Origin of the sequence: Rhizobium sp. NZLR10, assembly GCF_019685125.1 — a bacterium.
Lineage (GTDB): Bacteria > Pseudomonadota > Alphaproteobacteria > Rhizobiales > Rhizobiaceae > Rhizobium.
On the sequence record NZ_JABDWE010000002.1, the window covers coordinates 169,011 to 224,700 of the forward strand.

56 protein-coding genes, 2 tRNA genes and 1 pseudogene (2 of these 59 only partly in view) are annotated in these 55,690 nt (G+C 60.0%); 41 read left to right on the forward strand and 18 right to left on the reverse strand.

Annotated elements, in window-relative coordinates; all coding sequences use genetic code 11:
• Positions 1 to 144: the 5' portion of a D-Ala-D-Ala carboxypeptidase family metallohydrolase gene (locus HJB82_RS04030; RefSeq protein ID WP_221116339.1), read on the reverse strand. It extends 924 nt beyond the left edge of the window; 144 of the gene's 1,068 nt are visible here — the first part of the coding sequence; the start codon lies at positions 142 to 144; its stop codon lies off the left edge, out of view.
• A gap of 165 nt (positions 145 to 309) precedes the next feature.
• Complete coding sequence (gene gloA / locus HJB82_RS04035; protein WP_221139608.1) at positions 310 to 750, reverse strand: lactoylglutathione lyase; 441 nt, start codon at positions 748 to 750, stop codon at positions 310 to 312.
• 195 nt (positions 751 to 945) lie between these two features.
• Between gloA and HJB82_RS04040 the strand changes: the two genes are divergently transcribed.
• Positions 946 to 1,524 (forward strand): cold-shock protein, encoded by a 579-nt coding sequence (locus HJB82_RS04040; RefSeq protein ID WP_207584015.1) that lies wholly within the window; start codon positions 946 to 948, stop codon positions 1,522 to 1,524.
• Position 1,525: 1 nt separating this feature from the next.
• Entirely contained in the window at positions 1,526 to 2,014 is a 489-nt protein-coding gene (locus tag HJB82_RS04045; RefSeq protein ID WP_207584016.1) for a DUF192 domain-containing protein, read from the forward strand.
• 63 nt (positions 2,015 to 2,077) lie between these two features.
• Here HJB82_RS04045 and HJB82_RS04050 read toward each other — a convergent pair.
• Positions 2,078 to 2,154: transfer RNA gene (locus HJB82_RS04050), tRNA-Pro, on the reverse strand.
• Between the two features lie 593 nt (positions 2,155 to 2,747).
• Here HJB82_RS04050 and HJB82_RS04055 point away from each other — a divergent pair.
• The 5 genes and pseudogenes from HJB82_RS04055 to HJB82_RS04075 form a co-directional block, all read left to right on the forward strand.
• Entirely contained in the window at positions 2,748 to 3,053 is a 306-nt protein-coding gene (locus tag HJB82_RS04055) for an ETC complex I subunit (RefSeq protein WP_221139609.1), read from the forward strand.
• Positions 3,054 to 3,110: 57 nt separating this feature from the next.
• Positions 3,111 to 3,187 (forward strand) — tRNA-Arg (locus HJB82_RS04060).
• Between the two features lie 91 nt (positions 3,188 to 3,278).
• Positions 3,279 to 3,854 carry an AAA family ATPase gene (locus HJB82_RS04065; RefSeq protein ID WP_221139610.1) on the forward strand — a complete coding sequence of 192 codons (576 nt, stop codon included), beginning with the start codon at positions 3,279 to 3,281 and terminating at the stop codon, positions 3,852 to 3,854.
• Between the two features lie 120 nt (positions 3,855 to 3,974).
• The gene (locus tag HJB82_RS04070; RefSeq protein WP_221139611.1) at positions 3,975 to 4,568 is read left to right on the forward strand and encodes a shikimate kinase; all 594 of its coding nucleotides are present in this window, start codon (positions 3,975 to 3,977) and stop codon (positions 4,566 to 4,568) included.
• Positions 4,569 to 4,641: 73 nt separating this feature from the next.
• A pseudogene (locus HJB82_RS04075) lies at positions 4,642 to 4,758 on the forward strand (ATP-binding protein); the annotation flags it as partial.
• Positions 4,759 to 4,886: 128 nt separating this feature from the next.
• Here the strand turns inward: HJB82_RS04075 and HJB82_RS04080 are convergent.
• Positions 4,887 to 6,938 (reverse strand): choice-of-anchor Q domain-containing protein, encoded by a 2,052-nt coding sequence (locus tag HJB82_RS04080; protein ID WP_221139612.1) that lies wholly within the window; start codon positions 6,936 to 6,938, stop codon positions 4,887 to 4,889.
• Positions 6,939 to 7,527: 589 nt separating this feature from the next.
• On the opposite strand from HJB82_RS04080, the gene HJB82_RS31495 reads away from it, so the two are divergent.
• Positions 7,528 to 7,716, forward strand: a complete 189-nt coding sequence (locus tag HJB82_RS31495; protein WP_311044048.1) for an adenylate/guanylate cyclase domain-containing protein — start codon at positions 7,528 to 7,530, stop codon at positions 7,714 to 7,716.
• Between the two features lie 287 nt (positions 7,717 to 8,003).
• On the opposite strand, the gene HJB82_RS04090 is transcribed toward HJB82_RS31495, so the two are convergent.
• Complete coding sequence (locus HJB82_RS04090; RefSeq protein WP_207584062.1) at positions 8,004 to 8,315, reverse strand: hypothetical protein; 312 nt, start codon at positions 8,313 to 8,315, stop codon at positions 8,004 to 8,006.
• Between the two features lie 207 nt (positions 8,316 to 8,522).
• A complete protein-coding gene (locus HJB82_RS04095) occupies positions 8,523 to 8,969 on the reverse strand; it encodes a DUF3597 domain-containing protein (protein WP_207584063.1) in 447 nt (148 codons plus the stop codon).
• A 602-nt stretch (positions 8,970 to 9,571) separates the two neighbouring features.
• Between HJB82_RS04095 and HJB82_RS04100 the strand changes: the two genes are divergently transcribed.
• Positions 9,572 to 10,186, forward strand: coding sequence for a hypothetical protein (locus HJB82_RS04100; protein ID WP_221139613.1), 615 nt, complete (start codon positions 9,572 to 9,574; stop codon positions 10,184 to 10,186).
• A gap of 62 nt (positions 10,187 to 10,248) precedes the next feature.
• Here the strand turns inward: HJB82_RS04100 and HJB82_RS04105 are convergent, their stop codons facing one another.
• The 4 genes from HJB82_RS04105 to HJB82_RS04120 form a co-directional block, all read right to left on the reverse strand.
• Positions 10,249 to 11,022, reverse strand: coding sequence for an amino acid ABC transporter ATP-binding protein (locus HJB82_RS04105; protein ID WP_003579010.1), 774 nt, complete (start codon positions 11,020 to 11,022; stop codon positions 10,249 to 10,251).
• 18 nt (positions 11,023 to 11,040) lie between these two features.
• Positions 11,041 to 12,195, reverse strand: coding sequence for an amino acid ABC transporter permease (locus HJB82_RS04110; RefSeq protein ID WP_221117284.1), 1,155 nt, complete (start codon positions 12,193 to 12,195; stop codon positions 11,041 to 11,043).
• Position 12,196: 1 nt separating this feature from the next.
• On the reverse strand, positions 12,197 to 13,399 hold the full coding sequence (locus HJB82_RS04115; protein ID WP_221117283.1) for an amino acid ABC transporter permease: 1,203 nt from the start codon (positions 13,397 to 13,399) through the stop codon (positions 12,197 to 12,199).
• Positions 13,400 to 13,501: 102 nt separating this feature from the next.
• Entirely contained in the window at positions 13,502 to 14,527 is a 1,026-nt protein-coding gene (locus HJB82_RS04120) for an amino acid ABC transporter substrate-binding protein (protein WP_207584067.1), read from the reverse strand.
• A 357-nt stretch (positions 14,528 to 14,884) separates the two neighbouring features.
• On the opposite strand from HJB82_RS04120, the gene HJB82_RS04125 reads away from it, so the two are divergent.
• On the forward strand, positions 14,885 to 16,075 hold the full coding sequence (locus HJB82_RS04125; protein ID WP_221133037.1) for a cystathionine beta-lyase: 1,191 nt from the start codon (positions 14,885 to 14,887) through the stop codon (positions 16,073 to 16,075).
• A gap of 33 nt (positions 16,076 to 16,108) precedes the next feature.
• Here HJB82_RS04125 and HJB82_RS04130 read toward each other — a convergent pair whose 3' ends face one another.
• Together HJB82_RS04130 and HJB82_RS04135 are read right to left on the reverse strand one after the other, a co-directional pair.
• Positions 16,109 to 17,263, reverse strand: a complete 1,155-nt coding sequence (locus HJB82_RS04130; RefSeq protein ID WP_221133038.1) for an FAD-dependent monooxygenase — start codon at positions 17,261 to 17,263, stop codon at positions 16,109 to 16,111.
• A 23-nt stretch (positions 17,264 to 17,286) separates the two neighbouring features.
• Positions 17,287 to 17,532, reverse strand: a complete 246-nt coding sequence (locus HJB82_RS04135) for a zinc-finger domain-containing protein (protein WP_207584070.1) — start codon at positions 17,530 to 17,532, stop codon at positions 17,287 to 17,289.
• A gap of 158 nt (positions 17,533 to 17,690) precedes the next feature.
• Here HJB82_RS04135 and HJB82_RS04140 point away from each other — a divergent pair, with 158 nt between their 5' ends.
• From HJB82_RS04140 to clpA, 6 genes are all read left to right on the forward strand, one after another.
• Positions 17,691 to 18,476, forward strand: coding sequence for an alpha/beta fold hydrolase (locus HJB82_RS04140; protein WP_221139614.1), 786 nt, complete (start codon positions 17,691 to 17,693; stop codon positions 18,474 to 18,476).
• Positions 18,477 to 18,628: 152 nt separating this feature from the next.
• Positions 18,629 to 19,462 (forward strand): serine O-acetyltransferase, encoded by an 834-nt coding sequence (cysE, locus tag HJB82_RS04145; protein WP_207584072.1) that lies wholly within the window; start codon positions 18,629 to 18,631, stop codon positions 19,460 to 19,462.
• A gap of 141 nt (positions 19,463 to 19,603) precedes the next feature.
• A complete protein-coding gene (locus HJB82_RS04150) occupies positions 19,604 to 19,807 on the forward strand; it encodes a DUF3126 family protein (protein WP_207584073.1) in 204 nt (67 codons plus the stop codon).
• A 273-nt stretch (positions 19,808 to 20,080) separates the two neighbouring features.
• Complete coding sequence (locus tag HJB82_RS04155) at positions 20,081 to 20,452, forward strand: phasin family protein (RefSeq protein WP_207584074.1); 372 nt, start codon at positions 20,081 to 20,083, stop codon at positions 20,450 to 20,452.
• A gap of 291 nt (positions 20,453 to 20,743) precedes the next feature.
• Entirely contained in the window at positions 20,744 to 21,094 is a 351-nt protein-coding gene (gene clpS, locus HJB82_RS04160) for an ATP-dependent Clp protease adapter ClpS (protein WP_007628652.1), read from the forward strand.
• Positions 21,095 to 21,104: 10 nt separating this feature from the next.
• Positions 21,105 to 23,597: an ATP-dependent Clp protease ATP-binding subunit ClpA gene (gene clpA / locus HJB82_RS04165; RefSeq protein ID WP_207584075.1), complete on the forward strand. Its 2,493-nt coding sequence runs from the start codon at positions 21,105 to 21,107 to the stop codon at positions 23,595 to 23,597.
• Positions 23,598 to 23,693: 96 nt separating this feature from the next.
• Here clpA and HJB82_RS04170 read toward each other — a convergent pair whose 3' ends face one another.
• From HJB82_RS04170 to HJB82_RS04185, 4 genes are all read right to left on the reverse strand, one after another.
• Complete coding sequence (locus HJB82_RS04170; RefSeq protein WP_221139615.1) at positions 23,694 to 24,125, reverse strand: HIT family protein; 432 nt, start codon at positions 24,123 to 24,125, stop codon at positions 23,694 to 23,696.
• 113 nt (positions 24,126 to 24,238) lie between these two features.
• Complete coding sequence (locus HJB82_RS04175; RefSeq protein ID WP_221139616.1) at positions 24,239 to 25,429, reverse strand: GNAT family N-acetyltransferase; 1,191 nt, start codon at positions 25,427 to 25,429, stop codon at positions 24,239 to 24,241.
• Between the two features lie 181 nt (positions 25,430 to 25,610).
• Positions 25,611 to 26,330, reverse strand: coding sequence for a glycerophosphodiester phosphodiesterase (locus HJB82_RS04180; RefSeq protein WP_221117279.1), 720 nt, complete (start codon positions 26,328 to 26,330; stop codon positions 25,611 to 25,613).
• Complete coding sequence (locus HJB82_RS04185; protein WP_221139617.1) at positions 26,327 to 26,797, reverse strand: RidA family protein; 471 nt, start codon at positions 26,795 to 26,797, stop codon at positions 26,327 to 26,329. The genes HJB82_RS04180 and HJB82_RS04185 overlap by 4 nt, the downstream gene beginning before the upstream one ends.
• 136 nt (positions 26,798 to 26,933) lie before the next feature.
• On the opposite strand from HJB82_RS04185, the gene HJB82_RS04190 reads away from it, so the two are divergent.
• From HJB82_RS04190 to lpxB, 18 genes are all read left to right on the forward strand, one after another.
• Entirely contained in the window at positions 26,934 to 27,770 is an 837-nt protein-coding gene (locus HJB82_RS04190) for a cell envelope integrity EipB family protein (RefSeq protein WP_207584080.1), read from the forward strand.
• A gap of 201 nt (positions 27,771 to 27,971) precedes the next feature.
• A complete protein-coding gene (locus HJB82_RS04195; protein WP_221133042.1) occupies positions 27,972 to 29,048 on the forward strand; it encodes a toxic anion resistance protein in 1,077 nt (358 codons plus the stop codon).
• A gap of 14 nt (positions 29,049 to 29,062) precedes the next feature.
• A complete protein-coding gene (locus HJB82_RS04200; RefSeq protein WP_221139678.1) occupies positions 29,063 to 30,631 on the forward strand; it encodes a substrate-binding domain-containing protein in 1,569 nt (522 codons plus the stop codon).
• A 7-nt stretch (positions 30,632 to 30,638) separates the two neighbouring features.
• Positions 30,639 to 31,256: a 5-bromo-4-chloroindolyl phosphate hydrolysis family protein gene (locus tag HJB82_RS04205; RefSeq protein WP_221117276.1), complete on the forward strand. Its 618-nt coding sequence runs from the start codon at positions 30,639 to 30,641 to the stop codon at positions 31,254 to 31,256.
• Positions 31,256 to 32,362, forward strand: a complete 1,107-nt coding sequence (locus HJB82_RS04210; protein WP_221139618.1) for a substrate-binding domain-containing protein — start codon at positions 31,256 to 31,258, stop codon at positions 32,360 to 32,362. The genes HJB82_RS04205 and HJB82_RS04210 overlap by 1 nt, the downstream gene beginning before the upstream one ends.
• A 222-nt stretch (positions 32,363 to 32,584) precedes the next feature.
• Positions 32,585 to 33,352: a 30S ribosomal protein S2 gene (gene rpsB, locus HJB82_RS04215; protein WP_003539287.1), complete on the forward strand. Its 768-nt coding sequence runs from the start codon at positions 32,585 to 32,587 to the stop codon at positions 33,350 to 33,352.
• Positions 33,353 to 33,590: 238 nt separating this feature from the next.
• A complete protein-coding gene (gene tsf, locus HJB82_RS04220) occupies positions 33,591 to 34,517 on the forward strand; it encodes a translation elongation factor Ts (protein ID WP_207584084.1) in 927 nt (308 codons plus the stop codon).
• Positions 34,518 to 34,612: 95 nt separating this feature from the next.
• The gene (gene pyrH, locus HJB82_RS04225; protein ID WP_007628663.1) at positions 34,613 to 35,335 is read left to right on the forward strand and encodes a UMP kinase; all 723 of its coding nucleotides are present in this window, start codon (positions 34,613 to 34,615) and stop codon (positions 35,333 to 35,335) included.
• A gap of 136 nt (positions 35,336 to 35,471) precedes the next feature.
• Complete coding sequence (frr, locus tag HJB82_RS04230; RefSeq protein WP_164009453.1) at positions 35,472 to 36,032, forward strand: ribosome recycling factor; 561 nt, start codon at positions 35,472 to 35,474, stop codon at positions 36,030 to 36,032.
• Between the two features lie 37 nt (positions 36,033 to 36,069).
• Positions 36,070 to 36,813: an isoprenyl transferase gene (locus HJB82_RS04235; RefSeq protein WP_207584085.1), complete on the forward strand. Its 744-nt coding sequence runs from the start codon at positions 36,070 to 36,072 to the stop codon at positions 36,811 to 36,813.
• The gene (locus HJB82_RS04240; protein WP_221117274.1) at positions 36,813 to 37,643 is read left to right on the forward strand and encodes a phosphatidate cytidylyltransferase; all 831 of its coding nucleotides are present in this window, start codon (positions 36,813 to 36,815) and stop codon (positions 37,641 to 37,643) included. Before HJB82_RS04235 ends, HJB82_RS04240 begins: the two co-directional genes overlap by 1 nt.
• A 37-nt stretch (positions 37,644 to 37,680) precedes the next feature.
• A complete protein-coding gene (gene rseP / locus HJB82_RS04245; protein ID WP_259669480.1) occupies positions 37,681 to 38,799 on the forward strand; it encodes an RIP metalloprotease RseP in 1,119 nt (372 codons plus the stop codon).
• A 203-nt stretch (positions 38,800 to 39,002) separates the two neighbouring features.
• Positions 39,003 to 41,342: an outer membrane protein assembly factor BamA gene (gene bamA, locus HJB82_RS04250; RefSeq protein WP_207584087.1), complete on the forward strand. Its 2,340-nt coding sequence runs from the start codon at positions 39,003 to 39,005 to the stop codon at positions 41,340 to 41,342.
• Positions 41,343 to 41,392: 50 nt separating this feature from the next.
• Positions 41,393 to 42,460: a UDP-3-O-(3-hydroxymyristoyl)glucosamine N-acyltransferase gene (lpxD, locus tag HJB82_RS04255; protein WP_207584088.1), complete on the forward strand. Its 1,068-nt coding sequence runs from the start codon at positions 41,393 to 41,395 to the stop codon at positions 42,458 to 42,460.
• Positions 42,453 to 42,920, forward strand: a complete 468-nt coding sequence (gene fabZ, locus HJB82_RS04260) for a 3-hydroxyacyl-ACP dehydratase FabZ (RefSeq protein ID WP_207584089.1) — start codon at positions 42,453 to 42,455, stop codon at positions 42,918 to 42,920. The genes lpxD and fabZ overlap by 8 nt, the downstream gene beginning before the upstream one ends.
• Positions 42,917 to 43,735, forward strand: coding sequence for an acyl-ACP--UDP-N-acetylglucosamine O-acyltransferase (gene lpxA / locus HJB82_RS04265; protein WP_207584090.1), 819 nt, complete (start codon positions 42,917 to 42,919; stop codon positions 43,733 to 43,735). Before fabZ ends, lpxA begins: the two co-directional genes overlap by 4 nt.
• Positions 43,736 to 43,738: 3 nt before the next feature.
• Positions 43,739 to 44,620: an LpxI family protein gene (locus HJB82_RS04270; RefSeq protein ID WP_207584091.1), complete on the forward strand. Its 882-nt coding sequence runs from the start codon at positions 43,739 to 43,741 to the stop codon at positions 44,618 to 44,620.
• The gene (gene lpxB / locus HJB82_RS04275; protein WP_207584092.1) at positions 44,617 to 45,786 is read left to right on the forward strand and encodes a lipid-A-disaccharide synthase; all 1,170 of its coding nucleotides are present in this window, start codon (positions 44,617 to 44,619) and stop codon (positions 45,784 to 45,786) included. The genes HJB82_RS04270 and lpxB overlap by 4 nt, the downstream gene beginning before the upstream one ends.
• A 33-nt stretch (positions 45,787 to 45,819) precedes the next feature.
• Here lpxB and gltA read toward each other — a convergent pair whose 3' ends face one another.
• A complete protein-coding gene (gltA, locus tag HJB82_RS04280) occupies positions 45,820 to 47,109 on the reverse strand; it encodes a citrate synthase (RefSeq protein WP_007628680.1) in 1,290 nt (429 codons plus the stop codon).
• Positions 47,110 to 47,399: 290 nt separating this feature from the next.
• Here gltA and HJB82_RS04285 point away from each other — a divergent pair, with 290 nt between their 5' ends.
• Positions 47,400 to 49,829 carry a ComEC/Rec2 family competence protein gene (locus tag HJB82_RS04285; protein WP_207584093.1) on the forward strand — a complete coding sequence of 810 codons (2,430 nt, stop codon included), beginning with the start codon at positions 47,400 to 47,402 and terminating at the stop codon, positions 49,827 to 49,829.
• On the opposite strand, the gene lexA is transcribed toward HJB82_RS04285, so the two are convergent.
• Entirely contained in the window at positions 49,810 to 50,529 is a 720-nt protein-coding gene (gene lexA, locus HJB82_RS04290) for a transcriptional repressor LexA (RefSeq protein WP_007628683.1), read from the reverse strand. The two genes, HJB82_RS04285 and lexA, sit on opposite strands and share 20 nt — an antisense overlap.
• Positions 50,530 to 50,725: 196 nt before the next feature.
• On the opposite strand from lexA, the gene HJB82_RS04295 reads away from it, so the two are divergent.
• From HJB82_RS04295 to HJB82_RS04320, 6 genes are all read left to right on the forward strand, one after another.
• Positions 50,726 to 51,622, forward strand: a complete 897-nt coding sequence (locus HJB82_RS04295) for a VOC family protein (RefSeq protein WP_207584094.1) — start codon at positions 50,726 to 50,728, stop codon at positions 51,620 to 51,622.
• Positions 51,619 to 52,464: a 3-deoxy-8-phosphooctulonate synthase gene (kdsA, locus tag HJB82_RS04300; RefSeq protein WP_207584095.1), complete on the forward strand. Its 846-nt coding sequence runs from the start codon at positions 51,619 to 51,621 to the stop codon at positions 52,462 to 52,464. The genes HJB82_RS04295 and kdsA overlap by 4 nt, the downstream gene beginning before the upstream one ends.
• 141 nt (positions 52,465 to 52,605) lie before the next feature.
• Positions 52,606 to 53,880 (forward strand): phosphopyruvate hydratase, encoded by a 1,275-nt coding sequence (gene eno / locus HJB82_RS04305; protein ID WP_207584096.1) that lies wholly within the window; start codon positions 52,606 to 52,608, stop codon positions 53,878 to 53,880.
• A gap of 138 nt (positions 53,881 to 54,018) precedes the next feature.
• The gene (locus HJB82_RS04310) at positions 54,019 to 54,339 is read left to right on the forward strand and encodes a septum formation initiator family protein (protein WP_049735204.1); all 321 of its coding nucleotides are present in this window, start codon (positions 54,019 to 54,021) and stop codon (positions 54,337 to 54,339) included.
• A 145-nt stretch (positions 54,340 to 54,484) separates the two neighbouring features.
• Positions 54,485 to 55,531 (forward strand): pyruvate dehydrogenase (acetyl-transferring) E1 component subunit alpha, encoded by a 1,047-nt coding sequence (gene pdhA, locus HJB82_RS04315; RefSeq protein WP_207584097.1) that lies wholly within the window; start codon positions 54,485 to 54,487, stop codon positions 55,529 to 55,531.
• Between the two features lie 15 nt (positions 55,532 to 55,546).
• Positions 55,547 to 55,690, forward strand: partial view of a pyruvate dehydrogenase complex E1 component subunit beta gene (locus HJB82_RS04320; protein WP_221139619.1) — the 5' portion only. The gene runs 1,242 nt beyond the window's last position; only the first 144 of its 1,386 coding nucleotides appear in the window; the start codon lies at positions 55,547 to 55,549; its stop codon lies beyond the right edge, outside the window.

The following is a 55,690-nucleotide window of genomic DNA, read 5'->3' on the forward strand; positions in this document are numbered from 1 at the left end:
CTGCGGTACCGCGGCTTGCTCCGCTGGAACCGCTGCCGCAGAGTCGAGCGCCTTCTTGTCTGACGCACAGCCGGACAGCGCCAGCACCGAAGTGGCGATCAGCAAAGCGCCCGTCAGGGGCATCCGCATCTCAATGTTACGCAAGCGACAGTCTCCAGTTGATGCGGAAAACGGGCGAAAACCGCCATCTTCCGCTTCGAGTCATCAGGAGATTGCCTGCGGGGCCGGATCGCGGCAAGCGTCAAGGCGCCGGCCGGATCCGAAATCGCAAAAGCCGCAAGCTTCGCAAAAGCCTTGCGGCGAAAAGCCTTACCAGGCGCCGGTATTGCCCATCGAGGCCCAGGGTTCGGCGGCGGCAAGCGGGCTGCCCTTCTGCAGGATTTCGATCGAGATGCCGTCGGGCGAGCGGACGAAGGCCATGTTCCCGTCGCGCGGCGGCCGGTTGATGGTGATGCCGTTGTCCATCAGATTCTGGCAGGTTGCGTAAATATCGTCGACCTCATAGGCGAGGTGGCCGAAATTGCGTCCTCCGCTATAATCTTCCGTGTCCCAGTTGTAGGTAAGCTCGAGGCAGGGAGCCTTTTCGCTGCGTGCACGGTCGAGATCGTCGCGAGCCGCCAGGAAAACCAGGGTGAAGCGACCCTCCTCGTTTTCGTGGCGGCGAATCTCCTCCAGCCCGAACAGCGTGGTGTAAAAAGCGAGCGAGGCGTCCAGGTCTTTGACGCGTACCATTGTGTGAAGATAACGCATTCTATCTACTCCTTTATTGGGGCTGGTCTTTTTCGGCGAGCTGAGGTCAGCTTCGGGCAAGTCATCTTTGGAAAATGTGCAGTTGGGAATAACCGAAAACTAGGACTTGCGCTTATCCGTTACCAAGATGTTAATCTTGATTTCAAGAATCAGTTAACCGTAACAGTGTGACGCGTATTCGAGGGGCTGGCGACAATGGCTGATAGGATTTCATCGAACGAATACTCCGACCTCGACGAGCTATCGGGAGAGGCGGTCGATCTTGTTGAAATCACCGGCGTCGTCAAGTGGTTTGACGTCGCCAAGGGTTTCGGCTTCATCGTGCCCGACAACGGCATACAGGATGTCCTCCTGCACGTGACCTGCCTGCGGCGCGACGGTTACCAGACGATCCTCGAGGGAACGCGCATCGTCGCCCTCATCCAGCGCCGCGAGCGCGGCTACCAAGCGTTCAAGATCCTTTCGATGGACCAGTCGACCGCGGTTCACCCCTCGCAACTGCCGCCGGTGCGCACACATGTGCAGGTCACCGCGACGAGCGGGCTGGAACGTGCGCTCGTCAAGTGGTTCAACCGCACCAAGGGCTTCGGCTTCCTGACACGCGGCGAGGGCACGGAAGACATCTTCGTACACATGGAGACGCTCCGCCGCTTCGGTCTGACGGAGCTTCGCCCCGGCCAGGTGGTGCTCGTCCGCTTCGGCGACGGCGAAAAGGGCCTGATGGCCGCAGAAATCCATCCCGACGTTCCGAGCCCGGCCAGCCGGTCGCATTGATATGCGCGGTCTCATTCTTCTTCATGCGATCAGAAGCGCCATCACGGCGCTTTTTTTCATGGTCGCCCTGCCGGCCTTGGCCGAGGAGCAGATGCGATTCGACAAGGAGCCGCTGCTCATCCAGACCGCTGCGGGCAAGCTGCTGCATTTTACTGTCGAGATCGCCTCGACTCCGGATCAGCGCGCCTACGGACTGATGTTTCGCAAGGCGATGGCCGATGATGCCGGCATGATCTTCGATTTCGACGAGCCGCGGCGCGTCACCATGTGGATGGAAAACACCATCCTGCCGCTCGACATGCTTTTTGCCGACGACACCGGCGCGATCCGTCACATCAAGGAAAAGGCCGTGCCTTATTCGCGCGACATCATCGATTCGATGGGCAAGGTGAAATACGTTGTCGAACTCAATGCCGGCATCGTCGCCAAACTCGGAATCAAGCCGGGCGACAGGATCGTCAGCGCCACGACCACGAAGAAGACGAAGTGACGACGCGCAAGCGTGCGAGCCGCGATGCGGCCGTCAAAGATCCAAAAATATCGGGATATTGAATGGTCGGAGTGGAGAGATTCGAACTCCCGACCCTCTGGTCCCAAACCAGATGCGCTACCAGGCTGCGCTACACTCCGTGCCGTGGCGGGGAGATACACGGTTCACTTCACCGTCGCAACCCATAAATCCAGCTCTGGCCGAAGTTTTCGCCTGATATGTCGGTGTATACATAAAATCGGGAAGGGCCGCCCGTCCGCCCTGAGGGGGCAACTGGGCATCAGGAGGAAGCTCCTCAGCCGCGTTCGAGCAGGCCGATATATTGGGCGTAGCTGATGGCAACGTAGAAGAAAGCCGTAATGCCAGCCCCGATCACAATGGCATTGAACTCCGCCGAACGTCTCATCATGTGTGCAAATCCACTGAAATTGACTGAGCCGTAAATAGTCCCGAGGGCTGGCCGCGGCAATCAGGTTGTGATCACAACATGAGACGACCGGTAATATTGCGCAACCGGCCTGTCTGCCGATATCCTTGTTTCCGAAGCATCGCCTCATCAACGCGATGGGGTCGAGGCGCGTCATACACTGCCTTTTTTCTTGAAAAGCCGGGGATTCGCGGATAAGCAAAATTCATCTCTTCGCGCTATCACTAGCGATGAAGCAAGTGCCCCGGCAACGGGATTGAGACCATCAAAGGCGGGCGATGCCCGCATAGCCGGAGACGCGCAGTCATGTCTGCCAAGATCTATCGTCCAGCCAAGACCGCCATGCAGTCCGGCAAGGCCAAGACCAATCTCTGGGTGCTTGAATTCGATCAGGAGTCGCCGCGCAAGATCGATCCGATCATGGGCTACACCTCTTCCGGCGATATGCGCCAGCAGGTGAAACTCACCTTCGAAACACAGGAACTGGCCGAAGCCTATGCCCAGCGCAACGGCATCGAATACCGCGTGATCGCACCGAAGGACCCGGTCCGCCAGGTCGTCGCCTATCCGGATAATTTCCGCTATACCCGTACACAGCCCTGGACGCATTGAGATTTCTCGTCCAGAACTGCCGCATTCGGTCGCGCTCCTTGAACGCGACCGCCGGACGGCCCCTTAGCTCAGCTGGATAGAGCACCTGCCTTCTAAGCAGGTTGTCGCAGGTTCGATTCCTGCAGGGGTCGCCACCATTTGACTGTCCATACCGAATTCACATTCAGTCGGAATGCCGTTCGCCAATAAACTGAATGGCTTCTGAAAACGACGGTTTCGCGAGAGATGAGTATTCGCATAGTGCTGATAGGCTTCCCGGGAGTTGGGAAGCTGACCATTGCAAAAGAGTTGAGCGCGATCGTTTCGGCAAAGATTGTCGACAACCACTGGATCAATAATCCGATACTGCGGCTGCTGGATGAGGATGGAACGGCGTCGCTTCCAAAGGGAGTATGGGAGTTCACAGGTCGAGTTCGGCAAGCCGTCCTTGACGCAATCACCGCTTATACGCCGTCCGCCAATTTCATTTTCACCCATGCCGGCCTTGCGGGTGACGAGAGAAGCCTTCGTACCTTTCGACAGATCGCCAATGCCGCTGAAGCGTGTGAGGCGGTTCTGGTGCCGGTGCGATTGCTTTGTGATGAAGAGGAATTGGCTCGCCGCGTTTCGAAACCAGAGCGACGCGACAAGTTGAAGTCCACCGACGTGGCAGCCTCAAGGCACCGCAGTCGGAGGGCTCGGGTTTTCGAGCCGCTCCATCTAAACACATTGACCCTCGACGTCACTTCCGCATCACCGGAAAAAACCGCCACCGTAATCCACGATCATATTTTGAAGGTTCTCGGCGACCTGTCAGCCTGAAAATTCCTTGGAGTGATTTTTTTGGCGCTACTCTCGTCGAGACGTTGAAGACGGGGAGGTGAGTCGTGCTGAAAGGCTATTACTGCTGGCTGGAATGGCGGCAATTGGAGGCTGAGGCCGATGGCGCAAATTCACATCGAGGTTCGCAGGCCGTGGCGGCCATGTGAGGCCATTTTCCTTCTGGGACCTGGCGGCGTCGGAAAATCCACCCTTGGCCGGCAACTCGCAGAGAAGCTCGGCTGCGGGCTTATCGACCTCGATCTGGAATTCTGCGAGCGTCTGGAGACAGTCGGGACGTTCATTGCTTCCCACGGCTATGAGCGTTACCGCGCGGAAAACCTGGCGCTCGCGAAGCTTCTGGCGATGGCAAATCCGGCGCCGCATATCTTTGTCACGCCGTCGGGATTCCTGGCCGCACAAGCAGGCACCTATGATTACGGCGAAGCCCGAAGATTGGTTTCCACCGGCTATGGCATCGTCTTGCTGCCGTCTTTGGACATTGAGGTCGCGACCGCGGTTGTTGTTGAACGCCAACTGAAACGAGGGTTTGGCTTTCAACATGCGACAGAAGATCGTAAGTTTAGGGAGCGCTTTCCCATATATCTCAAGGAAGGGAACGCGCTGGTGGCATCCATGGAGCGTCCGGCCGACGTAGCGGATGCTGTTATTCGCTCTATTGCCTTTTCCTCGGCAGTCGCCGGCTTGCAAGCCTGACGCCGCAAGCCGGCGCAATCTGTTTAGCACCCTGAAGAATTTTGATCAGCTTCGGAGTGGGCCGATGGCGTTTGGATCCGAGCACCTGACCAGCGCTCTGCTGGACCGCATCACCCGCCACGTCAACATCCTCGAGATGGACGGCGACAGCTATCGCCTCACGCAAAGCCGCGCCCGAAAGGCCGGCTGACACCCGTCGAAAAAACGCAGCGCGCGGATGAGACCTTCGCTCGGGCTACGCCCTCCTGACGGTCTCATCCGCGCGCCATTGTTAGCACGATCGTTGCGGCGACCGGATGGCCGCCGCAACGGGTATAGTTACAGGATTAGATCGCCTGCCCCCAGGTGGACGAGGCCCTGCAGCTGAATCTCGAAGTCATGAACGCCATCGCCGTTCAGGTCGGCCTGGATAACGGTATGATCGTTCGCGGATCCGGCCTGGTCGTCATAGTGCCAAGCGAGCGCGCCAGCCTTGTGGTCGAACAAGGCATTCTCCTGTGCCTGGAAATGGAAGGTGCCATTGCCCAGCGCAGAGCCATTCGCATCGATCGCCGAGATGTCGATCTTATCGACGCCGTGCTGGAAGTCGGTGATGACGTCGCGGTTCAAGCCGGACCCGGTTTCCGTCGGTGCCTTCAAGATAAACGTATCCGCGCCGGTGCCACCGGTCATGATGTCCTTCCCGGCACCGCCAATGATGAAATCATTGCCGGCGCCGCCGTCCAGCTTGTCCGCGCCGGCCCCACCATTGAGAACGTTGCCGCCGCCATTGCCGCCGGTCAGCACGTCGTTGTCGCTGGAGCCAGTCAAGTTTTCGATGCTGACGAGCTTGTCACCGGTTGCCTGCCCGCCCGATGCGGCCCAGGTCGTCAAGTTGACGTGGACCGCGTCGGAGCCCGCATAGCTGGCCGTGTCGTTGCCACTACCGCCGTCGAGCACGTCCGCGCCGGCGCCGCCCTTCACCACGTCATTACCGGCGAGAGCCTTGAAGGTTTCGTTGCCGCCGTTGGACTGACCGTTGTGTGGCATGATGTCGTTGCCGTCGGTGCCGAGGTATTCCTTCGTCGACGTGGTCGGAGTTGTCGGTTGCGTCGGCGTGGGTGTTGGCGTCGGCGTGGGGGTTGGCGTCGGCGTCGGCGTGGGGGTTGGCGTCGGCGTGGGGGTTGGCGTTCCCGGTGCCGCGCTGGAGCCCGATTCGTAGGCCCCTATATCGACAGTTCCAACGACACGAGCGTGGCCGTCCAGATCGACCGAGCCGACGCCGTACTTGATGGTTCCGCCGTCGATCGCCGACGAGCCGGAGCCGAGGTGGAAGTTGTCGCTCGCTGCTCCCGCGAATTTCGGGTCGACGCCGAGCTTGTTGCCGTTCGCCGTGCTCGGCATCGCGTTGCCGCCGTCGGTCTTGACCGATGCCTGGCCGGCCGTGCCGTTGTAGGTGATGTTGTTGGCCCAGACGACGTTGTTGTTGGCGCCGCTGGTAGACGTGTTATCGATCGCAGTGTTGTTCTTGTTCACCGATGGGTCCGCAACGGCGATGTTGTTGACCCAGGTGTTGTTGTTCGACGCCGAGTTGCTGAGCTCGCCGCGCCAGGTGCCGGTGTTCGCCGAGTCCTGATTGTTGTGGTATGCGGTGTTGTTCTGCACCGTGACGGAGTCGCTCCAGGTAACCTGGACGCCTTTGCCGCCGTTATTGTAGACGAGGTTGTTGTCGACCAGGGTCTTGAATGTGTAGTTCGGATGACCGCTCGACTGCGTGCTCTGGAAATCGTCGATGATGATGCCGTTGCCATCGGTGTGCGCACCCGCCTTCGTGACGTTGTCGTGCGAGATATTGTTCCGCACGATCGTCCGGTAGCCGTCCGTCGAGGTATCGCCCGTAATGTTCCGGTTCTCGTAGATCGAGATGCCCGAGTACCAGCCCGACGACGCGTTATTGTAGGTCTCGTTCCCTTCGACGCGGATGAAGTCCGATTGGTTGAACTGAATGCCCGACTCCCCGCTGTCATGGACAGTATTGTTGAGGATTTGGATGTGGTGGACGTTGTTCGCTTCGATGCCGTCGCCGGTGCCGCCCTTGATGTCGAAGCCGTTGATGACCACGTAATTGCCGTTGACACTGATCCCGGTGTAGGAGCCCGCTGGTGGCCGGATTAGTGCTGCGCCGGGCACTTCCGAGCGAAGCGTGATGTTGCCTGCCGCCGAGCCGTCCTTGTCGATGTTAATGCTCTCGTTGTAGGTCCCGGGCTTCACCACGACCTCGTCGCCAGGCTTAAGGTTCGACGCCATCGCGTCGCTGATCGTACGGAAAGGAGAGGAGGTACTGCCGTTACCGCTGTTGCTGCCAGTCGTCGCTACGTAGTATGTTGTCATGGTCTTGTTCCTCAACCCCTGCCCGTTAATATTTTGGGTTAATCCAGCGTTACGGCGGCAGGTTATAGTGTGACAATTTTGAGGGTGCAACAGCAATGCGACAGTAAGTGCTTGAGAAGAATAGCCTTATTGCTGCCACATTATCTTAATCACTCCGATGTTACGTTTTGAAATATTTGCAGAATTTCGAGTCGCCCAAATTGGGGCAATATAAATGTCTCGCTTTCCGAGAATTATTCTTTCTGCAACTACAGCGACATGCGTCCATTGAAAACTTTAAGAAAACCTGATGGCGTGACTGGATTCCTCTCGCCAAAGGCGGAATCGACATTTTTTCTGAATTTAGCAATTTTTTGCAGTGTCACCCTGCTAATTGGTACTGATCGAGATGGTAATTGTGGGCGTGACCGTCGAATCGGCTGCACCTCGAACTTCACAATCAGCCCCCCATCAAACGGATCGGCGATAAGACAATGCCGTCGTTTTCTGAGCCCGATACAGCGATCCCCAGGTACTCGGACGCCGCTGCAGGCATGCCGCAAAGAACCGCCTACTACTCACTCGAGCGGGGCTAAACCACGGCCCAGTCATCCGCAGAGCAGCCGATCTCTTTGGAGCGACCGTCAACATTGCAGCACGAATCGCAGCGCTTGCATCACCCGGTCAATTGCTCGCCACTCAACTCATTGCCGAAGCGGCTGGCACGAGAGGGATCCGGGTGCGAGACCTCGGAACGGTGGCGCTTAGACCGGTGGCGGGGAAGTCCCTCTCTATATAATCGAGCTTGCTCCGTCGGCCGACCCGGCTTGGATCAATCCGGTGTGCAAGATCCATGCAGCATATTCATTTTATATAAGGGCCGCCCCGCAGGGTCCCTGGTTTGCTCGCCGCGTTGTAAAGAAGCATATCGACGGTCGCAGCAAACCTATGAGTTGCCCCTCGCGGCAGCGGCTCGATCTGGAAACTCATCGGATTTGTGGGCAGGCGTAGTCGATAAGACCCCCGCAATACGGTGGGGTTTATACCTTTGAATTTCTATCGCGGATCTGCGCTGCTCGGATCTTCTCAGCGATCCAAGAAATGCTCGAAGTAAACATGGGGAATGGGGTAAGCGTAGACGCCTCTATCGACGAAGCCGTGCCTGTAGAGGCAGTTTCTGAGCGCTGCGTTGTAAGGCAGGCTTTGTGGATCCGGCGAGCCGCGCCGCCATGAGCCTGCCTCCGGCACGCACCACCGAAGCACCTTGTCGTAGCGAGCCAGCAGGACCGGGTCGGTATCGACGCGAATGCCGCTGTAGGATTGATAGTTTGAAGGAGATTCCGCGGCAGAAATAAAACTCAAGCTAAGCGCAACGCCAACGACCGCCATCAATCTCATTGGATTTCATTCTCCCCTGATCGATAATCGAAGTAATCGAGAAGAACGTTATTGGTTCCAATGCCTTCGGGCAAGGGGACTCATCGGCGGTTGGCCCCGGCTTGCCGACGCTCCAAGAACAGGTGAGCATCCATCGCCAAGCGCCGGCGGTCGGATAGCCGCCGCCGCAACGTGGCGGCAGCTATCGGTCACTGATCAATCGAGGGATCAATCCAGGAGATCGGCCGGTACTTTGCCGCCATTTTCCGAAAGCCGCTTCATCAGCGCCTTGTGCAGCCACATATTCATTTTTGCGGAATCACCGCTGTCGCCGGTATAGCCAAGTTCGGTGGCAAGTTCCTTGCGCTCGGCCAGGCTTGCATCCATCCCGACGGCTTTCATCAAATCCACGATCGAGTGGCGCCAATCGAGTTTCTGGCCGCTCTTTTTCACGGCCGCATCGAGGATAGGGACGATATCGACTGTGGCTGTGGCGGGGGCTGTGGTTGAAGCCGGCTTGCTCTGAGCGGGAGAGGCGGCAGGTGCCGGACTGGGCGCTGCCGACGGCGAGACAGGAGCCTGCGCGGGCTGCGTCTTTGGCGCGCTTGATGCAACGGGTTCGGCTGCTTTCGCTTCTCCGAAGATTGCATGTTTGATCTTGTCGAAAATGCCCATTCTTGAACCTCCAGTTCCATTAGATGAGAACATGCTGAAACATGGACTTCCTGCCTGATATATCCAGACGGAAGCGAGTTATTTTTTGTCGCCTCAATCAATGGTGGAGAGTCCAGTTCTAAAGCGCGTCGCGATCTTTCGGATTCGCTGCTTGCGCTCTAGCTCTTTGTTTTTACGTATATCTTTGCCGCAAAACCGCTGCACACTTTTGCGCGACATGCTTTAAAGTGCAGCCGATCTGCAAAAGGCTGCGGATGAATCAATCGCCGCCAATCGCATCGAGAGCCGAGCTTTGCTTGCCGGCTCTGAAGGTTCCTTACGCAGCCGGGAAGGAAATACTCGGCCGTCGCTCTAGTCACGGCAAGACATGTTCGCTTTCGGCACAGTCGGGGTTGGTAATTCGTATTTCAATAACCGTGAAAGATCATTGCACGCCGCCGAGCCGACTTGCCGCGCCCTGTCGTGAAACATTCGTCATCCCTTCACGTTGCCTTGCCATGGATGTCCTGCAGGTTGCAGGCGTCCAGACGATCGAAGGTACGCGCGTTCCTCGATTTTCGGTTGCCGGGCAGATCGCTCGGCGAATGGAAACGGAGGAAAACATGACCCATAACCACAATAGACTATCCCTGGCGGTGCTTGCATCCACCTGCGCCCTGCTTGCCATGCCGGCAAGCGATGCACACGCTATCGACGTCGGCGTATCGGTGAATGCAGGCAATGCCGTCAGCGCCGACGTCAGGGCATCGCTTGGCGGCGGCAGCGGCGTCAGTGCCGATGCCAATGCTTCCGTCGGCGGTTCGAGGGGCGTCAATGCCGATGCGACCGCCAATGTCGGCGGCCGTAATGGTCTCGATGCGACCGCCAATGCCAGGCTCGGCGGCGGGCGCGGCGTCAATGCCGATCTCAATGCACGCATCGGCGGTTCCGATGGGCTTGATACCGAGACCACCGCCTCGGTCAGGCGCGGCCGCGGCGTTGATGCCGATCTTGCCGTCGGCAGGGCAGGCGGCAGCAACAGGTCCGCAGCTGGGGAGACCCTCAGTGCATCGCAGGCCCGCACTCTGGAGGCCTTCCTGGCAAGACCGGTCAATGAACAGCGCAAGATGCTGGTCCGTTGCGCTGATATTTCCTCCCCGGGCGGCGTTGCTTCAGGCGGCTCTGATTCCGGTCTTGCCGGCCTCTGTAGCCTGCTGCAGGCGTCAGCCTCGCGCTGAACGTGAAAGACCCGCCAAACCGAAAGGCGAGGCGGGTCTTTGAAAAGTCTCAGCGCCTAAGCTTAATGCAGGATCTGGCTGAGGAACAGTTTGGTGCGTTCGTGCTGCGGATTGTCGAAGAACTCGGCCGGCGAATTCTGCTCGACGATCTGGCCCTGGTCCATGAAGATGACGCGGTTGGCGACCTGGCGGGCAAAGCCCATTTCATGGGTCACGCAGAGCATGGTCATGCCTTCCTCGGCAAGACCCACCATGGTGTCGAGCACTTCCTTGATCATTTCAGGATCGAGCGCCGAGGTCGGCTCGTCGAACAGCATGATCTTCGGGTTCATGCACAGCGACCTGGCGATCGCCACGCGCTGTTGCTGGCCGCCGGAAAGCTGTCCCGGATACTTGTTGGCCTGCTCGGGGATCTTGACGCGCTTCAGAAAGTGCATGGCGACCTCTTCCGCCTGCTTCTTCGGCATTTTGCGCACCCAGATCGGCGCCAAAGTGCAGTTTTCGAGGATCGTCAGGTGCGGGAAGAGGTTGAAGTGCTGGAACACCATGCCGACTTCGCGCCTGACCTCGTCGATCTTTTTCAGGTCGTTGGTGAGTTCTGTGCCGTCGACGATAATGCGGCCCTTCTGATGCTCTTCCAGGCGGTTGATGCAGCGGATCATCGTCGACTTGCCGGAACCCGACGGGCCGGCGATGACGATGCGCTCGCCGCGCATGACCTTGAGGTTGATGTCGCGCAGCACGTGGAAATCGCCGTACCACTTGTTCATATTGACGATATCGACCGCCACTTCCGTTGCGGAAACGGTGAGCTTTTTCGCTGGAGCTTCAGCCATGACTATTTTCCCTCATTCTTATCGTTTGTGGCCGGTATCGAGATGGCGTTCCATGAAGCCTGAATAGCGCGACATGCCGAAGCAGAACAGCCAGAAGACGAAGCCGGCGAAGATCAGACCCGTGATCGGCGTGACGGCGCTCGCCCAGTTGGCATCGGAGAAGTTCTGCTTGACGATTCCGAGCAGATCGAACATGCCGATAATGGTGACCAGCGAAGTGTCTTTGAACGTTCCGATGAAGGTGTTCACGATGCTCGGGATCACCAGCTTGATGGCCTGCGGCATGATGATCAGCCGGGTCTTTTGCCAATAGCCGAGGCCAAGCGAATCTGCGCCTTCGAACTGTCCCTTGGGGATCGCCTGAAGGCCGCCGCGGATCACTTCCGCCATATAGGCAGACGTGAAAATTGAAACGCCGATCACGGCCCGCAGGAGTTTGTCCACGTTCCAGCCGGTTGGAAGGAAAAGCGGCAACATCACGCTTGCCATGAACAGAACGGTGATCAGCGGAACGCCTCGAATGACCTCGATGAAAGTAACGCAGAGCATGCGGATGACGGGCATCTTCGAGCGGCGTCCCAGCGCAAGCAGAATGCCGCAGGGTAAGGAAACGGCAATACCGACAAAGGACAGGACGAGCGTGACCATCAACCCGCCCCAGAGCGGAGTCTCCACCACTTCGAGGCCGTACCCCCCGTGAAGAAGCCAGAAGGCGATGATCGGCAGGGCGGCGAACAGAAGAATGGCGTTCAGGCCCTTGCGCGGTGCCGAAGGGATAAGCATCGGAACAAGAAGCAGAATGAAGAGGATCCCGACGATCGCCGGCCTCCAACGCTCACTGAGCGGATAGCGGCCGAAGATAAACTGGTCGTACTTGGCGCTGATGAAGGCCCAGCATGCGCCACTCCAGCCGTCAGGCTGGATGCCGCCCTGGACCGTCGTCGCGCAGAATGTGCGGTCCGGCCCGGACCATACGGCCTGGATGAACAGCCAGTTGACGAGATGCGGCACGGCCCATGCGATCAGCGCAAGAGCCAGGATCGTCAGGACCACGTCCTTCGGGGTAGCAAGGAGATTACGGCGTATCCAGGCGCCGGCCCCCCTTTCTCCGCGCGGAGGCGGCTCGGCGGCCAGGATTGACGTTCTGACGAAGGGTTTATCGGTGATCGACATTTTATCTCTCCACCAGTGCCATCTTGGCATTGAACCAATTCATGAACAGCGACGTGAGAATGCTCAAGCTGAGATAGACGATAGCCCAGATGCAAACGATCTCGATCGCTTGACCGCTCTGGTTGAGGATCGTGCCGCCGACGGCAACAAGATCCGAAAAGCCGATCGCGATGGCGAGTGAGGAGTTCTTGGTCAGGTTCAAATACTGGCTGGTCAGCGGCGGGATGATGATACGCAGTGCCTGCGGTACCACGACAAGTCTCGTCACGCTCGATGGATGCAGCCCCAGCGCGCCGGCTGCCTCGGATTGCCCCTTCGGAACGCCGCGAATGCCGCCGCGAACGATCTCGGCAATGAACGAGGCGGTATAAAAGGACAGAGCGAGAAACAGCGACATGAATTCGGGGCCGACGACGGAGCCGCCCGTCAGGTTGAACTTTCCAGCGACGGGAAAGTCGAAGCTTAGCGGAAAACCTGAGACAACGAAGACCAGCAATGGCAAGCCGACGATCAGCGCGATCGACACCCATACCGTGTGGAACGGCTGGCCGGTTGCCGCCTGGCGCTTATGAGCCCAGCGCGCCATGACGATGGCGACAACAATCCCGATCACCAGGGCGATCCCGACCGCAATCATGCCTGTCTCGAAGATCGGCTTCGGGAAGGCTAGTCCTCTGTTATTAAGGAACATGCTGAATGGCAGACCCACCGACTCGCGCGGCTGTGGCAAGACCGAGAGAACGCCAAGATACCAGAAAAAGATGACGAGCAGCGGCGGAATGTTGCGGAAGATTTCGACATAGACCGTGCAGAGCTTGGCAATCAGCCAGTTGTGCGACAGCCGGCCGATCCCGATCAGGAAGCCAATGATGGTCGCCGTGAATATGCCGGTCACCGCCACCAGCAAGGTATTCAGAATGCCGACGACAAGTGCGCGCGCATAGGTCGAGTCGCTCGAAAAGCTGATCAGCGACTGGCCGATTTCGAAACCGGCGCGACCGCGAAGAAAGCCGAAGCCCGATGCTGTATTGCTGCGGGCAAGGTTTACGGCCGTGTTGTGGGCCACCCACCACACAAACGCCACGAGGACAACGATTGTCAGAACCTGGAAAAATATGCTCCGGTATTTCGGGTCGTACATTGCCGACCGGAAAGTCCAGCCGGTGCCATGCAAAGGTGTCGTATCCACAGCCCCATGCGTCATGCCGCGCCAATCCCCTTGTGCCCGTTTTCGGGCTTTCTTTTTGCTTTTTGGAAGATGGGAGGGCGGCTTGGCCGCCATCCCGGATTTTATGCCAGAGTTCGATTAACGAACCGGCGGCGCGTACTGGATGCCGCCCTTGTTCCAGAGAGCATTCAAACCGCGTGCGATCTTGAGCGGGCTACCCTGGCCGATGTTGCGCTCGAAGATTTCGCCATAGTTGCCGACGCCCTTGATGACGTTGTAGGCCCACTCATTGGTCAGGCCGAGATCGGTGCCGATCTTGGTATCGGCCTCGCTGCCAAGGAAGCGCTTGATGTCAGGGTTCGGCGAGTTCTTCATCTCGTCGACATTTGCCTGGGTGATGCCGAACTCTTCGGCATTGATCAGCGCATAAGCCGTCCAGGAAACGATATCGAACCACTGATCGTCGCCCTGACGGACGGCCGGGCCAAGCGGCTCCTTCGAGATGATCTCAGGAAGAATGACATGTTCGTCGGGATTCTTCAGCGTAAGACGCAATGAATAGAGACCGGATTGGTCGGTCGTGTAAACGTCGCAACGACCGGAATCGTAAGCTGCGTTGACCTCAGGAAGATTTTCGAAGACGACCGGATTGTACTGCAGATTGTTCGTCTTGAAGTAATCGGCGAGGTTCAGTTCCGTGGTCGTGCCCGACTGCACGCAGATTGCAGCGCCGGAAAGTTCCAGCGCCGACTTCACGTTCAGGCTCTTGCGCACCATGAAGCCCTGACCGTCATAATAGGTGACAGGACGGAAATTGAAGCCGAGCGCTGTGTCGCGATTGATCGTCCAGGTCGTATTGCGCGAGAGAACGTCGATTTCGCCGGACTGCAGAGCCGTGAAGCGCTCCTTCGCATTTGTCGGCGTGTACTTGACCTTGGTGGGGTCGCCGAAGACGGCCGAAGCTACGGCCTTGCAGAAGTCGACGTCGAAGCCAGCCCAATTGCCGGAAGCGTCAGGTGCGGCAAAGCCGGTAAGGCCGGTATTGACACCGCACTGAACGAAACCTTTAGCCTTTACATCGGTGAGTGTCGTGGCCGAGGCAGCCGAGGCGCCAAGAGCGAAAACTGCTGCGCCAAGAGCGGCGGACAGAAGCTTGTTCTTCATTTTTCCCAACCTTTTCCGTTGTCTTATATTTTCTTGTGGGGGAGTTCCGGCGGAAAAACCTGCCGCCCCCATTGTCTCGACACCCTCCCGGCGCGAGTGCCCTATCACAGTCGCAAATGTCACCATGGTCAAGTGTCGCCATCAATAATTGCGGCAAAATTCGGAATTTTGGCAGATTGCGCCGCATTCGAGGGCGGTTGACTATGAAATAGGCGTCCGGGTGCGGAAAAATAACGCGAAATTCGGAAAATCCATCATCCCCGAGGGCGCCCGCAACCGGTCGTCTAGGGGTTGACCGGACACGGCGGGGCGTCCAAAAGTCTGGTTTCGTGCCCCTCGCCAAAGGCTATTTACGAGATGAAAGACAAAGACAGCTTGCTGCAGAATGCCGGCATCAACACCCGACTGACCCATATCGGCAACGACCCCTTCGACTATCACGGTTTCGTCAATCCGCCGGTCGTGCACGCCTCGACAGTGTTGTTCCCGAATGCGCGGACGATGGAGACGCGCGCGCAGAAATATACCTACGGAACGCGCGGCACCCCGACGACGGACGCGCTCTGCGAAGCGATCGACGCACTCGAAGGCTCGGCCGGCACGATCCTCGTTCCCTCGGGTCTTGCGGCCGTCACCATTCCGTTCCTGGGTTTCGTCGCTGCCGGCGACCATGCGCTCGTCGTCGATTCGGTCTACGGACCGACGCGCCATTTCTGCGACACGATGTTGAAGCGTCTTGGCGTCGAGGTGGAATATTACGATCCGGCGATCGGCGCCGGCATCGAGGGCCTGTTCCGGCCGAACACCAAGCTCGTTCACACCGAAGCTCCCGGCTCCAACACCTTTGAGATGCAGGATATTCCGGCAATCTCGGCGGTTGCGCACCGCCACGGCGCCGTCGTCATGATGGACAATACCTGGGCGACGCCGCTCTATTTCCGACCGCTCGATCATGGCGTCGACATCTCAATCCACGCATCGACGAAATATCCGTCCGGCCATTCCGATATCCTGCTCGGAACGGTGTCGGCCAATGCCGAACACTGGGAGCGGCTGAAGGAAGCAAACGGTGTGCTCGGCATCTGCGGCGCACCCGATGACGCCTACCAGATTCTGCGCGGATTGCGTACCATGGGCCTGCGCCTCGAGCGGCACTATGAAAGCGCGCTTGATATTGCAGAATGGCTGGAGGGCAGGGAGGACGTCGCCCGCGTGCTGCATCCGGCCCTGCCGAGCTTTCCCTCTCACCATCTCTGGAAGCGCGATTTCAAGGGCGCCAGCGGCATCTTTTCCTTCGTGCTTGCCGCGGATGGTCCCGAGAAATCTAGAGCAAAAGCGCATGCCTTCCTCGATGCGCTGAGGATTTTCGGCCTCGGCTATTCCTGGGGCGGCTATGAGAGCCTCGCTTTGCACGCCTATCTCAACGACCGCACGGTCGCCAAGGCTCCGACCGACGGTGCGGTCATCCGCCTGCAGATCGGCATCGAGGATGTGGTTGACCTCAAGGCTGATATCGAACGGGGCTTTGCGGCGGCAAGCGCGGTTTGAGCGATACCGGGCGCTGGCCCGGCTTGCGGCGTTTTATGGTAGGCCCAGAGCGCGATAGCCGTAGATCCAGTCGAGATCCGCCGCCAGGCTTTGCGGCGGCTTGAGGCCGAGCACGAGATCGCGGCCGATCCGGATCGGCCCTTTCGCATGATAGGCAAACCGGTTGAAGGCGCCGCGCTGGCGAAGCTTGGCAATGCGTGGCGCTCGATGTCTTTCGAAGAGCAATAGGGCCTCCGCCACCGGACGGTTGGAAAGAAATGCGGCAAGTTCGTAGGCGTCTTCGATCGCCATGGCCGCTCCCTGTGCGGCAAACGGCATCATCGCATGCGCGGCGTCGCCGATCAGCACAGTCTTGCGGCCATCCTGCCACGCACCAGCGCTGGTCTCGAACAGCGGCCAGAAGGTCAGCGTCCGGTGTTGTTCGAGCAGCGAGACGATCGCGGCGTTCCAGCCGGAAAAGCGGCTCCTGAGCTGGGCACGCTGCTCGGCCGTCGGTTCGCTTTGCCAGGCCTGCGGTGCGCTATTGCCGGCGGTGATCGCCACCATGTTGAAGCTGCCGGTCTCCCTTAAGGGGTAACAGACGAGATGCGCCGAACCGCCGAGAAACGCCGAAACGCTTGTCCGGTCGAGGAAACCGGGCGCCGCATCCTCGGCAATGGTAAAGCGGTAGGCGATATTGCCGGAAAAGTGCGGTGAGGGGCTGCCCTGAACGGATTGCCGGAGCTTCGACCAGACGCCGTCGGCGCCGATGACGACATCGGCGTCGCGCTCGAAAGGCGGCAGCGTCGCGTCCATCCGGACGCCGAGGTGAAGCCGGCAGAGCGGATCGGCCTCGACCGCAGCGAGAAGCGCTTTCTGCAATGTGCTGCGATGCAGGACACCATAGGGAGCGCCCCAGCGTTGCCGCACGAATTTGCCTGCTGGCACAGCTGCGAGCTGGCGCAGCGAACTGCCGGATATTAGCCGGATTGCCTCAGGCTCGAGCCAGGCCTTTGACAGCCCTTCAAGGATACCGAGTTCGGCAAGGATGCGGGAGGCGTTCGGCGAAACCTGCAATCCGGCGCCGATGTCGGCAAGTTCGCCTGCCTGCTCGAAGATGTCAGAGCTGATGTCCCGGCGCGAAAGCGAAAGCGCAGCGGTCAGCCCTGATATCCCGGCGCCGATGATGGCAGCATGTTCGACCGGCATTATCCGTCCGATCCGTCCGGCGGTTAGGCCGCCTTCACGTGGAAAACGCAGCCGGCCGGATTGGTCTGGCTGGACTTGAGCGCGGAATTGAAGCGATAGAGAGTCGAGCAGTAGGAACAGACCTTCTCGTTATCGTCACCCATGTCGATGAAGATATGCGGATGGTCGAACGGGGCCGAAGCGCCGGTGCACATGAATTCCTTGACGCCGACTTCGATAACCCGGTGACCGCCGTCGTTCTGGAAGTGGGGAATGTTGTGACCGGCCATATCGCTCTCCGAATGCTTTGAAATGTGCGCGGACCTTATAAGCCTTCGCCGCAAATGTGTAGAGCCAAAGCGCCGCGCCAGGCACAGTTTTTGGCCACAGTTTTTGGCTTCACGATGAAAGATCGCTCGACTATGGTCGCGCCAAAAAGGAAGACCTGATGAACCTGAATACGCCTGTATTTTCAAGCTTCACCCATGACGGATTGCAGCTCGCCTTCTTTGATGAGGGCGATCCGGCCGGCGAGCCTGTTCTGTTGATCCACGGTTTTGCTTCGACGGCAAACGTCAACTGGGTGCATCCGGGCTGGCTGAAGACGCTTGGCGATGCCGGCTATCGGGTGATCGCCATCGACAATCGCGGCCACGGCGCAAGCGACAAACCGCACGATTCCGAAGCCTATCGCCCCTGGGTGATGGCCGGCGATGCGATCGCGCTGCTGGACCATCTCGGCATTCCGCAAGCCAATGTCATGGGCTATTCGATGGGCGCGCGCATTTCCGTCTTTGCCGCCCTTGCCAATCCGCATCGCGTCCGTTCACTGGTGCTCGGCGGCCTCGGCATCGGCATGACCGACGGCGTCGGCGACTGGGACCCCATCGCCGACGCGCTGCTGGCTCCCTCGCTGGAAGACGTGACGCATGACCGCGGCCGCATGTTCCGCGCCTTCGCCGACCAGACGAAAAGTGACCGCGTCGCTCTCGCCGACTGCATCCGCGGTTCGCGCGATCTCGTTGCCCGCTCGGATATCGCCGGGCTCGACGTGCCGACGCTGATCGGCGTCGGCACCAGGGATGATATCGCCGGCTCGCCGCAGGAATTGGCGGCGCTGATGCCGAATGCCGAAGCGCTCGATATTCCGGGCCGCGATCATATGCTCGCCGTCGGCGACAGGGTTTTCAAGCAGGCGGTATTGGCCTTCTACGCGAGCGTTGCCAGAGGGTGATATTGCCGGTGACATCGGCGCTGACATCATCGTGATGCCGAAAAACCATGCTAAAAAACCATGGCGACGGCACCCATTTATGTTATTGGCGTTTTCCCCTATATATTGGCATTCCGAAAACGGCATTCCGGCTGGCAACGAGGAGAGCGGCGATGGTCGCAAAGACTGACATTCGAGCTTTTGAGACAGGCCAACCGTTGAAGGTGATGGACCCCATCTGGGATAACCTGCGCGAGGAAGCCCGGCTCGCCGCCGAACGAGACCCGGTTCTTGCCGCCTTCCTCTACGCGACGGTGATCAACCATCGTTCGCTCGAGGAATGCGCCATCCATCGCATCTGCGAACGTCTCGATCATCCCGACATACAGGCGACCCTGCTTCGCCAGACCTTCGAGGAAATGCTCCTCGACTGGCCGGAGTGGAGCACCATTCTGCGTGTCGATATCCAGGCCATCTACGACCGCGATCCCGCGTGCCTCCGCTTCATGGAAGCAGTGCTCTATTTCAAGGGCTTCCATGCGCTGCAGACACACCGTCTCGCGCATTGGCTGCTGAACCGCGGCCGTCGTGATTTCGCGCTCTATCTGCAGAGCCGCTCCTCCAGCGTCTTCCAGACCGACATCAATCCGGCCGCTCGTATCGGCAAGGGCATTTTCCTCGATCACGCCACCGGCCTCGTCGTCGGCGAGACGGCGGTTATCGGCGACAACGTCTCGATCTTGCATGGCGTCACGCTCGGCGGCACCGGCAAAGAGGGCGCCGACCGCCATCCGAAGATCGGCAGCGGCGTCATGATCGGTGCTGGCGCAAAGATCCTCGGCAATATCGAGATCGGCTTCTGCTCACGCGTTGCCGCCGGCTCCGTCGTATTGAAGGCCGTTCCGCCCAAAAAGACAGTCGCCGGCGTGCCGGCCAAGGTCGTCGGCGAAGCCGGTTGTTCCGAGCCGTCGCGCAACATGGACCAGGTGATAGGCGCCGATATCTGAGCGGCCGCCGGAGAAAAGGATCGGGTAAAATCGGCGGAAACCGTGCGGGGACAGAAATTGCCATGTGGCAACCTTGCCTTTACACCGCTGCTTTTCCTGTGCAAGAAGCGGCCAATCAAGACCGTTTACGGAGATGACAGAGTGAAGCCTGAAGAAATCAAGAAGCTCGACGCCTATTTCAAACGCACGCTCAACCCGCAGGTCGCCGTCAAGGCGCGTCCGCGCAAGGATGATTCTGCGGAGGTCTATCTCGGCGAAGAATTTCTAGGCCTCGTCTATATCGATGACGAGGACGGCGATCGCTCCTACAACTTTTCGATGGCGATCCTCGACGTCGATCTCTGATCGTGTTCGAATGCGTTCAAAGGACCGAACGGCGCGATCCGTTCGGTCCTTTTTGTTTTTTGGCTGCCGAGCCAAAATTAATTTTAAAGCTTCCGGTTGCAGTGATCTGATATATATTAGCAAAATCAGTTAAAGATGTACGTGCCCCGGCGCGCATCCTTTGTTTTATTATTGCCACACAACTCATGGGAGTGCTGCAGCGCACAAGACTACTTGACTATTTGTGCGTTGCAGCTACCCTGCCGCCATCCCACAGCCTAATGGAGGACGGTCATGTTCAACTTTGACGATGCAAACAGGAAGAGCAAGGAAGCCGTCGATACGGCGCTGAAAACCTATTCCGACACCACCAGGGGCTTCCAGGCGATTGCCGCCGAGGCCACGGACTATTCGAAGAAATCCTTTCAGGACGCGGTGACGCATTTCGAAACCCTGGCTGGCGTCAAGAGCTTCGAAGCCGCTTTCGAACTGCAGAGCAACTACGTCAAGGCATATTTCGAAGGCTTCGTCTCCGAGACAACGAAGCTCAGCGAGATGTATGCCGATCTGGCCAAATCCGCTTACAAGCCCTATGAAGCGCCTGTAGCCGCTGCCGTCGCCAAGACCACCAAGCCGGCGCCGATTTCGACGCCTGCTGCCGCCTGAACTGATTCTGCAGGCGCAACCTGCGCTACATATTGAAAAATGAGGACCGGCTACGCATCTGTAGCCGGTCTTTTTGTTTCCACTTTCGCCGCAACGCCTCCATGGGATCGGCCGGGGACTTTTTTGGTCTTTCCCGTGCATGCCGGCCATTTCTTGATTGCAGTGACTGACAGGGGGCTTAAAATCGGCCTATTATGAACTAAGTTAGTGTTTCAGATATTCGGCGGGAAAAGCACCCTCCCATGCTCCGCCGGATTGCTTGAGGCCGGATTGCTTGAGGAATGAATGACAATGATCGCAAAGCCGATCCGGATGCAGAATGACGGCGAAAGGAACGGGGAGAACGGAAATCGAACCTCGGTCATCACACGCACCAAGCCGAAGACCAAGAAGCCCAATCTCTACCGCGTGCTGCTTTTGAATGATGACTACACTCCCATGGAATTCGTCATCCACATTCTGGAGCGTTTTTTTCAAAAGGATCGTGAAAGTGCCACCCGCATTATGCTCCATGTCCACAACCACGGCGTCGGCGAATGCGGAATATTCACATACGAGGTAGCGGAAACGAAGGTCAGCCAGGTGATGGACTTCGCCCGGCAGCACCAGCATCCGCTGCAATGCGTCATGGAAAAGAAGTGAGGATCTGAACGTGCCAACATTTTCGCCTAGCTTAGAGAAGGCGCTCCATCAGGCACTGACCTTTGCCAATGAGCGGCACCACGAATATGCGACGCTTGAGCATCTGCTGCTCGCCCTGATCGACGATGCCGATGCGGCCGCGGTCATGGGAGCCTGCAATGTCGATCTCGACGCGCTGCGCAAAACGCTCGTCGAATATGTCGATAATGAACTTTCCAATCTGATCACCGGTTATGACGAGGATTCGAAGCCGACCTCCGGCTTCCAGCGTGTCATCCAGCGTGCCGTCATCCACGTGCAATCGTCCGGCCGCGAAGAAGTGACCGGCGCCAATGTGCTCGTTGCGATCTTCGCCGAGCGCGAAAGCCATGCCGCCTATTTCCTGCAGGAGCAGGAGATGACCCGCTACGATGCCGTCAACTATATCTCGCACGGTATCGGAAAGCGCCCGGGTGCTTCGGACGCTCGCCCCCCGCGCGGCGCCGAGGACGAAGCCGAAAGCAGCAAGCCGACGGCCCGCGGCGGCGAGGAAGAGGGCGGCCCCAAGAAGCAGCAGGATGCGCTCAAGGCCTATTGCGTCAATCTCAACGAGAAAGCCAAGGGCGGCAAGATCGACCCGCTGATCGGCCGTCACGCCGAGGTGAGCCGCACCATCCAGATCCTGTGCCGCCGTTCGAAGAATAATCCGCTCTACGTCGGTGATCCCGGCGTCGGCAAGACGGCGATCGCCGAAGGGCTTGCCAAGCGCATCGTCGAAGGCAAGGTTCCGGAAGCGCTGGCCGACGCGACGATTTTCTCGCTCGACATGGGCACGCTGCTCGCCGGCACGCGCTACCGCGGCGATTTCGAGGAGCGCCTGAAGCAGGTCGTCAAGGAACTGGAAGAATATCCGGGTGCCGTGCTCTTCATCGATGAGATTCACACGGTGATCGGCGCCGGCGCCACCTCGGGGGGCGCGATGGATGCATCGAACCTTCTGAAGCCGGCTCTGTCGTCGGGCGCGATCCGTTGCATCGGCTCGACCACCTACAAGGAATATCGCCAGTTCTTCGAGAAGGACCGGGCGCTGGTTCGCAGATTCCAGAAAATCGACGTCAGCGAGCCGTCGATCGAAGATGCGATCGAGATCATGAAGGGCCTCAAGCCCTATTTCGAAGAGTATCACCACCTGCGCTATTCGAACGATGCCATCAAGTCGGCCGTCGAACTTTCGGCCCGCTATATCTCCGACCGCAAGTTGCCGGATAAGGCAATCGACGTCATCGACGAAACCGGTGCGGCCCAGATGCTGCTGCCGCCGTCAAAGCGCCGCAAGCTGATCACCGAAAAGGAGATCGAGGCGACGGTCGCCACGATGGCGCGCATTCCGCCGAAGACCGTCTCCAAAGACGACGAAGCGGTGCTCGCCAATCTCGAGAAGGAACTGCGTTCGGTCGTCTATGGTCAGGATATCGCGATCGAAGCCCTTTCGACCTCGATCAAGCTCGCCCGTGCCGGCCTGCGTGAGCCGAACAAGCCGATAGGTGCTTATGTCTTCTCCGGTCCGACCGGCGTCGGCAAGACCGAGGTGGCAAAGCAGCTGGCATCGTCGCTCGGTGTCGAGCTTCTGCGCTTCGACATGTCGGAATATATGGAGCGGCACACGGTGTCGCGTCTGCTCGGAGCGCCTCCCGGCTATGTCGGCTTCGACCAGGGCGGCCTTCTGACCGACGGCGTCGACCAGCACCCGCATTGTGTGGTGTTGCTCGACGAAATCGAGAAGGCGCATCCCGACATCTACAATATCCTGCTGCAGGTCATGGACCACGGCACGCTGACCGACCATAACGGCAAGAAGATCGACTTCCGTAACGTCATCCTGATCATGACGACGAATGCGGGCGCCTCGGAAATGGCCAAGGCGGCGATCGGATTTGGCTCGTCCAAGCGCACCGGCGAGGACGAGGAGGCGCTGACCCGCCTGTTCACGCCGGAGTTCCGCAACCGTCTCGACGCGATCATTCCTTTCGCGGCGCTGCCGACGGCTGTGATCCACAAGGTCGTACAGAAGTTCATCATGCAGCTGGAGGCCCAGCTTTCCGAAAGGAACGTCACCTTCGACCTGCATGAGGATGCGATCGCCTGGCTTTCGGAAAAGGGTTACGACGAGAAGATGGGCGCCCGCCCGCTTGCCCGCGTCATCCAGGACACCATCAAGAAGCCGCTGGCCAACGAGATCCTCTTCGGCAAGCTGAAGAAGGGTGGCGTCGTCAACGTCACCGTCGGCCCGAAGGAAGACGGCAAGCCGGGCATCGTGCTGGAAGCCATACCGGAGACGGCGCCGATCAAGCCGAAGCCGGAAGCTGAAGTCACCCATCCCGAAGCCGACGACCACGGTGATGGCGAGCTGAAGACGAAGGCGGCCCCTAAGACCCGCGCCAAGGCGGTCCCGCAGGCCGAGCCTGAGGTCCGCGACGCGCCCAAAAAGGGCAGCGCGGTTCCGAAGGTCCCGCGCAAGAAGTGAGCTTTCGTCATTGAATCGGAAAAGGCCGCGTCATCCGCGGCCTTTTCGCATTAAGCTTTTTCCGTTGCCTCCGCCTCGCGTCGGCAGGGGTCGATGTCAGGCCAGCGCCGCCCTGATCTTTTCGGCATTGGCGGCAAGCACGGCGCCATCCTCCATCTTACCGGAATGCGGCTTGAGTGCTGCGCCCTCGTTGCGCGGGATGATGTGGAAATGCAGATGAAACACCGTTTGCCCGGCCGCCGGTTCATTGAACTGGGCGATGAACACGCCGTCGGCGTCGAAGACCTCCTTGACCGCATTGGCGATCTTCTGAACGACGGTAATCGCATGGCTGAGGGTGACTGGATCGGCATCGAGAATATTGCGCGACGCCGCCTTCGGCACGACGAGCACATGGCCCGGCGCCTGCGGCATCACATCCATGAAGGCGATCGTATGCTGGTCCTCATAGATACGGTGCGAGGGGATTTCGCCGCGCAGGATCTTGGCGAAGATATTGTTGTCGTCATAAGCGGCCGGATTGGTCATCGGGAAATCTCCTCATGTCCTCAAGCTTTTTGTTTTGCATGTCGTTATCCCGTAACCGCTGCACACTTCCGGGCGACATGCCGTGATCGGGTAACGCGGCCGGCGAGGCAGCGTCAATCCTCCTGCTGCCGCTCGCCCTTGCGGAATGGGCTGTGCTCACTCAGCACCTCGCTCATCTGTTCGACATCGGCGCGCTCGCGGGCGAGATAGTCGCCGATCGCCCGGCGAAGCCCGGCATGAGCGACATAATGAGCGGAATGTGTCGTCACCGGCAGGTAACCGCGGGCGAGCTTGTGTTCGCCCTGGGCTCCGGCTTCGACCCGTTTCAGCCCTTTCGAAAGCGCGAAGTCGATCGCCTGATGATAGCAGACTTCGAAATGCAGGAAGGGATGCTCCTCGATGCAGCCCCAGTGACGGCCATAGAGCGTATCGCCGCCGATGAAGTTGATCGCGCCGGCGATATAGCGCCCGTTGCGTTTGGCCATCACCAGCAGGATGTCGTCGGCCATGCGCTCGCCGATCAGCGAATAGAATTTGCGGGTGAGGTAGGGCCGGCCCCATTTGCGGCCACCGGTATCCATATAGAATTTGAAGAACTGGTCCCAGATGCGTTCCGTCAGATCGCGGCCGGTCAGCCAGTCGATGCTGATGCCGTTTTCGAGGGCGGCGCGGCGCTCCTTGCGCAACGCCTTGCGTTTGCGCGAAGCCAGCGTTTCGAGAAACTCCTCGTGATTGGCGTAGCCCTCATTGATGAAATGGAACTGCTGGTCGGTGCGGTGCAGATAGCCGTCCATCTCGAAGACGCCAATCTCGTCATCCGGCACGAAGGTGATATGGGCCGAGGAGACGCCAAGACGGCGCACGACCTCCTTCAGGCTTTCGGCGATCGCGCTCTGGACCGGCAGCCGCTGGAGCCCCTCGGCGACAAGCAGACGCGGGCCTGTCGCCGGAGTGAACGGAATGGAGCACTGAAGTTTGGGGTAATACCGACCGCCGGCCCGTTCGAAAGCGTCGGCCCAGCCATGATCGAAGACATATTCGCCCTGGCTGTGGTTCTTGAGGTAGCCGGGCAGGGCGCCGATCAGTTCGCCGCGATCAGTCTCGAGCAGCAGGTGGTGGCCGAGCCAGCCAGTCTCGGCGTCGGCGGAACCCGATTCCTCCAGCGCCGATAAAAAGGCATGCGAAACGAAGGGGTTGTAGGCAAGCGTCGTGCCGCCCTTCGACGCCCCCGAAAGCCTGCCCCAGCTCTGCGGGGAAATCGCGGTGAAGGAGCGTTCTACGCGAATGGTGAGGTCATCGGTCATGGGGCGGATGCGAAGCCTGTGGGAGGGTGGTCTCGGCTCTGCCTTACAGCGCCACGCGTTTTTTCAGACGCGCAAAGGACGCTGTAACACTTTGAGTTGCTGCACAATTTTATCCTTAAATCGATTCCGAACTAAGGAATTATGCAGCAGTCTGCGCATGATCTTGGCCAAAAAGCGAGCGTCAAACCGCCACACGCGGGTCGAAGCCTTCGAAGGTCATCTGATCAGCGTTTGCGAATGTACGCCGGCGCGCCTCTTCGTCACGCACCGTCCAGGTGATGACAGGCATACCCTTTTCGCGTTCACCGGTGATGAACGCATTCGGCAGATCGTCATAATAGTAGGAGATGAAATCGAGACCGATCTCCATCGCCTTCGCATGCGCCTCGAATTCCTCCGGCGTGTTGCCATTGGCCGTCAGCCCAAGCGGGTAGGCTGCGTCAAGCGTCTTCAGATCGCGCAGCAGCCAGTGGTCGAAGCTCATCAGCGCCACCTTGCCTTCATAGTCCTGAAGCACTTCGAGGACGGCTTCGGCGAAACCCTCATCGTCCGCCTCGCGGCCCTTGAGCTCCAGCACTAGCGGCACTTTGCTTTGGACGAGATCGAGGAGCTGGCGCAGCGTCGGCACCTTGTCGGCCGTGCCGCCGACGGCGATCAGCCCAAGTTCCCGGGAGGTGCGCTCGCGGATGTCGCCGGTGAGATTGCAGAGCCGCTGCAGGTCCTCGTCGTGAAAGACGACCGGCACGCCGTCGGAGGCGTAATGCAGGTCGCATTCGATCGCAAAGCCCGCTTCGACGGCGCGCGAGAAGGCCGAAAGCGTATTTTCCCAAACGAGTTTGTTGAGATCGTGATAGCCGCGATGAGCGACCGGCAGGTCCCTGATCCAGGCAGCATTGGTCATCCTGCGATTTCCATGATAGCATCAATCTCGACAGCAGCATTGAGCGGCAGGGCGGCCATGCCGACGGCGGCACGCGCATGTTTGCCGGCCTCGCCGAGCACGCCGGCAATCAGGTTAGAAGCACCGTTGATGACGAGATGCTGCTCGACGAAATCGGGCGCCGAAGCGACGAAGCCGTTCAGCTTGATGACCCGCAGGATACGGCCGAGATCACCGCCAAGTGCCGCCTTCGCCTGCGCAAGGATGTTGATGGCGCAGAGTTCGGCGCCGCGCTGCCCCGCGGCAACGTCAACGGTCTTGCCGAGATGGCCCGAAACGGCGATCTTGCCGCCTTCGAGAGGCAGCTGACCGGAGATGTAGAGAAGATTGCCGCTGATGACATAGGGAACGTAATTTGCAGCAGGTGCTGCGGCTTCGGGCAGGGTTATCCCCATCTCAGTCAGGCGCTTTGCAATTTCATCGGACATTTTCGGCTCCGCTTTTGTTGTCAATTCTTCAAAAATTATGCATCAAGACTAGAATCTTTAATATGACAGGTTCGAGCCTCGATTTGGCCGAAAGCGTTCTTATAACATCGCGACCGAGTCCAACAGGAGTTAATGAATGTTCCGATCGAGTCTTGTCGCTCTGCTTCTCGCCAGTGTTTCCGCCAATGCATGGGCGGCTGCGCCCGCGGTAAGCGCTGCGATCGCGACCGGCCTCGTCGCACATCGCGCCGTCTACGATCTGGAATTGAAGGACGCCTCGGACCGCTCCGGCATCGCCGGCATGTACGGTCGCATGGTTTATGAGTTCGACGGCAGCTATTGCCAGGGCTTCACCACCAATTTCCGCTTCGTAACGCAGATCGACACCGGCGACAGCGTCCGCGTCAGCGACCAGCAGACCAAGACCTTTGAAAACCTCAAGGACGGCCAGTTTACCTTCGACACCAAATCCTTCACCGACGAACAGCTCGACAAGGAGGTCAACGGTGCGGCTCAGGATCAGCCGGATGGCGTCAAGGTCGATCTCAAGCAGCCGTCGAGCCGCGAGCTCCAGCTTGCTGAAAGCCGCTTTCCCACCGAACATATGCTCGACGTGATCCAGAACGCCAAGGACGGCAAGCGCTTCTTCGAGGCCCGCGTTTTCGACGGCTCGGATGACGGCGACAAGTCGCTGGTGACGACGACGATCGTCGGCAAGCAGGAGACCCCTGTTGCCGAGGAGGCCGACGCCGGCAATGCCGGCGCCTTCTCCAAGACCGCCTTCTGGCCGGTGACGATTGCCTATTTCAACGAGAATGCGAAATCCGATGCTTTGCCGGTCTACCGCATGTCCTTCAAGCTCTATGAGAACGGTATCACCCGCGACCTGACGATGGATTACGGCGATTTCGTCCTGACCGGCAAGCTCGCCAAGCTGGAGCTGCTCGACCGCAAGGCCGAGGCGTGCAAGTAAGCGTGCAGGTTTTTCGACTGTCATAAAACTGTATCATAAAGTTCATTATGGTGCGGCGACCAGCGATGATTGAGTCGCCATCTGTCGTCCTGCTCTTCCGGTCGGTGCGATCCTAGCGGCCAATTCCTCGTGATGAGGCCTGTTCATTGCGAAAATGGGCCTCCAGACGATTACCTGCCGCAAGCCTGGAAAGCCCGACCGATGGCCGATACCGATCTAGCGACTGTTCACAACGCCGCCCTGCCGGTTGCCGCCGCCGATCCGGCGGAAATTGCCCGCATTTCCGACAGCATCAATATGACCGATCGCGCCGGCATCTCCGTCTATGGCGACCGCGCCCAGCAGACGGTCAGCGATTATGCCGACCGAATCGTGCGCGAGGTCCGCAACAAGGATCTCGGTGAGATCGGTCGCCTGCTAAGTGACATCATCCTCAAGTCCAAGGGCCTCGACCCGGCATCGTTGAAGGATAAGGGGTTCCTCAGCCGCATATTCCTCTCCGCACAGGCCCGGCTCGAACGGTTCAAGGCGGAATTCGAGGACGTGGCCGGTCAGATCGACCGGATCGGCCTCGAACTCGACCGTCACAAGGATACGCTGCGGCGCGACATCGCGCTGCTCGACGACCTGCATGAAGAAACCAGGCAGTCGATCATGCGGCTCGAGGCCTATGTCCAGGCTGGCAAAGCTTTTGCAGAGCGCTTTCGCAGCGTCGAGCTGCCGAGGCTGAAGGCTGAAGCCGAGGCGGCCGCGACTGGCCCCGGCGGTGGCATGCTGGAAGCGCAGACCTATCAGGACAGCTTGCAGGCGCTCGACCGGCTGGAGAAGCGGGTTTTCTACCTCCAGCAGGCGCGTCAGCTCGGCATTCAGCAACTGCCGCAGATCCGCATCGTCCAGGCGGGCGACGAGACGCTGATCGAGAACCTGCAGGCGACCTCGGCGCTGACGGTGCCGGCCTGGAAACAGAAGATGGTGATCCTGCTCGGGCTGACGCGGCAGAAATCGGCGCTTGAGCTGCAGAAGGCGGTGACCGACGCCACCAACGACATGATCCGCCAGGCCTCCGAGATGATGAAGGACCAGGCGATCGCCATAGAGCAGCAATCGCAACGCGGTATCGTCGATATCGATACGCTCGCCAAGGCGAACAGGGATTTGATCGACACGATATCGGGCGTGCTGCAGGTTCAGGAGGAGGGGCGCCGGAAACGGGCGCAGGCCGAGCAGCAGATGGAGCAGATGACGATCGAACTCAAGACGGCGATGACCAAGGCGTGATCGACAGGACGACGATGCGAGCACTGCTTTCAGGCCTGGCGCTTCTTGCCGCTCTGACTCTTGCCGGCTGCAATCCCTTCGCTCAGGGACCGAATTTCTCGATCGTCTCGGGATCGGAGAATACCGTTTTGCAGCCGATCGTCGAGGAATTCTGCAAGCAGAAGAATGCGACCTGCACCTTCAAATATGAAGGCACGCTCGATATCGGCCTGGCGCTGCAGGGCGACCAGGGCGTCGAGCAGGATGCGGTGTGGCCGGCCTCCAGTGTCTGGGTCGACATGTTCGACACCAGGCGCCGCGTCAAGAGCCTCACCTCGATCGTCCAGACGCCGGTGGTATTGGGCGTGCGCAGGTCGAAGGCCGAGCAGCTCGGCTGGATCGGCAGGGATGTGTTCATGAAGGACATTCTCGCCGCCGTCGAAAACGGATCGCTGAAATTCCTGATGACATCGGCGACGCAATCCAACTCCGGCGCCAGCGCCTATCTTGCCATGCTGTCGAGCGCACTCGGCAACAAGCCGGTGATCGAACCCGGCGATCTCGACGACAGAGCAGTCCAGGAGAGCGTCCGCTCGCTGCTTTCAGGTGTCGTGCGCTCGTCCGGCTCGTCCGGCTGGCTTGCCGATCTCTACGTCGCATCCGCCGGCAAGGGCACGATCTACGACGCTATGTGGAACTACGAAGCGGTGCTGAAGGAAACCAACGACAAGCTTGCCGCCTTGTCGCAGGAACCGCTTTACGCGATCTATCCGGCCGACGGCGTTGCCATGGCGGATTCGCCGATCGGTTTCGTCGATCATGGCCGCGGGCCGGAAGTCCAGACCTTCTTCAACGATCTGCTCGCCTATCTCGGCTCTGCTCCCGTACAGCAGCGCATCGCCGATACTGGCCGGCGCATTCCGCTGACCGGCGTCGCCGCAAAGCCGGAACCAGGCTGGAATTTCGATCCGACCCGGCTGGTGACCGCGATCCGCATGCCTGAGCCTGGTGTCATCCGCCAGGCGCTCACCCTTTATCAGGCAGCACTGCGCAAGCCGTCCCTGACCGCGCTCTGCCTCGATTTTTCCGGCTCGATGCAGGGCGACAGCGAGGACCAGTTGCAGAAGGCGATGCGTTTCCTGTTGACACCTGAAGAAGCGAGCAAGGTGCTGGTGCAATGGTCGCCCGCCGACCAGATCATCGTCATTCCCTTCGACGGCAGCGTGCGCAACACCTTCATGGCAAGCGGAAACCCGCTGGAGCAGCAAGGGCTGCTGAATGAGATTTCCCGGCAGAAGGCGGATGGCGGCACGAACATGTATGCCTGCGCCGAACGGGCCCTGCAGCAGATCGCCAGAACCGACAAGCTCTCGACGTATCTGCCGGCGATCGTCATCATGACCGACGGCAGGTCCGACGATCAAAGCCGGGCCTTCACGAGCGAATGGAACGCGATGGAGCCGCACGTGCCGATCTTCGGCATCACCTTCGGCGACGCCGATAAAACCCAGCTCGACAGCCTTGCCAGGCAGACGTCGGCGCGCGTGTTCGACGGTGGTTCGGACCTCGCCACCGCCTTCCGCACCGCACGCGGCTATAATTAGGACCGGCATGCGCAACTGGCTCGGCAATGATGGCAACTGGATCGTGGCGGGATTGGCGGCGGCAATCACCGTGCCACTGCTCAGTTTCATCGCCGGCATGCCATTCTGGATCGCCGCCATCATCGCCCTTCTGCTGTTTGCCGGCCTCGTCATTCTTCTGGCGCCGCGCCGGCTGTTCGAAGGCCTCGATATCAAGAGCATCGGCAGCGGCCGCGTCGCCTTTGCCCGCGACCTGCTGGAGGCCGCGATTCCCTTTGCCCAGAGGCTGGAGACCGCCGCCGACGCGATAGGCGATCGAAAGACGGCAACCGCCGTCCGGCATCTTGCCGAAATCGCCGCCGATGTCTTTCGCAAGGTCGAGGCCAAGCCCGAAAGCGCCAATGCCGTGCGGCGATTCCTCTCCTATTATCTGCCGCGCGCTGCCGAGGTGGCGGAAGGTTCTGCAGTCATCGAGGCTAAACGTGTTCCCGACCCCAAGCAGCTGGAGGAGGTCCGTGCCGTGTTGGTCAAGCTCGAAGAGGCCTTCGTCCATTATGCCGACAGCCTGATCGATGAGGCGCTGCATACACTCGACACCGATCTGCGCCTCATTCAGGCTTCGCTCAAAGAGGATATCGGACGTTGATGGCTCTTTCTCGCCGCGCTTTTGGAGTGGGATTGCTCGGAGCCGGCATCGTCGGCACCGGCGGTTATTTCGCCGTCAAGGACCGGCCCGAACTGCAGGGCCTGCTCGGCACCCGCACGACGCTGTTCGGCTTCGTCGGCGGCGAGAAGGAGGCATTCCTCTCCGACCCCGACGTCATCAGGGCGCTCGGCGGATACGGCGTGACGGTGGACAGCCGCGTCGCCGGCTCGGTCGAGATGGTTCGTGAACAGGCGTTGCTGTCGCAGCATCCGCAATTCCTCTGGCCGTCCTCTTCGATCATGGTCGATATCGCCAGGCAGAACGGCATCGGTATCCGCAACGACCGCGTTGTGCTGAACACACCGATCGTCGTCTATTCCTGGCAGCCCGTGGTCGATGGGTTGATCAAAGCGGGATTGGTCACGATGACGAACGAAGGCCATCATCAGCTCGATCTCAAGGCGCTGCTCGACGCAATCCTCGCCGGCGTCGACTGGTCGAAACTCGGCGTCAATTCTCTTTACGGCCGCGCCCGCATCGTCTCGACCGATCCCAACCGCTCCAATTCCGGCTTCATGTTCGCAGGCCTCGTGCTCAGCCTTTTCAGCGGCAATGTCGCGACATCTGGCGATCTTGCCGCTTTCGGCGGCAAGGTGCAGGCGATCTTCCGCAACATGGGCTTCAAGTCACCGTCGTCAGGCAAACTTTTCGATCAGTATCTCGCAGGCGGCCTCGGCGGCGAGCCGATGATCGTCGGTTATGAGAACCAGCTGGTAGAATGGATTCTTGCCGATCCCGCGCGCTGGGAGCGCATCAAGGCAAGCGCGGGCGCAAAGCCGGTGGTGCTCTATCCGCGTCCGACCGTCTATTCGGCGCATCCGCTGATTGTCGTCGATGAGAACGCCAACCGGCTGATCGAAGCGCTGGTGAGCCCGAAGCTGCAGGAACTTGCCTGGACGGGACACGGCTTCCGCGGCCCCCTTGGGACCGCCACCGGTAACGCCGACAGCGCAATCGGCAGCCTGCTGCCGGCCGAGATCGATGCCATCCTGCCGATGCCCGACGCCGGCGTCATGCTGTCGTTACTGCCGACGCTGGCAAGCTGACCGGCGGCTTTCGCAGGAGCAGAGGTCCCGGGACCGGGCGCACAAACCGGGATTTTTCGGCGTAAGCCTTGCTTTTGCGACAAAACGAATGTATGGGCACCGCATTCCACACGTAAGGCATGGGATTGTCCGGGAGAAATCCGGATCGTTCCGCCCGGTGGCATCTTCGAAGAGGATGCTGTTCGCCTTGCGGAGGTTCAACCGGAAAAGGATAACAAAGGCATGGCATTGCCCGATTTTTCTATGCGCCAGCTTCTCGAAGCAGGCGTCCACTTCGGCCACCAGACGCACCGCTGGAACCCGAAGATGAAGCCGTATATCTTCGGCGATCGTAATAACATCCACATCATCGACCTGGCTCAGACCGTTCCGATGCTGTCGCGCGCCCTGCAGGTCGTCAGCGACACCGTTGCCCGCGGCGGTCGCGTTCTCTTCGTCGGCACCAAGCGCCAGGCGTCTGAGATCATCGCCGACAGCGCCAAGCGTTCGGCCCAGTACTACGTCAACTCGCGTTGGCTCGGCGGCATGATGACGAACTGGAAGACGATCTCCAATTCGATTCAGCGCCTGCGCAAGCTCGATGAGATCCTGAACGGCGAAGCCCAGGGCTTCACCAAGAAGGAACGTCTGAACCTCGAGCGCGAGCGTGAAAAGCTCGACAAGGCCCTCGGCGGCATCCGCGATATGGGCGGCACGCCCGACCTGATGTTCATCATCGACACCAACAAGGAAAAGATCGCGATCGACGAAGCCAAGCGCCTCGGCATCCCGGTCGTTGCCATCATCGATTCGAACTGCGACCCGGACCTGATCGACTATCCGATTCCGGGTAACGACGACGCATCGCGCGCTATCGCTCTCTATTGCGAGCTGATCTCCCGCGCTGCCATCGACGGCATTGCCCGTCAGCAGGGCTCTTCCGGCCGTGATCTCGGCGCGTCCTCAGAAGTTCCGGTCGAGCCGGCTCTCGAGGAAGCAGCCGAAGGCTGATGAAAGCGGGCGGATCGGAAGGTCCGCCAAAGCTTGCATGACTGGAAAGGCCGCTCGCGACTCATCGAAGTTCGGCGGCCTTGCCTGTTTCAGGGCGAGGGCATCAGGCTCTTTGCCAGATAAGTTTCGGTATGACGCGTCTTCATCACGCTGTCATACATACAGGTACATTTCGTGCCTCAATCCGGTGCCGCGCCGCGCTTTGCGGCCCACCGTATGAACCGACAAGAGGAAGCTAATGAGCGAGATTACGGCTGCAATGGTGAAGGAACTGCGCGAAAAGACCGGCGCAGGCATGATGGACTGCAAGAAGGCCCTTGCTGAGACCGGCGGCGACATGGAAGCGGCGATCGACTGGCTGCGCGCCAAGGGCATCGCCAAGGCTGACAAAAAGTCGGGCCGCACTGCCGCTGAAGGCCTCATCGCCGTTTCCAGCCAGGGCACCAAGGCAGTCGTCGTCGAAGTCAACTCCGAAACCGACTTCGTCGCCCGTAACGATGCCTTCCAGGATCTCGTCCGCGGCATTGCCAAGGTCGCCGTCTCCACCGACGGCACCGTCGACGCCGTTGCGGCTGCGACCTACCCGGCATCCGGCAAGTCCGTTTCGGACACTATCAAGGATGCGATCGCAACGATCGGCGAGAACATGAACCTGCGCCGCTCGGTCGCGCTCTCCGTCGAGGACGGCGTCGTCGCCACATATATCCACAATGCTGTTTCCGACGGCCTCGGCAAGCTCGGCGTTCTCGTTGCCCTGAAGTCGACCGGCGACAAGGAAGCTCTGAACGCAATCGGCCGTCAGGTCGCCATGCACATTGCCGCGACTGCGCCGCTGGCGATCCGCCCTGAGGAGGTCGATGCCGCCGTCGCCGAGCGCGAGCGCAACGTCTTCATCGAGCAGTCGCGCGCTTCCGGCAAGCCTGACAACATCATCGAGAAGATGGTCGACGGCCGCATGCGCAAGTTCTTCGAGGAAGTCGCCCTTCTCTCGCAGGCTTTCGTCATCAATCCCGATCTCACGGTCGCAGCCGCCGTCAAGGAAGCCGAAAAGGCCGTCGGCGCGCCGATCGAAGTCGCCGGCATGGCCCGCCTTCTGCTCGGCGAAGGCGTCGAGAAGGAAGAGACCGATTTCGCAGCCGAAGTCGCGGCTGCCGTCAAGGGTTGATCTTCCAGCCATAATTGGGAAAACACCAGGGCATCGCGTGACAACGCGGTGCCCTTCGTGTATCGGGCATTCACGGCAATTTACGAGGAGCCAAGATGTCTATAGAGCCTGTCTATAAACGCGTTCTACTCAAGGCTTCCGGCGAAGCGCTCATGGGTAGCCAGGGCTTCGGGATCGATGTTGCGGTGGCAGACCGCGTTGCATCCGACATCGCCGAGGCAAGGCATATGGGCGTGGAAGTCGGCGTCGTCGTCGGTGGCGGCAATATCTTCCGCGGTGTCGCGGTAGCGTCCAAGGGCGGCGACCGGGTCACCGGCGACCACATGGGGATGCTCGGCACCATCATCAACGCGCTGGCGCTGGCGACCTCGCTGCGCAAGCTGAACATCGATACGGTGGTGCTCTCGGCCATCTCCATGCCCGAGATCTGCGAGAGCTTTTCGCAGCGCGCAACCCTCTATCATCTGTCGATGGGACGCGTGGTGATCTTTGCCGGCGGCACCGGAAACCCCTTCTTCACCACCGATTCGGCCGCAGCACTGCGGGCTGCTGAAATGGGCGCGGAAGCGATCTTCAAGGGCACGCAGGTGGATGGGATCTATACCGCCGACCCGAAGAAATATCCCGATGCGACTCGCCTCGACCGCCTGACGCACCAGGAAGTGCTGGACAGGGGGCTTGCGGTGATGGACGTTGCCGCCGTCGCGCTCGCCAGAGAGAATTCCATTCCGATCATCGTCTTCTCGATCCATGAGAAAGGCGGTTTTGCTGAAATCTTGACGGGGGGTGGCCTCAAGACCATCGTCTCCGACAACTGATATAAGCTGCGCCGCTTGATCAGGCGCAGCCCCTCGCTGGAACATGGTGATTTAGGCCCGGTTGGTCTGAAATCTGAATCACGTTGCGGCAAGCGAATCTGAAAGATAGCGACGCGCTTTATACGGGAGCATCGACATGAGTGAAGGTATCGACATCAAGGAACTGAAGCGCCGCATGGACGGCGCGGTTTCGGCATTCAAGAGCGATATCGCATCGCTGCGCACCGGCCGTGCTTCGGCCAACATCCTCGATCCGGTGACGATCGAGGCCTATGGTTCGCGTATGCCGCTGAACCAGGTCGCCAACATCACTGTGCCCGAGTCGCGCATGCTGTCGGTTTCCGTCTGGGACAAGTCGATGGTCAGCGCCGTCGAGCGCGGCATCCGCGAATCCAATCTCGGCCTCAACCCGATCGTCGACGGCCAGAGCCTGCGTATTCCGTTGCCTGAGCTGAACGAGGAGCGCCGCAAGTCGCTCGTCAAGGTGGCTCACGACTATGCCGAAAAGAGCAAGGTCGCGATTCGACATGTTCGCCGCGATGGCATGGACGGCCTTAAGAAGGCCGAAAAGGATAGCGTAATCGGCCAGGACGAGGGCAGGGCGCAGTCGGAACGTGTACAGAAGATGACGGACGAGACGATTTCCGAAATCGACCGCTTGCTTGGCGAGAAGGAAAAGGAAATCATGCAGGTCTAGTGGATCTGTGCCTTTGCCTGGAAAGACCGGACGGGAAATGTCGGAATCTGTATTTGTGACTGTGCCAGAGCATGTTGCCATCATCATGGACGGCAATGGACGTTGGGCCAAGCAGCGCGGCCTGCCGCGGACAATGGGCCACCGCAAGGGCGTCGAGGCGGTGCGCGAGACAGTACGCGCCGCCGGCGCGGCCGGCATAAAATATCTGACCCTCTTTGCCTTCTCCTCGGAGAACTGGCGCCGGCCGGAGGCCGAAGTCTCCGATCTGCTCGGTCTGTTGAAGGCCTTCATCCGGCGCGACCTCGCCGAACTCCATCGCCAGAACGTCCGCATCAAGGTGATCGGCGACCGCCACAGCCTGCGTAGCGACATTCTCGGCCTGCTGCTGGAGGCGGAGGAAACCACTAAGGACAATACGGCGCTGACACTGGTCATTGCCTTCAATTACGGTTCGCGCGACGAGATCTCCCGGGCTGTGGTGAGCCTGGCGAGGGATGTCGAGGCCGGCCGCCTGAGGGCGCAGGATATCACCCCCGCGCTGATCAACGCCCGTCTCGATACGGCGGGCATCCCCGATCCGGATCTCATCATCCGCACCAGCGGCGAGGAGCGGCTTTCCAACTTCCTGCTTTGGCAGGCCGCCTACTCAGAATTCATCTTCGTTCCGGAATACTGGCCGGATTTCAGCCCTGAGATCTTCCGCTCGGCGCTCGAGAAGTTCGCCTCTCGCGACCGGCGCTTCGGCGGTCTGTCGTCGCAGGCAGCCGCGGTTGGCACCTGATGCAGCAGGAATTGAAGCTCCGCATCGTTTCAGGACTGATTCTTGCGGCCATCGTTCTTGCAGCCACCTGGTATGGCGGGTTTGCCTTCCGCATTTTGGCGGCGGTGATCGGCCTACTGATCTATTATGAATGGTCGACAATCACCGGCATAGCGCGTGATTGGGTCGCCAATACAGTCGGCTGGATCGGCCAGGCGGCGATCGCCTTCCTCGTGCTTATCGGCAATTTCGAATTCGCCGCCGGCATGCTGGCCGGCGTCACTGCTGTCGGCATAGCGCTGATCATCCTGCATGGCACCAGCCGCTGGCTGCCGGTAGGCCTGTTTTATGCCGGTGCCACCGGCCTGGCGCTCGCTGCGATCAGAAGCGACGACCGGCCTGGTTTTTACGCGATGCTCTTCGTCTTTGCCGTCGTCTGGGCAACCGACATCCTTGCTTATTTCGTCGGCAGGGCGCTTGGCGGACCGAAGCTTGCCCCTTCGATCTCGCCGGGAAAAACATGGTCGGGCGCAATCGGCGGCGCCGTTTCGGCGGTCGCAGCCGGTGTGGTTCTCGTCCATTTTCTTCTTCCGGGCGCTGAAACCATCGCCGCGGTCGCAGCACTCGTTCTTTCGGTTTGCAGCCAGTCGGGAGATCTGTTCGAATCTTTCATCAAGCGAAAATTCGGCGTCAAGGATTCAAGCCGTCTCATTCCGGGTCATGGCGGCGTCATGGATCGGGTAGACGGACTGATTTTTGCCTGTTTTTCGGCGTTCTTGCTTGCTGGATTATTTTCCCTGATAAAGGGGACTGCGATGACGTCGCTCGGCGCTGCATTGTTCGGCCTTTGATGACGCCGCAGCCTGACGGAAGGAACTGATAGAAGTGATGGCCGATATATACGCATTCCTAATGGGGAATATCGTCACCTTCATCCTCGTGCTTTCGTTGCTTGTCTTCGTGCACGAGATGGGCCATTACCTCGTCGGGCGCTGGAGCGGTATCCGCATCCTTGCCTTCTCAGTCGGTTTCGGTCCGGAAATATTCGGCTTCACCGACCGTCATGGAACGCGCTGGAAGATCTCGGTGATCCCGCTTGGCGGTTACGTCCGTTTTTTCGGCGACGAGGACGCCTCGAGCAAGCCCGACACCGACAAGATCGCCGCCATGTCCGAGGAGGATAGGGCGCGCTCCTTTGCCGGAGCAAAGTTGTGGAAACGTGCAGCGACGGTTGCCGCCGGCCCGATCGCCAATTTCTTGCTGGCGATCGCCATCTTCACCGTTCTTTTCTCGGTCTACGGCCGCTCGGTCGCCGATCCCGTCGTTGCCGAGGTCAAACCGGATGGCGTGGCGGCTGCCGCCGGCATCCTTCCCGGCGATCTCTTGGTCGCCATCGACGGCGGCAAGGTCGAGACTTTCGACGACGTGCGCCGCTATGTCGCTATCCGCCCGAGCCAGACGATCGTCGTCACCATCGAGCGCGGCGGTCAGAAGCTCGACTTGCCGATGGTGCCGCAACGCGTCGACACGACCGACCAGTTCGGCAACAAAATCGAGCTCGGCCAGATCGGCATCGTCACCAACAAGGAGGTCGGCAATTTCCGCCTGCAGACCTATACGCCGCTCCAGGCGCTGCGTGAGAGTGTGATCGAGACCCGGGACATCGTCACCGGCACCTTCAAATATATCGGCAATATATTTCGCGGAACGATGCGGGCCGATCAACTGGGCGGGCCGATCCGTGTGGCGCAAGCTTCGGGCCAGATGGCAAAGCTTGGTATAGGGGCAGTGTTGCAGCTCGCCGCCATGCTTTCGGTTTCGATAGGATTGCTTAACCTGATGCCGGTTCCGGTACTTGATGGCGGCCACCTGATGTTCTATGCGGTGGAAGCGGTGAGAGGAAAACCGCTGGGCGCCAAGGCTCAGGAAATCGCATTTCGCATTGGCTTGGCGATGATATTAACATTGATGGTTTTCACGACCTGGAACGACATTGGCCTGAGCTAAGGGTAAACGCGCAAGGCAGAGGAATTACTATTTATTTACGATGTTTCAAGGCTGTAGTGGCGAATGGGTCACGCTTCGAAATGAAGTAAACAGAAATTAACGACCTCCCTTGCTTGTATGTCAAAAGCGGGTAAAACGACACACGTGACCGGAATCGGGTTCTCTCGAGGCCGGGGACGAGGGAAAAAAAGGTAATAGGTGAAATGAAGGCTGGTTCAAAGTTTTTGAACGCAGTATCGGCGGTTGCGCTGTCTGCTAGTGTTGTTGCTTCGGGCGCAGGTGCTTTGACGTTCGTTTCTGCTACGGCCGCTGAGGCCGCGGTCATCCAGCGCATCGATGTGCGCGGCGCAAGCCGCGTTGGCGCGGAAGCCGTCCGGTCGAACCTCACCATCGCTCCCGGAAAGAGTTTTTCGAACACCGATATCGATGAATCGGTCAAGCAGCTCTACGGGACGGGCTACTTCTCCGACGTCAAGATTTCGGTCTCCGGAAGCACGCTGGTCGTCAACGTCCAGGAGGCCCAGCTCGTCAATCAGGTCGTCTTCAACGGCAATCGCAAGATCAAGGACGACAAGCTCGCCACCATTGTCCAGACCCATGCCGCCGGCCCCTACAGCGACACCCAGATCCAGTCCGACATCCAGTCGATCAAGGATGCCTACGCCGCCACCGGCCGCAGCGAGGTCGAGGTGACCACGCAGGTGGTGCCGCTCGGCGAAGGCCGCGTCAACCTTGCCTTCGTCATCAACGAGGGCGACCGCACCAAGATCGATTCGATCAACTTCGTCGGTAACAATGCCTACAGCGCCGGCCGTCTGGCTGCCGTCATTGCTACCAAGCGTTCGAACTTCCTGTCGTTCCTGACCCGCAAGGATGTCTATAACGAAGATAAGCTTCATGCCGACGAGGAAGCGCTGCGCCAGTTCTATTACAATCGCGGCTACGCCGACATGCGCATCGTCTCTTCCGATGCGACCTTTGACGACGCGACCAACAAATACACGCTCACCTTCAATATCGAGGAAGGCCAGCGTTACGACTTCGGACCGGTGACCGTCCAGTCGACCGTCGAAGGCGTCGGTTCCGAGCAATTGCAGCCGCTCGTGCGCACCCACGAAGGTCAAGTCTACAACGCCAAGGAAGTGCAGAAGTCGATCGAAGCGATCTCCGATCAGGTCGCGTCTGCCGGTTATCCCTTTGCGCGCGTCACGCCACGCGGCAACCGCGACCTCAACAACAACACGATCGGTGTCGAATATCTGGTCGACCAGGGCGAGCGCGCCTATGTCGAGCGCATCGAGATCCGTGGCAACAGCCGCACGCGCGATTACGTGATCCGCCGCGAATTCGACATGAGCGAAGGCGACGCCTTCAACCAGCAGATGATCACCAAGGCCAAGCGCCGCCTCGAAGCGCTTGGTTACTTCTCCTCCGTCAATATCTCCACCCAGCCGGGCAGCTCGCCGGATCGCGTTGTGGTGGTCGTCGACGTGCAGGATCAGTCCACCGGTTCCTTTGGTGTCGGTGCGGGTTATGCCGCAGGCGGCGATGGTCTGCTGCTGGAAGCATCCATCGAGGAAAAGAACTTCCTTGGCCGCGGTCAGTACATCCGCATCTCGGCCGGCGGCGGTCAGGAAGGGTCGCGCGCCTACGGCCTTAGCTTCACCGAACCCTATTTCCTCGGTTATCGTCTGGCGGCCGGTTTCGACGTCAACCACAGCGAAACGTCGAGCAACGACAACTACGACTACCAGGAAACCAGCGTCGTCCTGCGCGTCACCGCGCCGATCACCGAGGACCTGGCGACGACGTTCCGCTATAATTACAAGCAGATGAAGTATGACGCGAATAACAACGATCTTGCCGACCTGTCCGCTCCGTATCAGCATCTCGTTGAGGACAGCCCGTGGACACGTTCTTCCGTCTCCCAGACGCTGACCTACAACACGCTTGACGATACGGTCCTGCCACGCGAAGGCATCTATGCGACGGCGACGCAGGAACTTGCCGGCCTCGGCGGCGACTCGCAATTCTACAAGATCTACGGCAAGGCCCGTTATTACCGTCTGCTCGCTGACGATGCCGATATCATCGGCTCGGTTTCTGCTTCGGCGGGTTATGTCGTCGGCTTCGGGGAGCACCTGAACGTCTTCGATCAGTTCACCCTGACCAACGGCGATATTCGTGGCTTTGAAAACAAGGGTATCGGCCCGCGCGTTTCCGGCACCAACGACGATCCGCTGGGCGGTACGACTTATTTCACGGCATCGGCCGAAGCGACCTTCCCGATGCCGGGCTTCCCGCGTGACTTCAACCTGCGCGGCGCGGTTTTTGCCGACGCCGGTACGTTGTTCGGCAACGACGTTGACCTGAGGGGCGACGGCATCGACGGCGAAGACGCCTCTCTGCGCGCTTCCGTCGGTGTCGGTGTGGTCTGGCAGTCTCCCTTCGGTTCATTGCGCCTGGATTACGCGATCCCGGTTCTCAAGGAAGACTTCGACAAAACGCAGAACTTCAAGTTTGGCATCAACAACCAATTCTGATATCGGCAGTCCGGAACTGTAAGACTCAATTCCGTTCTGGAGCATTGCCGATGGAGCAAAACGTTTTTTTTCTGCCCCATGAAGGTCTGAAGCTCGCTGAGCTGGCAGAGTTTCTTGGGGCGGAACTTGCCAATTCCGACCACGCCGATGTTATTGTCAGGTCCGTTGCCCCGATCCACAGGGCGCGGGCGGGTGATGTCTGTTATATCCTGTCGCGCCGCAACCGCGACGAACTGGCGACATGCGAAGCCTCGGCGGTGATCTGCGACAAGGCGCTCGTCGATCTCGTACCTCCGCATATCCCGGTTATCCTGTCGTCCAATCCGCATGCCGCCTTCGCGATGGCGGGCGGCCTGTTTTATCCCGCTGCGTTGCGTCCGGTGGTCTTTTCCTCAGTTGAAAGCGAGATCGCGCCAAGCGCGGTGATCGGCCCGAGTGCCAAGCTTGAAAAGGGCGTGATCGTCGAGCCGATGGCCGTCATCGGTGCGCATGCCGAGATCGGCGAGGGGACGCGTATCGGCGCACACAGTATCATTGGTCCGAATGTCAAAATCGGCCGCGATTGTTCGATTGCGGCCGGCGCGAGCGTGCTCTGCGCATTGGTCGGCAATGGCGTCATCATCCATAACGGCGCCCGCATCGGCCAGGATGGTTTCGGTTACGCCCCTGGACCGCGCGGCATGATCAAGATCGTCCAGATCGGCCGAGTGATCATCCAGGACAATGTCGAGATCGGCGCCAACACCACGATCGACCGCGGCGCCATGGACGATACGGTCATCGGTGAAGGCACCAAGATCGACAACCAGGTGCAGATCGGCCACAACGTTCAAATCGGTCGCCACTGCGCCATCGTCGCGCAGGTCGGCATCGCCGGCAGCGCGAAGATCGGCAACGGCGTTCAGATCGGCGGCCAGGTCGGCATCAAGGGGCATGTCACGATCGGTGACGGCGTGCAGATCGCTGCCAAAAGCGGTATCATGACCGACCTTGCCGCCGGCGGGCAATATGGCGGTATACCGGCTCGTCCGCTAAAAGACTATCTGAGAGAGGCCGCACAACAAGTGTCGAAGTCCAAGTTGCGCGGCCGGAACCCTGGAGGCAAGGAAAATGACTGAAGAAGCCACGACAACGCTTTCTTCGGCGGACATCATCGAGATTATGAAGCTGCTGCCGCATCGTTACCCCTTCCTCATGGTCGACAAGATCATCGAGATCGACGGCGACAACAGCGCGATCGGCATCAAGAATGTCACGGTGAACGAACCGCATTTCACCGGCCATTTTCCGGAGGCTCCGATCATGCCGGGCGTTCTCCTGATCGAGGGCATGGCGCAGACTGCGGGCGCGATCTGTGCAAAGAAGGAAGGCCAGCCGGGTAACCTCGTCTACTTCATGACCATCGAGAATGCGCGCTTTCGCAAGCCTGTCGTTCCCGGCGATCGCGTCGAATTCCATGTCAGGAAGCACAAGCAACGCGGCAATATCTGGAAATTCCATTGCGACGCCAAGGTTGACGGCGCGCTTGTCGCCGAAGCCGATATCGGCGCGATGATCGTTCGTAAGGAACAGGCATGAGCACTATCGCCGAAAGCGCCCATATTCATCCGATGGCTGTCGTCGAAGACGGGGCTGTTATCGGTGAGGGCGTCAAGATCGGTCCGTTCTGCCATGTTGGGCCGCACGTCGTCCTGCATGAAAATGTCGAGCTCTTGTCGCATGCGGTCGTCACCGGCCGCACCGTGATCGGCAACGGCACGCGCATCTTTCCTATGGCCGTCATCGGCGGCGATCCGCAGAGCGTGCATCACGGCGGCGAGGAGACGACGCTTTCGGTCGGCGTCAACTGCACGATCCGCGAAGGCGTGACGATGAACACCGGCACGGCCGATTTTGGCGGCCAGACGATCGTCGGCGATAACAACCTCTTCCTTGCTAATTCCCATGTCGCGCATGACTGCAGGGTCGGCAATCACGTGATCATGTCGAACAATGTCATGCTCGCCGGCCATGTCGTCATCGAGGATCGCGTCATCCTGGGTGGGGGCTCGGCCGTTCACCAGTTCACGCGCGTCGGCCGCCACGCCTTCGTCGGCGGGCTTTCGGCGGTGAGCTACGACGTCATTCCCTACGGCATGCTGAACGGTAATCCCGGGTTGCTGAGCGGCCTCAATGTCGTCGGCATGACGCGCGCCGGCGTCGACCGTGCCGTCATCCATAGGGTGCGTCGCGCTTATAAGTCGATCTTCGAAGGAACGGGTTCGGTCCGCGAAAACGCCGCCGCCATTCGCGACGATTATGCCGATTGCGAGCAGGCGGTCCACATCCTCGATTTCATCGCCGCCGACAGTGACCGCGCTCTCTCCTCGCCGACCCGGGGGCAGAAGGGCTAGTCCGTGGCTTTATCAGGCGAAACCGCTGCGGGCCGGCTGGCGATCATCGCCGGCGGCGGTCTTCTGCCTTCCTATGTCGCCGCAGCTGCGCGTGCGGCAGGTGAAAATCCCGTCATCGTTGCGCTAAAAGACGAAAGCGACCGGCGCTGGGAAGGTTATGACCATGCCGTTATCGGCATCGGCGATTTCAAAGCTCTTGATGGCTTGCTCAACCGTTATGGCGTCGGCCGGGTCGTGATGTCGGGCAGCGTCGCCCGCCGGCCGGAATGGCGCGAGGTGCGCCCGACGCTGCGCATCCTGATGAAAGTGCCAGCCGCCATCCGGACCCTGCTGTCCGGCGGCGACGACACGGTTCTGCAGATGGTCATCCGGCTGATTGAAGGAAACGGCCGCCGCGTCGTCGGCGCCCATGAAATTGCCCCCGACCTCCTTGCCTCTGTCGGCCCGCTTGGTGCCGTCGTGCCCGGCGAGCAAGACAGGCGCGATATCAGCCGCGCAGCCGAAGCCGCAGACATGCTCGGCCGGCTCGATGTCGGGCAGGGCGCCATCAGCATCGGCGGGCGTGTCGTTGCGCTGGAAGGTCTAGAGGGCACCGATGAGATGCTGGACCGTGTCGCAAGTCTCAGAGCCGCCGGGCGGATTTCGCCGCGGCGGCGCGGCGCGCTCGTCAAGCTCTGCAAGCCACAGCAGGATATCCGCGCCGACCTGCCGGCGATGGGCGTTTCCACTGTGCTGAACGCGGCGAAAGCCGGTCTTGCCGGAATCGCGGTGGAGGCCGGCCGCTCACTGGTGCTCGACCGTGCCGCCGTCATCAAGGCTGCCGATGAGGCCGGACTCTTTGTCTGCGGCATCGATCGTGGGCTGCCGGCATGGGGGCTCGAATGAACGGGGCGCCGCTGAAGATCGCCGTCATTGCCGGTGAGGTCTCGGGTGATCTGCTCGGTGCTGATCTCATCGCTGCCCTGAAGCGGATTCATGCCGGCCCGGTGGAGCTTGTCGGCGTCGGCGGCGAGGGGTTGCAGGCCGAGGGCCTGAGATCCCTGTTCGATTTCTCCGAGCTGTCGATCATGGGCATCACCCAGGTGCTGAGCCGGCTGCCAAAGCTCTATACCCTGATCCGCCAGACGACCGCCGCCATCATCGCTGCAAAGCCTGACATTCTCCTCATTATCGACAGCCCGGATTTCACCCATCGCGTCGCCAAGCGGGTCCGCACCGCGCTGCCGGACCTGCCTGTCGTCAATTATGTCTGTCCGAGCGTCTGGGCCTGGAAGGAATATCGCGCCACGCGCATGCTTGCCTATGTCGATCATGTGCTCGCCGTCCTGCCCTTCGAGCCGGCAACGATGCAGCGCCTCAACGGCCCGGCAACCACCTATGTCGGTCATCGCCTGACCGCCGACCCTGCGCTGTTGGAAACCCGGCGCCTGCGCGCCGGCAGGCAGCCCGGCAACGGCCCGATCCTTCTTCTGCCCGGCTCACGCTCCTCCGAAATTCAGAAGCTCCTGCCGCATTTCGAAGTCGCCGCAAGCGAACTTGCCGCCCGCAATGGGCCGATGCGCTTTATTCTGCCGACGGTGACGCACAGGCAAGCGCTGGTTCGCCAATTGACGGCAGCATGGGAAGTAAAGCCGGAGATCGTGGTCGGCGCGGAAGCAAAATGGCAGGCCTTCGCTGAAGCCGATGCAGCCATGGCGGCATCCGGAACTGTCATTCTTGAACTGGCGCTTGCCGATGTTCCCGTCGTCTCCGCCTACAAGGTCGACTGGATCATGCGTCTGCTGACATCGGGCATCAAGACCTGGACAGGCGCGCTGCCAAACCTGATTGCCGATTACGCGGTCGTGCCGGAATACCTGAACGATATCGTTCGCGGCGCAAGTTTCGCACGCTGGATAGAAAGACTGTCAGCCGATACCTACCAGCTCAAGGCGATGAAGGAAGGTTATGATCTTATCTGGCAGCGCATGCAGACCGAAAAACCGCCCGGCGAACATGCCGCCGAAATCCTTCTCGACGTGCTGAAAAAGAAAAAACCCGGTCGCTTCTGAGGTGACCGGGTTTTTCGTTGGTTGGGGAAGCGATCAGCGCTTCGAAACCGGAATGTAGTCACGCTTCGGTTCGCCGACATAGAGCTGGCGCGGACGGCCGATGCGCTGCTCCGGATCCTCGATCATCTCGTTCCACTGCGCGATCCAGCCGACGGTGCGGGCAAGCGCGAAGAGCACGGTGAACATCGTCGTGGGGAAGCCCAGCGCCTTCAGCGTGATGCCGGAATAGAAGTCGATGTTCGGATAGAGCTTCTTTTCGATGAAATATTCGTCGGTGAGCGCGATGCGCTCAAGCTCCATCGCCACTTCGAGCAACGGATCGTCCTTGATGCCGAGTTCGCCGAGCACCTCATGCGTCGTCTTCTGCATGATCTTGGCGCGCGGATCATAGTTCTTGTAGACGCGGTGACCGAAGCCCATCAGGCGGAACGGATCGTTCTTGTCCTTGGCGCGGGCGATATATTCTGGAATGTGGTCGACTGAGCCGATCTCATGCAGCATGTTGAGCGCTGCTTCGTTGGCGCCGCCATGCGCAGGCCCCCAGAGGCAGGCGATGCCGGCTGCGATGCAGGCGAACGGATTGGCGCCCGACGAACCGGCGAGACGCACGGTCGAAGTCGAGGCGTTCTGCTCGTGATCGGCATGCAGGATGAAGATCCGATCCATGGCGCGGGCAAGCACCGGATTGACCACATATTCTTCGCAAGGCACGGCAAAACACATGCGCAGGAAGTTCGAGGCGTAGTCGAGATCGTTCTTCGGATAAACGAAGGGCTGGCCGATATGGTATTTGTAAGCCATGGCCGCAAGCGTCGGCATCTTGGCGATCATGCGCAGGCTGGCGACCATGCGCTGGTGCGGATCGGTGATGTCGGTTGAGTCATGATAGAAAGCCGACAGTGCGCCGACGCAGCCGCACATGACGGCCATCGGATGGGCGTCACGGCGGAAGCCGGTGAAGAACCGGCTCATCTGCTCGTGCACCATGGTGTGGTGCGTGACGCGATAATCGAAATCTTTCTTCTGTACGGTGGTCGGCAGTTCGCCGTAGAGAAGCAGATAGCAGACCTCGAGGAAGTCGCCATGCTCGGCCAGTTGCTCGATCGGATAGCCGCGATGCAGCAGCACACCTTCGTCGCCGTCGATGTAGGTGATTTTCGATTCACAGGATGCGGTCGAGGTGAAACCCGGATCGTACGTGAAGGAAGCCGTGTTCTTGTAAAGGGCACCGATATCGATGACGCTCGGGCCGATCGTGCCGCTTTTGACGGCTAGGTCGACAGATTTGTCACCGATTTTTATTGTAGCGCTTTGATCCGTCATGCTGATCCTCCGAAATGGCGGTGGCGCCATAAAAGCGCCATAGGGGTTAAGCGTCCTTACCGATAGCTATATGATCGTGAAGCTAATGCCAAGTTACCGTGCCGGCATTTTGTGCATTGCGGTATCACCTTTTAGGCACTGCAGCGATGAGCCCCGTGCATATCGGAAGCCAATGATTCGCTTAGTGTTTTGGCGCTGGCGATTTTCCCTCATATTTCAATCGATTATCCTTGCCGGATTTGACTAGAGAATGCATTCTGGCCGTCTTCGCGGGTGACCTTGGGCGGCACATGCAGGAAGTGACGACAGTCGAATTGCGGCCGGAAGCAGGCGCCGGCTCAGCCGGTCCCTCCGGTTTTTCGCCGCCTATCGTGGTGATACGGCCGACCAGGACGCAGTCGACGACATCTTTGCGCCACCGGCTGCTCGCCGCAGCCCGGCAATCGATTGGCGCCGGCATGCGCATGCTGGGCGAGGAGGCGGATCATGGCCGCTTGCTGCTTTTTTCGCCGGTGTTTCTCGGCGCCGGGGCGGCCTTCTGGTTTGTTGCGGCATCCGAATTTCCGCTTGTTGCATCGCTGCTCTCTCTGTTGGTGCTGACGATCGCGGTTCTCATCGTCGGCCGCAGCCGGGCGGCATTGCGGGCGACGCTGCTGGCGCCTGCACTCGTGGCCGGCGGCATGCTCTGCGCACAATTCGAGAGCTGGCGGGCTTCGACGGTGATCCTCGATTCCTCGGTGACGACGACAGTGACCGGCCGAGTCGAGCGGCGAGAAGGCGACGGCCGTGGGCGCTGGCGCTACATTCTTGCCGTCACCGGCACGGAGGCGCCGGAGTTGAAGCGGCCGCCGGGACGCATAACCGCGATCGTCCGCGGCGCCGACATGCCTTTCGACATCGGCGACCTCATCACCGGCAGGGCACGACTGACGCCGCCGGCAGGCCCCGCACTTCCCGAGCTCAACGACTTCTCCTTCGGTGCCTATTTCGATGGCATCGGCGCCAACGGCTTCTTCTACGGTGCGCCAGAGAAGGATCTGGAGGCGGGTCCGCAGGCTGCCAGATCGACATCGGCAGCTCTGCTGGAATGGCTTTACCGCCTGCGCAGTAGCATTGGCGACCGCATACGATCGATCCTGCCCGGCGACACCGGCGCTTTTGCCGCTGCTTTGGTGACCGACGAGCGACGCGCCATCTCGAATGCGACGACGGAGGCGCTGCGCCAGTCCGGCCTTGCTCATATTGTCGCGATCTCCGGCCTCAACATGGCGCTGTCGGCCGGCATCTTCTTCGTCGGCTTCCGGATGCTGCTCAGCCTTTTTCCGGGCGTCGCTCAGGCCTATCCGACAAAGAAGATCGCCGCCGCCGGCGCGCTCAGCGCCGTCACCGCCTACTACCTGATTTCCGGCTTCGGGGTCTCGGCCGAACGTGCCTTCATCATGATGGCGATCATGCTGGTCGCCGTCTTCTTCGACCGGCCGTCGATCAGCCTGCGCAATGTCGTTCTCTCGGCGCTCGTCATCATCGCCATTTCGCCGTCCGAAGTCTTGGGCCCGAGCTTCCAGATGTCCTTTGCCGCGACATTGGCACTCGTATCGGGTTATCAACTGTGGAAGGACCGGCGCGTCCGCGAAAACGCCTTGCTGAAACTGCCGGTCTTCCGACCGGTCGTTGCCGTCGCCGGCTTCTTCGGCGGCGTCTTCCTGACCTCGCTGATCGGCGGTTTTTCCACGGCGCTGTTTTCGATCGAACATTTTCATCGCCTGACCGCTTACGGGCTGCCGGCAAATCTCGCGACGATGCCGATCATCTCCTTCATCGTCATGCCGGCCGGGCTGCTGGCGATGTTGCTCATGCCGTTCGGTCTGGACGTTCCGCTCTGGAAGGTGGTCGGCCTCGGCCTCGACCTGGTGATTGCGGTCGCCAAAACGGTGTCCGGTTGGGGCGGTGATATCGGCATCGGCCGCTTGCCGGCTTGGTATTTCGCTGTCGCCGTGGCCGGCTTTCTGCTGCTGACGCTGCTGCGCACCCGGCTGCGCCATATCGGCACATCGATTATCGCCGTCTCTACGCTCGGCGTGCTGCTTCTGCCGCTTCCCCGGGCGCCGGATCTGGTGATTTCGGAGGATGGCAGTCTCGTCGCAGTGGTCGCGGCTGCGGCAATCGCTTCCAACCGCGAAAACCCGCCGGATTTCATCTTCGATCAGTGGCAGAGAGCACTTGTCCTGCCGACGCATTTCCCGCCGAAAATGCTGGATGGTCCCGCTGTCCCGCCGGAGGGAGACGACCGCCGCGTCAGGCTTTCCCGCGATCAGCAGAATGAAGCGAGGGCGGCGATGCGGGCGGCTGTCGCCGGTGGTGAAGCAAACCGCTTTTCCTGCGTCAAAAAGGCCTGGTGCACATCAAGGCTCGGCAATGGTCATGTGGTTGCCGTCATCGACAACGCTGCCTATCTCGGTCCGGCTTGCGACGCGGCGGATATCGTCGTGACGTCGGTCCGCCTGCGGTTCAACAGCTGCCGATCAGGAGCGACGCTCTTTACCGGTGAGACGCTGCGCAGGACTGGCTCCGTCGAGCTGCGCTTCGCCGATGCCGGCCTGGAGGTCGTGACCGCATTCGAAACCCTGTCGCGCCCATGGAAGCGCCATCGCGCCTATGACTGGCGCAGCAACAGTTTTGCCGAATCCGGCCTCTCCAATGTCAGTGATAGCGGCGAATGAGGCCGACGAGCTTGCCCTGCACCTTGACGCGGTCCGGCCCGAAAATCCGGGTCTCATAAGCCGGATTGGCAGCCTCCAGCGCGATCGAGGCGCCCTTGCGGCGGAAACGTTTGAGCGTCGCTTCTTCGTCATCGACCAGGGCAACGACAATGTCGCCGGGACTTGCGGTGCTGCCGTTGCGGATGATTACCGTGTCGCCGTCGAAGATGCCGGCGTCGATCATCGAATCGCCCTTGACCTCCAGCGCATAATGTTCGCCGGAGCCGAGCATGTCTGCGGGAACGACGATGTCGTGGGTGTTATTCTGGATCGCCGAGATCGGAACGCCGGCAGCGATCCGGCCCATGACCGGCACGGAGACGGAGTTGCCGTTATCGGCGACCGGTTTTGCAGGAGCGGGGGCGGCGACCGGCTGCGGCTTGCCGAGGCTGCCCTCGATGACGCTTGGCGAAAAGCCGCGCCGGGGCTGGATGCTCGGGCTGTAGGCCTCCGGAAGCTTGATGACCTCGAGCGCCCGGGCGCGGTTCGGTAGGCGGCGAATGAAGCCACGCTCTTCAAGCGCTGTGATCAAACGATGAATGCCGGATTTCGAGGCCAGATCCAGGGCATCCTTCATTTCGTCGAAAGAGGGCGGAATGCCGGATTCCTTCATGCGCTCATGAATGAAAAGCAGGAGCTCCTGTTGTTTGCGCGTGAGCATCGACGTGTGACCCCTTGATTGAAACAAATCCAGAACAGAACACTATATGTTCCATATGTGTTCCGCAAGTAGCTAAATTTCCGTAAAACTTGCCGCCAACTCGTTGAGTTTTTTATTTTCATTCGCCGGATTGGCGCACATGTCTTGCATTGAAGGTGGCGCTGTCGCACCCTCTTGCGTTTCAGGGAGGGATATCATGAACGAGCACTCGGCCAAACCGCACCCGCTGGATCATGTCGTGCTGCCCGTTGTCAATATCGACCTGGCGCGCGAAAGGCTCGGCAAGCTTGGCTTCACCGTTGCCGCCGATGCCCGCCATCCCTTCGGAACGGAGAATGCCTGCGTCTTCTTTGCCGACAAGACCTATCTGGAGCCGCTCGGTATCGCCAGCCGCGAGGAGAGCGAGGCATCGGCGCGGCAAGGCAATGTCTTCACCGCCCGCAATCGGGCCTTCCGCTTCCGCTGTGGCGAGGAGGGGCTTTCGGCGGTGGCGTTCGGCACCGGGGATGCCGGCCGCGCTCATCGGAGCTTCGTCGGCAGCGGATCGAGCGCCGGCGACATGCTGCAGTTCAGCCGGCCGATGAAAATGCCGGACGGTTCCGAGACCATGGCCGGCTTCAAGCTGGCCTTTGCCGCTGAGTTGCGCGCGCCGGATTTCTTCCTCTTCTGTGTTGAGCGCATCAATCCTCTGCCGGCCGATCGCGGTGCGCTAGAGACGCATGCCAATGGCGTCACCGGCATTGCCGAGATCGCGCTTTGCGCGCCGGACCCCTCTGCATTCGCCGCCTTCGTCAGCCTTGCAACGGCGCAATCGGCCGTCGAGAAAACCGGTTTCGGCGTTAATATCGCGGCGCCGAATGCGAAAATCAGCCTGATGACGCCGGAAGGGCTGGAGGCCTATTTCGAGATCGCCGTCGCATCCGCCGACCGCGGCCTGCGCGGCCGGGCTATCCTCTTTGCCGTCACCGATCTTGCCGTGACAGAAGCGCATTTGGCTGCTAACGGAGTGACCTACACGCGCAAGAACAATCGCATTCTGGTGAAGCCCGCGCCCGGGCAGGGCACGCTCTTCGCCTTCGAGGAAACACGATGAGCACTGATACGAATTCCGAAGTCAGGATCGGCGAGGGCGCAGGCCAGGTCACATTTTCCAATACCGGCCGCCTGTCGCTGATTGCCGGCCCTTGCCAGATGGAGAGCCGCGACCACGCCTTCATGGTTGCCGGCACACTGAAGGAGCTTTGCGCCAAACTCGGCATCGGTCTCGTCTACAAGAGCTCCTTCGATAAGGCAAACCGCACCTCGCTCTCTGCCGAACGCGGCATCGGGCTTGAAAAGGGCATGCAGATCTTCGCCGACCTGAAGAAGGAGTTCGGTTTTCCCGTCCTGACCGACGTCCACACCGCCGAGCAATGCGCCGCGGTGGCAAAAGTGGTCGATGTCCTGCAGATCCCGGCTTTCCTCTGCCGCCAGACCGACCTTCTGATCGCCGCCGCCGAGACCGGCCGCGCCGTCAATGTCAAGAAGGGCCAGTTCCTCGCTCCCTGGGATATGAAAAACGTCCTGAAGAAGCTCAATGCCAGCGGCAATCCGAACGTGCTGCTGTGCGAACGCGGCGCCTCCTTCGGTTATAACACTTTGGTCTCCGACATGCGCTCGCTGCCGATCATGGCGTCGATGGGCGCGCCGGTTGTTTTCGATGCAACGCATTCCGTGGCGCAGCCGGGCGGGCAGGGCGATTCCTCCGGTGGTCAGCGGGAATTTGTGGAAACGCTGGCGCGCGCAGCGGTGGCGACCGGTATCGCCGGCGTGTTCGTCGAAACCCATCAGGACCCCGACAACGCACCGTCCGACGGCCCGAACATGGTCTATCTCAAAGACATGCCGCGGCTTTTGGAAAAGCTGCTCGCCTTCGATGCTGTCGCCAAGGGCTGACAGTCAAAAGCCTGACATGTTCGTGCTATAGCGACGTTCAGACATGCAGGTCGAGGGTGTCGCAATGCGCCATTGTAATTTGCACGCCTTCGATTATGACAGGCTTCGAACGATTGATCACCCACCGAGCAGGAAGAACCCATGACTGCAATCACCGATATCATCGCCCGCGAGATTCTCGATAGCCGTGGCAACCCCACCGTCGAAGTTGATGTCTATCTCGAAGACGGCAGCATGGGCCGCGCGGCCGTTCCCTCGGGCGCTTCGACCGGCGCGCATGAGGCGGTCGAGCTGCGCGACGGCGGCAAGCGCTACCTCGGCAAGGGTGTGCAAAAGGCGGTCGATGCCGCCAACACCGAGATCTTCGACGCGATCGGCGGCATCGATGCCGAAAACCAGATCCAGATCGACAACATCATGATCGAGCTCGACGGCACGCCGAACAAGTCGCGCCTCGGCGCCAACGCCATTCTCGGCGTATCGCTGGCCGTCGCCAAGGCTGCCGCCCAGGCCTCCGGCCTGCCGCTCTACCGTTATGTCGGCGGCGCGTCCGCGTGCCTGCTTCCGGTTCCGATGATGAACATCATCAACGGCGGCGCCCATGCCGACAATCCTATCGATTTCCAGGAATTCATGATCCTGCCGGTCGGCGCCGATACGATCGCTGAAGCCGTACGCATGGGTTCGGAAGTCTTCCATACGCTCCGCAAGGAACTGGCCGCGCAGGGCCACAACACCAATGTCGGCGACGAAGGCGGTTTTGCACCCGGCCTGAAGAGCGCGCCCGAGGCTCTCGACTTCATCATGAAGTCGATCGAGAAAGCCGGCTATACACCGGGCGACGACATGTGCCTCGGCCTTGACTGCGCCTCGACGGAATTCTTCAAGGACGGCAAGTACGTTCTTGAAGGCGAGGGCCGCACGCTCGAATCGGGCGCCATGGCCGAATATCTGGCCGAACTCGCTGCTAAGTACCCGATCATCTCGATCGAGGACGGCATGGCCGAAGACGACTGGGACGGCTGGAAGACGCTGACCGACTTGGCCGGCAAGAAGACCCAGCTCGTCGGCGACGATCTCTTCGTCACCAACTCCGCTCGTCTTCGCGACGGCATTCGCATGGGCGTCGCCAATTCGATCCTCGTCAAGGTCAACCAGATCGGCTCGCTGACGGAAACGCTCGACGCCGTCAACACGGCGCACAAGGCAGCCTATACCGCCGTCATGTCCCACCGCTCCGGCGAAACCGAAGATTCGACCATCGCCGACCTCGCGGTCGCCACCAACTGCGGCCAGATCAAGACCGGCTCACTGTCGCGTTCCGACCGCCTCGCCAAGTACAACCAGCTGATCCGCATCGAGGAGGGCCTGGGCCCGCAGGCTCAGTATGCCGGCCGCTCGATCATCCGCGCCTGATCGAATCTGATTTTCAAACGGCTTGAGCCCGCGCCTCTCCGGCGCGGGTTTTTTGTTGCCCGTCTTTACGGTCAATGAACGGTTAATCTCTGCGCGTTATGCTGAACGAATTGGTAATGCGTTCAAGAGCATGCGTGTATGTGGACAAAGCATCATAAGAAGAGAAAGTTCGGCCGCTTCGTCATTCCGGCCATGACGGTCGCCTTCCTTTCCTATTTCGGTTATCATTGCATTCATGGCGATTACGGCCTGCGCGCAACAGAGACGTTCGAGCATCAGCGTGTCGCGCGTGAAAAAGAGCTTGCGATCTTGAAGGCGAAGCGCGAACATCTGGAAAATCAGGTCGCGCTGCTGAGTGACGGCTCGCTCGACAAGGATATGCTGGACGAAAAAGCGCGCTATCAGCTCAACATGTCGCGCGCGGACGAGATCGTCATATTCAACCATTATTCCAATTAACTGAAATCAGGTTAATTGGTATTTCCGAAATGTAATCAACTGTTTAGTGCTGAATATGAGCCATGCAATTATGGCATTGCTGTGGTCATCTTTCTTCCCTATGGTACGCGCCACCAAGAACCGACAAACCCATAGGGAGGGTTGAATGGCGCCGCGAAAGACCGCGACCGTTTCCAGCCGCAAAACTGCAGCAAAACCGGCAGCCAAAGCATCGAATGGAGGCCCGGTAGCCGACTTCGATCGCGATGAAGAGCTCAAGGCCTATCGCGAGATGCTGATGATCCGCCGCTTCGAGGAGAAGGCCGGCCAACTTTACGGCATGGGCTTCATCGGCGGCTTTTGCCACCTCTACATCGGTCAGGAAGCTGTCGTCGTCGGCATGCAGATGGCGCAGAAGGAAGGCGACCAGGTCATCACCGCCTATCGCGACCACGGCCACATGCTGGCAACCGGCATGGAAGCGCGCGGCGTCATGGCGGAACTGACCGGGCGCCGCAGCGGCTATTCCCACGGGAAGGGCGGCTCGATGCACATGTTCTCGAAAGAAAAGCATTTCTACGGCGGTCACGGCATCGTCGGTGCCCAGGTTTCACTCGGAACCGGTCTTGCCTTTGCCAACCATTACCGCGGCAACGGCAATGTCTCGATCGCCTATTTCGGCGACGGCGCCGCCAACCAGGGCCAGGTCTACGAGAGCTTCAACATGGCGGCCCTCTGGAAGCTGCCGATCGTCTATATCGTCGAGAACAACCGCTACGCCATGGGCACGTCGACGGCGCGCGCCACCGCCCAGTCGAACTACTCGCTGCGCGGTTCCGGCTTCGGCATCCCCGGCATTCAGGTCGATGGCATGGACGTTCGCGCCGTCAAGGCGGCGGCCGACGAGGCGCTCGAACATTGCCGCTCCGGCAAGGGTCCGATCATTCTCGAAATGCTGACCTATCGTTATCGCGGTCACTCCATGTCCGACCCGGCGAAGTATCGCTCCAAGGACGAAGTGCAGAAGATGCGCTCCGAACATGACCCGATCGAACAGGTGAAAGCACGCCTCGTCGAAAAGGGCTGGGCTTCCGAAGACGATCTGAAGGCGATCGACAAGGATGTCCGCGACATCGTCGCCGACAGCGCCGACTTCGCCCAGGCCGATCCGGAGCCGGATGCATCCGAGCTCTACACCGACATTCTGCTCTAATCGGGGAGGGAACCCATGCCTATCGATATCCTCATGCCCGCCCTCTCTCCGACGATGGAAGAAGGCACGCTGTCCAAATGGCTGAAACAGGAAGGTGACAAGGTCACCTCCGGCGACGTGATTGCCGAAATCGAAACCGACAAGGCGACGATGGAAGTC

Excerpts from the sequence above, each read along its gene's own strand:
- gloA (WP_221139608.1), bottom strand. The coding sequence starts at position 750 with ATGCGTTATCTTCACACAATGGTACGCGTCAAAGACCTGGACGCCTCG.
- HJB82_RS04040 (WP_207584015.1), top strand. The coding sequence starts at position 946 with ATGGCTGATAGGATTTCATCGAACGAATACTCCGACCTCGACGAGCTA.
- HJB82_RS04045 (WP_207584016.1), top strand. The coding sequence starts at position 1,526 with ATGCGCGGTCTCATTCTTCTTCATGCGATCAGAAGCGCCATCACGGCG.
- HJB82_RS04055 (WP_221139609.1), top strand. The coding sequence starts at position 2,748 with ATGTCTGCCAAGATCTATCGTCCAGCCAAGACCGCCATGCAGTCCGGC.
- HJB82_RS04065 (WP_221139610.1), top strand. The coding sequence starts at position 3,279 with ATGAGTATTCGCATAGTGCTGATAGGCTTCCCGGGAGTTGGGAAGCTG.
- HJB82_RS04070 (WP_221139611.1), top strand. The coding sequence starts at position 3,975 with ATGGCGCAAATTCACATCGAGGTTCGCAGGCCGTGGCGGCCATGTGAG.
- HJB82_RS04080 (WP_221139612.1), bottom strand. The coding sequence starts at position 6,938 with ATGACAACATACTACGTAGCGACGACTGGCAGCAACAGCGGTAACGGC.
- HJB82_RS04090 (WP_207584062.1), bottom strand. The coding sequence starts at position 8,315 with ATGAGATTGATGGCGGTCGTTGGCGTTGCGCTTAGCTTGAGTTTTATT.
- HJB82_RS04095 (WP_207584063.1), bottom strand. The coding sequence starts at position 8,969 with ATGGGCATTTTCGACAAGATCAAACATGCAATCTTCGGAGAAGCGAAA.
- HJB82_RS04100 (WP_221139613.1), top strand. The coding sequence starts at position 9,572 with ATGACCCATAACCACAATAGACTATCCCTGGCGGTGCTTGCATCCACC.
- HJB82_RS04105 (WP_003579010.1), bottom strand. The coding sequence starts at position 11,022 with ATGGCTGAAGCTCCAGCGAAAAAGCTCACCGTTTCCGCAACGGAAGTG.
- HJB82_RS04110 (WP_221117284.1), bottom strand. The coding sequence starts at position 12,195 with ATGTCGATCACCGATAAACCCTTCGTCAGAACGTCAATCCTGGCCGCC.
- HJB82_RS04115 (WP_221117283.1), bottom strand. The coding sequence starts at position 13,399 with ATGACGCATGGGGCTGTGGATACGACACCTTTGCATGGCACCGGCTGG.
- HJB82_RS04120 (WP_207584067.1), bottom strand. The coding sequence starts at position 14,527 with ATGAAGAACAAGCTTCTGTCCGCCGCTCTTGGCGCAGCAGTTTTCGCT.
- HJB82_RS04125 (WP_221133037.1), top strand. The coding sequence starts at position 14,885 with ATGAAAGACAAAGACAGCTTGCTGCAGAATGCCGGCATCAACACCCGA.
- HJB82_RS04130 (WP_221133038.1), bottom strand. The coding sequence starts at position 17,263 with ATGCCGGTCGAACATGCTGCCATCATCGGCGCCGGGATATCAGGGCTG.
- HJB82_RS04135 (WP_207584070.1), bottom strand. The coding sequence starts at position 17,532 with ATGGCCGGTCACAACATTCCCCACTTCCAGAACGACGGCGGTCACCGG.
- HJB82_RS04140 (WP_221139614.1), top strand. The coding sequence starts at position 17,691 with ATGAACCTGAATACGCCTGTATTTTCAAGCTTCACCCATGACGGATTG.
- cysE (WP_207584072.1), top strand. The coding sequence starts at position 18,629 with ATGGTCGCAAAGACTGACATTCGAGCTTTTGAGACAGGCCAACCGTTG.
- HJB82_RS04155 (WP_207584074.1), top strand. The coding sequence starts at position 20,081 with ATGTTCAACTTTGACGATGCAAACAGGAAGAGCAAGGAAGCCGTCGAT.
- clpS (WP_007628652.1), top strand. The coding sequence starts at position 20,744 with ATGATCGCAAAGCCGATCCGGATGCAGAATGACGGCGAAAGGAACGGG.
- HJB82_RS04170 (WP_221139615.1), bottom strand. The coding sequence starts at position 24,125 with ATGACCAATCCGGCCGCTTATGACGACAACAATATCTTCGCCAAGATC.
- HJB82_RS04175 (WP_221139616.1), bottom strand. The coding sequence starts at position 25,429 with ATGACCGATGACCTCACCATTCGCGTAGAACGCTCCTTCACCGCGATT.
- HJB82_RS04180 (WP_221117279.1), bottom strand. The coding sequence starts at position 26,330 with ATGACCAATGCTGCCTGGATCAGGGACCTGCCGGTCGCTCATCGCGGC.
- HJB82_RS04185 (WP_221139617.1), bottom strand. The coding sequence starts at position 26,797 with ATGTCCGATGAAATTGCAAAGCGCCTGACTGAGATGGGGATAACCCTG.
- HJB82_RS04190 (WP_207584080.1), top strand. The coding sequence starts at position 26,934 with ATGTTCCGATCGAGTCTTGTCGCTCTGCTTCTCGCCAGTGTTTCCGCC.
- HJB82_RS04195 (WP_221133042.1), top strand. The coding sequence starts at position 27,972 with ATGGCCGATACCGATCTAGCGACTGTTCACAACGCCGCCCTGCCGGTT.
- HJB82_RS04200 (WP_221139678.1), top strand. The coding sequence starts at position 29,063 with ATGCGAGCACTGCTTTCAGGCCTGGCGCTTCTTGCCGCTCTGACTCTT.
- HJB82_RS04205 (WP_221117276.1), top strand. The coding sequence starts at position 30,639 with ATGCGCAACTGGCTCGGCAATGATGGCAACTGGATCGTGGCGGGATTG.
- HJB82_RS04210 (WP_221139618.1), top strand. The coding sequence starts at position 31,256 with ATGGCTCTTTCTCGCCGCGCTTTTGGAGTGGGATTGCTCGGAGCCGGC.
- rpsB (WP_003539287.1), top strand. The coding sequence starts at position 32,585 with ATGGCATTGCCCGATTTTTCTATGCGCCAGCTTCTCGAAGCAGGCGTC.
- tsf (WP_207584084.1), top strand. The coding sequence starts at position 33,591 with ATGAGCGAGATTACGGCTGCAATGGTGAAGGAACTGCGCGAAAAGACC.
- pyrH (WP_007628663.1), top strand. The coding sequence starts at position 34,613 with ATGTCTATAGAGCCTGTCTATAAACGCGTTCTACTCAAGGCTTCCGGC.
- frr (WP_164009453.1), top strand. The coding sequence starts at position 35,472 with ATGAGTGAAGGTATCGACATCAAGGAACTGAAGCGCCGCATGGACGGC.
- HJB82_RS04235 (WP_207584085.1), top strand. The coding sequence starts at position 36,070 with ATGTCGGAATCTGTATTTGTGACTGTGCCAGAGCATGTTGCCATCATC.
- HJB82_RS04240 (WP_221117274.1), top strand. The coding sequence starts at position 36,813 with ATGCAGCAGGAATTGAAGCTCCGCATCGTTTCAGGACTGATTCTTGCG.
- rseP (WP_259669480.1), top strand. The coding sequence starts at position 37,681 with ATGGCCGATATATACGCATTCCTAATGGGGAATATCGTCACCTTCATC.
- bamA (WP_207584087.1), top strand. The coding sequence starts at position 39,003 with ATGAAGGCTGGTTCAAAGTTTTTGAACGCAGTATCGGCGGTTGCGCTG.
- lpxD (WP_207584088.1), top strand. The coding sequence starts at position 41,393 with ATGGAGCAAAACGTTTTTTTTCTGCCCCATGAAGGTCTGAAGCTCGCT.
- fabZ (WP_207584089.1), top strand. The coding sequence starts at position 42,453 with ATGACTGAAGAAGCCACGACAACGCTTTCTTCGGCGGACATCATCGAG.
- lpxA (WP_207584090.1), top strand. The coding sequence starts at position 42,917 with ATGAGCACTATCGCCGAAAGCGCCCATATTCATCCGATGGCTGTCGTC.
- lpxB (WP_207584092.1), top strand. The coding sequence starts at position 44,617 with ATGAACGGGGCGCCGCTGAAGATCGCCGTCATTGCCGGTGAGGTCTCG.
- gltA (WP_007628680.1), bottom strand. The coding sequence starts at position 47,109 with ATGACGGATCAAAGCGCTACAATAAAAATCGGTGACAAATCTGTCGAC.
- HJB82_RS04285 (WP_207584093.1), top strand. The coding sequence starts at position 47,400 with ATGCAGGAAGTGACGACAGTCGAATTGCGGCCGGAAGCAGGCGCCGGC.
- lexA (WP_007628683.1), bottom strand. The coding sequence starts at position 50,529 with ATGCTCACGCGCAAACAACAGGAGCTCCTGCTTTTCATTCATGAGCGC.
- HJB82_RS04295 (WP_207584094.1), top strand. The coding sequence starts at position 50,726 with ATGAACGAGCACTCGGCCAAACCGCACCCGCTGGATCATGTCGTGCTG.
- kdsA (WP_207584095.1), top strand. The coding sequence starts at position 51,619 with ATGAGCACTGATACGAATTCCGAAGTCAGGATCGGCGAGGGCGCAGGC.
- eno (WP_207584096.1), top strand. The coding sequence starts at position 52,606 with ATGACTGCAATCACCGATATCATCGCCCGCGAGATTCTCGATAGCCGT.
- HJB82_RS04310 (WP_049735204.1), top strand. The coding sequence starts at position 54,019 with ATGTGGACAAAGCATCATAAGAAGAGAAAGTTCGGCCGCTTCGTCATT.
- pdhA (WP_207584097.1), top strand. The coding sequence starts at position 54,485 with ATGGCGCCGCGAAAGACCGCGACCGTTTCCAGCCGCAAAACTGCAGCA.